Annotated in this window: 62 protein-coding genes (2 of these 62 cut by a window edge); 29 read left to right on the forward strand and 33 right to left on the reverse strand. The window is 63.6% G+C overall.

All coding sequences use genetic code 11. The features are described from left to right. The 7 genes from ACSVIE_RS10405 to ACSVIE_RS10435 form a co-directional block, all read left to right on the forward strand. Positions 1-721, forward strand: partial view of a MetQ/NlpA family ABC transporter substrate-binding protein gene (locus tag ACSVIE_RS10405; protein WP_442423755.1) — the 3' portion only. The gene continues 164 nt to the left of window position 1, outside the view; the window shows 721 of its 885 coding nt (coding positions 165-885); its start codon lies beyond the left edge, outside the window; its stop codon occupies positions 719-721. A 71-nt stretch (positions 722-792) separates the two neighbouring features. Next, positions 793-2,169, forward strand: coding sequence for an LLM class flavin-dependent oxidoreductase (locus tag ACSVIE_RS10410; RefSeq protein ID WP_442423756.1), 1,377 nt, complete (start codon positions 793-795; stop codon positions 2,167-2,169). Positions 2,170-2,207: 38 nt separating this feature from the next. Beyond that, complete coding sequence (locus ACSVIE_RS10415; RefSeq protein ID WP_442423757.1) at positions 2,208-2,741, forward strand: GNAT family N-acetyltransferase; 534 nt, start codon at positions 2,208-2,210, stop codon at positions 2,739-2,741. 96 nt (positions 2,742-2,837) lie between these two features. Next, positions 2,838-3,668: an oxidoreductase gene (locus ACSVIE_RS10420; protein ID WP_442423758.1), complete on the forward strand. Its 831-nt coding sequence runs from the start codon at positions 2,838-2,840 to the stop codon at positions 3,666-3,668. Positions 3,669-3,848: 180 nt separating this feature from the next. Beyond that, positions 3,849-4,019 (forward strand): hypothetical protein, encoded by a 171-nt coding sequence (locus ACSVIE_RS10425; protein ID WP_426004062.1) that lies wholly within the window; start codon positions 3,849-3,851, stop codon positions 4,017-4,019. A gap of 310 nt (positions 4,020-4,329) precedes the next feature. Further along, the gene (locus tag ACSVIE_RS10430) at positions 4,330-5,460 is read left to right on the forward strand and encodes a glycosyltransferase family 2 protein (RefSeq protein ID WP_442423759.1); all 1,131 of its coding nucleotides are present in this window, start codon (positions 4,330-4,332) and stop codon (positions 5,458-5,460) included. A gap of 7 nt (positions 5,461-5,467) precedes the next feature. Next, positions 5,468-5,644 carry a hypothetical protein gene (locus tag ACSVIE_RS10435; RefSeq protein WP_426004065.1) on the forward strand — a complete coding sequence of 59 codons (177 nt, stop codon included), beginning with the start codon at positions 5,468-5,470 and terminating at the stop codon, positions 5,642-5,644. A 95-nt stretch (positions 5,645-5,739) separates the two neighbouring features. On the opposite strand, the gene ACSVIE_RS10440 is transcribed toward ACSVIE_RS10435, so the two are convergent. Continuing rightward, positions 5,740-7,065, reverse strand: coding sequence for a hypothetical protein (locus ACSVIE_RS10440; RefSeq protein WP_442423760.1), 1,326 nt, complete (start codon positions 7,063-7,065; stop codon positions 5,740-5,742). Positions 7,066-7,347: 282 nt separating this feature from the next. Here ACSVIE_RS10440 and ACSVIE_RS10445 point away from each other — a divergent pair, with 282 nt between their 5' ends. From ACSVIE_RS10445 to ACSVIE_RS10455, 3 genes are all read left to right on the forward strand, one after another. Beyond that, a complete protein-coding gene (locus ACSVIE_RS10445; protein ID WP_442423840.1) occupies positions 7,348-7,821 on the forward strand; it encodes an NUDIX domain-containing protein in 474 nt (157 codons plus the stop codon). A 239-nt stretch (positions 7,822-8,060) separates the two neighbouring features. After that, on the forward strand, positions 8,061-8,591 hold the full coding sequence (locus ACSVIE_RS10450; protein ID WP_426004067.1) for a hypothetical protein: 531 nt from the start codon (positions 8,061-8,063) through the stop codon (positions 8,589-8,591). Beyond that, a complete protein-coding gene (locus tag ACSVIE_RS10455) occupies positions 8,572-8,856 on the forward strand; it encodes a hypothetical protein (RefSeq protein ID WP_426004068.1) in 285 nt (94 codons plus the stop codon). The genes ACSVIE_RS10450 and ACSVIE_RS10455 overlap by 20 nt, the downstream gene beginning before the upstream one ends. Here the strand turns inward: ACSVIE_RS10455 and ACSVIE_RS10460 are convergent. From ACSVIE_RS10460 to ACSVIE_RS10480, 5 genes are read right to left on the reverse strand one after another with little or no spacing between them, the layout of a single operon-like run. Further along, positions 8,836-9,633, reverse strand: a complete 798-nt coding sequence (locus tag ACSVIE_RS10460) for an alpha/beta fold hydrolase (RefSeq protein ID WP_442423761.1) — start codon at positions 9,631-9,633, stop codon at positions 8,836-8,838. The two genes, ACSVIE_RS10455 and ACSVIE_RS10460, sit on opposite strands and share 21 nt — an antisense overlap. A 44-nt stretch (positions 9,634-9,677) precedes the next feature. Then, positions 9,678-10,478: an ATP-binding cassette domain-containing protein gene (locus tag ACSVIE_RS10465; RefSeq protein WP_426004070.1), complete on the reverse strand. Its 801-nt coding sequence runs from the start codon at positions 10,476-10,478 to the stop codon at positions 9,678-9,680. Next, positions 10,475-12,250, reverse strand: coding sequence for a dipeptide/oligopeptide/nickel ABC transporter permease/ATP-binding protein (locus tag ACSVIE_RS10470; protein ID WP_426004072.1), 1,776 nt, complete (start codon positions 12,248-12,250; stop codon positions 10,475-10,477). The genes ACSVIE_RS10465 and ACSVIE_RS10470 overlap by 4 nt, the downstream gene beginning before the upstream one ends. Then, positions 12,243-13,286, reverse strand: a complete 1,044-nt coding sequence (locus ACSVIE_RS10475; protein ID WP_426004073.1) for an ABC transporter permease — start codon at positions 13,284-13,286, stop codon at positions 12,243-12,245. Before ACSVIE_RS10475 ends, ACSVIE_RS10470 begins: the two co-directional genes overlap by 8 nt. A gap of 14 nt (positions 13,287-13,300) precedes the next feature. Further along, positions 13,301-14,863, reverse strand: coding sequence for an ABC transporter substrate-binding protein (locus tag ACSVIE_RS10480; RefSeq protein WP_442423762.1), 1,563 nt, complete (start codon positions 14,861-14,863; stop codon positions 13,301-13,303). A 336-nt stretch (positions 14,864-15,199) separates the two neighbouring features. On the opposite strand from ACSVIE_RS10480, the gene ACSVIE_RS10485 reads away from it, so the two are divergent. The 9 genes from ACSVIE_RS10485 (at position 15,200) to ACSVIE_RS10525 (ending at position 23,271) form a co-directional block, all read left to right on the forward strand. Beyond that, positions 15,200-15,832: an RraA family protein gene (locus ACSVIE_RS10485; protein WP_442423763.1), complete on the forward strand. Its 633-nt coding sequence runs from the start codon at positions 15,200-15,202 to the stop codon at positions 15,830-15,832. Positions 15,833-15,880: 48 nt separating this feature from the next. Continuing rightward, a complete protein-coding gene (locus tag ACSVIE_RS10490; RefSeq protein ID WP_442423764.1) occupies positions 15,881-17,230 on the forward strand; it encodes an MFS transporter in 1,350 nt (449 codons plus the stop codon). Positions 17,231-17,321: 91 nt separating this feature from the next. Continuing rightward, entirely contained in the window at positions 17,322-18,125 is an 804-nt protein-coding gene (locus tag ACSVIE_RS10495) for a LamB/YcsF family protein (RefSeq protein WP_426004078.1), read from the forward strand. 27 nt (positions 18,126-18,152) lie between these two features. Beyond that, the gene (locus ACSVIE_RS10500; protein WP_426004079.1) at positions 18,153-18,905 is read left to right on the forward strand and encodes a 5-oxoprolinase subunit B family protein; all 753 of its coding nucleotides are present in this window, start codon (positions 18,153-18,155) and stop codon (positions 18,903-18,905) included. Then, positions 18,905-19,930, forward strand: coding sequence for a biotin-dependent carboxyltransferase family protein (locus ACSVIE_RS10505; protein WP_426004080.1), 1,026 nt, complete (start codon positions 18,905-18,907; stop codon positions 19,928-19,930). Before ACSVIE_RS10500 ends, ACSVIE_RS10505 begins: the two co-directional genes overlap by 1 nt. A 105-nt stretch (positions 19,931-20,035) precedes the next feature. After that, a complete protein-coding gene (locus ACSVIE_RS10510) occupies positions 20,036-20,833 on the forward strand; it encodes an SDR family oxidoreductase (protein ID WP_426004081.1) in 798 nt (265 codons plus the stop codon). Positions 20,834-20,877: 44 nt separating this feature from the next. Continuing rightward, positions 20,878-22,056, forward strand: coding sequence for a pyridoxal phosphate-dependent aminotransferase (locus ACSVIE_RS10515; protein ID WP_442423765.1), 1,179 nt, complete (start codon positions 20,878-20,880; stop codon positions 22,054-22,056). Next, positions 22,053-22,655 (forward strand): TetR/AcrR family transcriptional regulator, encoded by a 603-nt coding sequence (locus tag ACSVIE_RS10520; RefSeq protein ID WP_426004084.1) that lies wholly within the window; start codon positions 22,053-22,055, stop codon positions 22,653-22,655. The genes ACSVIE_RS10515 and ACSVIE_RS10520 overlap by 4 nt, the downstream gene beginning before the upstream one ends. A 28-nt stretch (positions 22,656-22,683) precedes the next feature. After that, the gene (locus ACSVIE_RS10525) at positions 22,684-23,271 is read left to right on the forward strand and encodes a TetR/AcrR family transcriptional regulator (protein WP_426004086.1); all 588 of its coding nucleotides are present in this window, start codon (positions 22,684-22,686) and stop codon (positions 23,269-23,271) included. Between the two features lie 48 nt (positions 23,272-23,319). Here ACSVIE_RS10525 and ACSVIE_RS10530 read toward each other — a convergent pair whose 3' ends face one another. Then, complete coding sequence (locus tag ACSVIE_RS10530; protein ID WP_442423766.1) at positions 23,320-23,799, reverse strand: hypothetical protein; 480 nt, start codon at positions 23,797-23,799, stop codon at positions 23,320-23,322. Positions 23,800-24,235: 436 nt separating this feature from the next. Between ACSVIE_RS10530 and ACSVIE_RS10535 the strand changes: the two genes are divergently transcribed. Beyond that, positions 24,236-24,748, forward strand: coding sequence for a gluconokinase (locus ACSVIE_RS10535; protein WP_426004089.1), 513 nt, complete (start codon positions 24,236-24,238; stop codon positions 24,746-24,748). Positions 24,749-24,855: 107 nt separating this feature from the next. Next, positions 24,856-25,428, forward strand: coding sequence for an MOSC domain-containing protein (locus tag ACSVIE_RS10540; RefSeq protein ID WP_426004091.1), 573 nt, complete (start codon positions 24,856-24,858; stop codon positions 25,426-25,428). Between the two features lie 130 nt (positions 25,429-25,558). Here the strand turns inward: ACSVIE_RS10540 and ACSVIE_RS10545 are convergent, their stop codons facing one another. The 7 genes from ACSVIE_RS10545 to ACSVIE_RS10575 form a co-directional block, all read right to left on the reverse strand. Further along, a complete protein-coding gene (locus ACSVIE_RS10545) occupies positions 25,559-25,942 on the reverse strand; it encodes a hypothetical protein (RefSeq protein ID WP_426004092.1) in 384 nt (127 codons plus the stop codon). A gap of 1 nt (position 25,943) precedes the next feature. Further along, a complete protein-coding gene (locus ACSVIE_RS10550) occupies positions 25,944-26,384 on the reverse strand; it encodes a type II toxin-antitoxin system Phd/YefM family antitoxin (RefSeq protein ID WP_426004093.1) in 441 nt (146 codons plus the stop codon). Positions 26,385-26,498: 114 nt separating this feature from the next. Then, positions 26,499-28,457: an ABC transporter ATP-binding protein gene (locus tag ACSVIE_RS10555; protein ID WP_442423767.1), complete on the reverse strand. Its 1,959-nt coding sequence runs from the start codon at positions 28,455-28,457 to the stop codon at positions 26,499-26,501. Further along, on the reverse strand, positions 28,454-30,190 hold the full coding sequence (locus tag ACSVIE_RS10560; protein WP_442423768.1) for an ABC transporter ATP-binding protein: 1,737 nt from the start codon (positions 30,188-30,190) through the stop codon (positions 28,454-28,456). Before ACSVIE_RS10560 ends, ACSVIE_RS10555 begins: the two co-directional genes overlap by 4 nt. 72 nt (positions 30,191-30,262) lie before the next feature. Next, a complete protein-coding gene (locus tag ACSVIE_RS10565; protein ID WP_442423769.1) occupies positions 30,263-31,210 on the reverse strand; it encodes a helix-turn-helix transcriptional regulator in 948 nt (315 codons plus the stop codon). Between the two features lie 78 nt (positions 31,211-31,288). Then, positions 31,289-31,993, reverse strand: coding sequence for an AAA family ATPase (locus tag ACSVIE_RS10570; RefSeq protein ID WP_442423770.1), 705 nt, complete (start codon positions 31,991-31,993; stop codon positions 31,289-31,291). 9 nt (positions 31,994-32,002) lie between these two features. Beyond that, positions 32,003-32,680 (reverse strand): FMN-dependent NADH-azoreductase, encoded by a 678-nt coding sequence (locus ACSVIE_RS10575; protein ID WP_426004099.1) that lies wholly within the window; start codon positions 32,678-32,680, stop codon positions 32,003-32,005. A 167-nt stretch (positions 32,681-32,847) separates the two neighbouring features. On the opposite strand from ACSVIE_RS10575, the gene ACSVIE_RS10580 reads away from it, so the two are divergent. The 3 genes from ACSVIE_RS10580 to ACSVIE_RS10590 all read left to right on the forward strand — a co-directional run bounded on the left by ACSVIE_RS10580 (position 32,848) and on the right by ACSVIE_RS10590 (position 34,738). Continuing rightward, positions 32,848-33,531 (forward strand): HAD family hydrolase, encoded by a 684-nt coding sequence (locus tag ACSVIE_RS10580; RefSeq protein ID WP_442423771.1) that lies wholly within the window; start codon positions 32,848-32,850, stop codon positions 33,529-33,531. 78 nt (positions 33,532-33,609) lie between these two features. After that, entirely contained in the window at positions 33,610-34,017 is a 408-nt protein-coding gene (locus ACSVIE_RS10585; protein ID WP_426004103.1) for a winged helix-turn-helix transcriptional regulator, read from the forward strand. 4 nt (positions 34,018-34,021) lie between these two features. Continuing rightward, positions 34,022-34,738, forward strand: coding sequence for a thioesterase II family protein (locus tag ACSVIE_RS10590; RefSeq protein WP_442423772.1), 717 nt, complete (start codon positions 34,022-34,024; stop codon positions 34,736-34,738). Between the two features lie 4 nt (positions 34,739-34,742). Here ACSVIE_RS10590 and ACSVIE_RS10595 read toward each other — a convergent pair whose 3' ends face one another. The 4 genes from ACSVIE_RS10595 to ACSVIE_RS10610 all read right to left on the reverse strand — a co-directional run bounded on the left by ACSVIE_RS10595 (position 34,743) and on the right by ACSVIE_RS10610 (position 37,726). Then, on the reverse strand, positions 34,743-35,354 hold the full coding sequence (locus tag ACSVIE_RS10595; protein WP_442423773.1) for a flavodoxin family protein: 612 nt from the start codon (positions 35,352-35,354) through the stop codon (positions 34,743-34,745). Positions 35,355-35,400: 46 nt separating this feature from the next. Continuing rightward, a complete protein-coding gene (locus tag ACSVIE_RS10600) occupies positions 35,401-35,646 on the reverse strand; it encodes an acyl carrier protein (RefSeq protein WP_442423774.1) in 246 nt (81 codons plus the stop codon). An 86-nt stretch (positions 35,647-35,732) separates the two neighbouring features. Beyond that, a complete protein-coding gene (locus tag ACSVIE_RS10605) occupies positions 35,733-36,701 on the reverse strand; it encodes a beta-ketoacyl-ACP synthase III (RefSeq protein ID WP_442423775.1) in 969 nt (322 codons plus the stop codon). Next, positions 36,698-37,726: an AvrD family protein gene (locus ACSVIE_RS10610; protein ID WP_442423776.1), complete on the reverse strand. Its 1,029-nt coding sequence runs from the start codon at positions 37,724-37,726 to the stop codon at positions 36,698-36,700. Before ACSVIE_RS10610 ends, ACSVIE_RS10605 begins: the two co-directional genes overlap by 4 nt. A gap of 180 nt (positions 37,727-37,906) precedes the next feature. Between ACSVIE_RS10610 and ACSVIE_RS10615 the strand changes: the two genes are divergently transcribed. Then, positions 37,907-38,743, forward strand: a complete 837-nt coding sequence (locus ACSVIE_RS10615) for an alpha/beta fold hydrolase (RefSeq protein WP_442423777.1) — start codon at positions 37,907-37,909, stop codon at positions 38,741-38,743. A gap of 47 nt (positions 38,744-38,790) precedes the next feature. On the opposite strand, the gene ACSVIE_RS10620 is transcribed toward ACSVIE_RS10615, so the two are convergent. The 6 genes from ACSVIE_RS10620 to ACSVIE_RS10645 all read right to left on the reverse strand — a co-directional run bounded on the left by ACSVIE_RS10620 (position 38,791) and on the right by ACSVIE_RS10645 (position 42,526). After that, positions 38,791-40,317 carry a CYTH and CHAD domain-containing protein gene (locus tag ACSVIE_RS10620; protein ID WP_442423778.1) on the reverse strand — a complete coding sequence of 509 codons (1,527 nt, stop codon included), beginning with the start codon at positions 40,315-40,317 and terminating at the stop codon, positions 38,791-38,793. Positions 40,318-40,400: 83 nt separating this feature from the next. Beyond that, the gene (locus tag ACSVIE_RS10625) at positions 40,401-40,886 is read right to left on the reverse strand and encodes an SRPBCC family protein (protein ID WP_442423779.1); all 486 of its coding nucleotides are present in this window, start codon (positions 40,884-40,886) and stop codon (positions 40,401-40,403) included. 115 nt (positions 40,887-41,001) lie between these two features. Beyond that, on the reverse strand, positions 41,002-41,391 hold the full coding sequence (locus ACSVIE_RS10630; protein WP_442423780.1) for a hypothetical protein: 390 nt from the start codon (positions 41,389-41,391) through the stop codon (positions 41,002-41,004). A gap of 143 nt (positions 41,392-41,534) precedes the next feature. Next, the gene (locus tag ACSVIE_RS10635; protein ID WP_426004117.1) at positions 41,535-41,738 is read right to left on the reverse strand and encodes a hypothetical protein; all 204 of its coding nucleotides are present in this window, start codon (positions 41,736-41,738) and stop codon (positions 41,535-41,537) included. Positions 41,739-41,828: 90 nt separating this feature from the next. Then, positions 41,829-42,089 carry a hypothetical protein gene (locus tag ACSVIE_RS10640; RefSeq protein WP_426004119.1) on the reverse strand — a complete coding sequence of 87 codons (261 nt, stop codon included), beginning with the start codon at positions 42,087-42,089 and terminating at the stop codon, positions 41,829-41,831. Continuing rightward, entirely contained in the window at positions 42,086-42,526 is a 441-nt protein-coding gene (locus ACSVIE_RS10645; protein ID WP_442423841.1) for a hypothetical protein, read from the reverse strand. Before ACSVIE_RS10645 ends, ACSVIE_RS10640 begins: the two co-directional genes overlap by 4 nt. Between ACSVIE_RS10645 and ACSVIE_RS10650 the strand changes: the two genes are divergently transcribed. Next, a complete protein-coding gene (locus ACSVIE_RS10650; protein WP_442423781.1) occupies positions 42,527-43,114 on the forward strand; it encodes an AAA family ATPase in 588 nt (195 codons plus the stop codon). Between the two features lie 22 nt (positions 43,115-43,136). On the opposite strand, the gene ACSVIE_RS10655 is transcribed toward ACSVIE_RS10650, so the two are convergent. Together ACSVIE_RS10655 and ACSVIE_RS10660 are read right to left on the reverse strand one after the other, a co-directional pair. Continuing rightward, a complete protein-coding gene (locus ACSVIE_RS10655) occupies positions 43,137-43,691 on the reverse strand; it encodes a hypothetical protein (protein WP_442423782.1) in 555 nt (184 codons plus the stop codon). A 96-nt stretch (positions 43,692-43,787) separates the two neighbouring features. Next, positions 43,788-44,516 carry an NUDIX hydrolase gene (locus ACSVIE_RS10660; protein WP_442423783.1) on the reverse strand — a complete coding sequence of 243 codons (729 nt, stop codon included), beginning with the start codon at positions 44,514-44,516 and terminating at the stop codon, positions 43,788-43,790. A gap of 103 nt (positions 44,517-44,619) precedes the next feature. Here ACSVIE_RS10660 and ACSVIE_RS10665 point away from each other — a divergent pair, with 103 nt between their 5' ends. From ACSVIE_RS10665 to ggt, 3 genes are all read left to right on the forward strand, one after another. Continuing rightward, the gene (locus tag ACSVIE_RS10665) at positions 44,620-45,633 is read left to right on the forward strand and encodes an SPFH domain-containing protein (protein WP_442423784.1); all 1,014 of its coding nucleotides are present in this window, start codon (positions 44,620-44,622) and stop codon (positions 45,631-45,633) included. A 9-nt stretch (positions 45,634-45,642) separates the two neighbouring features. Then, positions 45,643-46,542, forward strand: coding sequence for a hypothetical protein (locus ACSVIE_RS10670; protein WP_442423785.1), 900 nt, complete (start codon positions 45,643-45,645; stop codon positions 46,540-46,542). A gap of 228 nt (positions 46,543-46,770) precedes the next feature. Further along, entirely contained in the window at positions 46,771-48,612 is a 1,842-nt protein-coding gene (gene ggt / locus ACSVIE_RS10675; protein WP_442423786.1) for a gamma-glutamyltransferase, read from the forward strand. A gap of 123 nt (positions 48,613-48,735) precedes the next feature. Here the strand turns inward: ggt and ACSVIE_RS10680 are convergent, their stop codons facing one another. The 7 genes in view from ACSVIE_RS10680 to mpaM are tightly spaced (at most 26 nt apart) and all read right to left on the reverse strand, a layout consistent with a single transcriptional unit that may run on beyond the window. Then, positions 48,736-48,927 carry a hypothetical protein gene (locus tag ACSVIE_RS10680; protein WP_442423787.1) on the reverse strand — a complete coding sequence of 64 codons (192 nt, stop codon included), beginning with the start codon at positions 48,925-48,927 and terminating at the stop codon, positions 48,736-48,738. Between the two features lie 26 nt (positions 48,928-48,953). Then, positions 48,954-49,652: a hypothetical protein gene (locus ACSVIE_RS10685; protein WP_442423788.1), complete on the reverse strand. Its 699-nt coding sequence runs from the start codon at positions 49,650-49,652 to the stop codon at positions 48,954-48,956. Next, the gene (locus ACSVIE_RS10690; RefSeq protein ID WP_442423789.1) at positions 49,653-50,405 is read right to left on the reverse strand and encodes a hypothetical protein; all 753 of its coding nucleotides are present in this window, start codon (positions 50,403-50,405) and stop codon (positions 49,653-49,655) included. Next, on the reverse strand, positions 50,399-51,109 hold the full coding sequence (locus tag ACSVIE_RS10695; protein WP_442423790.1) for an ABC transporter ATP-binding protein: 711 nt from the start codon (positions 51,107-51,109) through the stop codon (positions 50,399-50,401). Before ACSVIE_RS10695 ends, ACSVIE_RS10690 begins: the two co-directional genes overlap by 7 nt. Next, positions 51,106-52,773: a daptide biosynthesis intramembrane metalloprotease gene (gene mpaP, locus ACSVIE_RS10700; protein ID WP_442423791.1), complete on the reverse strand. Its 1,668-nt coding sequence runs from the start codon at positions 52,771-52,773 to the stop codon at positions 51,106-51,108. Before mpaP ends, ACSVIE_RS10695 begins: the two co-directional genes overlap by 4 nt. A 14-nt stretch (positions 52,774-52,787) precedes the next feature. Further along, complete coding sequence (locus tag ACSVIE_RS10705) at positions 52,788-53,999, reverse strand: YcaO-like family protein (RefSeq protein ID WP_442423792.1); 1,212 nt, start codon at positions 53,997-53,999, stop codon at positions 52,788-52,790. Next, a protein-coding gene (gene mpaM / locus ACSVIE_RS10710) for a daptide-type RiPP biosynthesis methyltransferase (RefSeq protein WP_442423793.1) crosses the window boundary here: on the reverse strand, positions 53,996-54,609 show its 3' portion. Its footprint extends 205 nt past the window's final position; only the last 614 of its 819 coding nucleotides appear in the window; its start codon lies off the right edge, out of view; the stop codon is at positions 53,996-53,998. The genes ACSVIE_RS10705 and mpaM overlap by 4 nt, the downstream gene beginning before the upstream one ends.

Raw genomic sequence — 54,609 nt, forward strand, 5'->3', positions numbered from 1 at the left:
CAAGGACCAGGGCGTCGACTTGGAGGTCAAGAACTTCACCGATGGTGCGCAGATCAACACGGCCACGCAGCAGGGCCAGGTGGATATCAACCTGTTCCAGCACCTCAAGTACTTGTCCCAGTTCAACGTAAACAGCAACGGCTCGTTGGTTCCTGTTGGCGCTACTGCTGTCTACCCGCTGGCGCTTTACTCGGAGAAGTACAAGTCCGTCAGCGAGCTTCCGGCCGACGCAGAGGTTGCCATCCCGAACAACCCCACCAACCAGGCCAGGGCGCTGCTGAACCTGCAGACCGCCGGTCTGCTGCAACTCAAGGATGGTGGCAACTCGCTCTCCACCCCGGCGGAAATCACCTCCAGCAAGATCAAGGTTGTCCCCGTGGACAGCAACCAGACCGTCAACGCCCTCAAAGGCACCACGGAAGCCGCCGTCGTCAATAACACGCAGGCCCAGAAGGGCGGCCTGGGCGACGACAAGATCATCTTCAAGGAGGATCTGGACTCGGAGTCCTTGGCTCCGTACATCAACGGCTTCGTGGTGAAGGCTGACCGCAAGGACGACCCCACGTGGAAGAAGATCGTGGATGCTTACCACACACCTGAAGTCGAGGCCTCGGTGACCAAGCTCAACGACGGCAACCTGAAATTCAAGGCGGATTGGAGCGCTGCCAAGCTGCAGGAAGTCCTGACCGCCGAAGAAGCAGCCATCAAGAAGACCAAGTAGTTGCCTGGGGGCGGTCCGCTGCGCCACACAGCCGGCTGCCCCCGGCCATTCCACACCACCCGGGAACACCAATGAACCAGCACCTGGCACGCGAACGCCGGCAGATCCATTTCTTCGCCTACCTTGTAGGGACGGGCATCCACCTGGCGTCATGGCGCCACGATTCGGCGTTCCCGCAAGCCAGCATCGATTTCGCCCACCAGGTGAAACTGGCCAGGACAGCCGAGGATGCCAGGTTGGATGCCATCTTCCTGGGCGATTCCCTGGCCATTGACGAAACCAGCAATCCGGGCATCCTCAACCGTTTCGACCCCATCGGACTGGTCACGGCCCTGGGTGCGGTGACGGACAGGATCGGCCTGATCGCGACGTCCTCAACGTCCTATGACCAGCCCTACAACTTTGCGAGGGCTGCCCTCACCGCGGACCATATCAGCGGCGGGCGGGTTGGCTGGAACATCGTCACCACCCGCGACCTGACCAACAGCACCGCGGGAAACTTCGGTGCGCAGAAGCACCTCGACCACAGCCTGCGATACCGGCGGGCCGAGGAATTCGTGGAAGTCACGCAGGGTTTGTGGAATTCCTGGGACCAGACCGCGTTCGTCTATGACAAGGCACAGGGGACGTTCTTCGACCGCCGCAAGCTCAACCGGCTCAACCATGACGGCGAATTCTTCCAAGTCGCCGGACCGCTGAACATTGCTCCTTCACCGCAGCACTCCCCCTTGCTGGCACAGGCCGGCACATCAGGTCCGGGCCAGCAGCTCGGCGCCCGGTTTGCCAACGCCCTCTTTGCCAGCCACCCGGACATCCCGCAGGCCCGTCGATACCGCGACTCCGTCAGGGCACAGGCTGCGGCATTCGGCCGGAACCCGGACGAACTGTACGTCTACCAGGCCATCTCCCCCGTGGTCGCGGACAGCCAAGAGGAAGCCCTGGAGCGCATCCGCGAACTGGACGGCCTGATCACCGACCAGCAGGTGCTGGATTTCCTCCAGGAGTACTTCGCGGCCCCCGTCCAGGAAGGCACGGTCGACTTCACCCGTCTGGGCGCGGATGCCACGGTGGCCCAGGCCGGTATCCCCCGCATCACCAACCCTCGCTCGGATTTCCGTTCTGCCGGCGAACAAATCCGGGGCCGCGAGGACGAGGTGACCCTCAAGGACCTCTACTCGATCCTCACCGGCGATAAACGGAACAACGACTTCATCGGCACTCCGGAGCACGTTGCGGAGTCCTTGGAAAGATGGCATGCCGCGGGAGCTGCCGACGGCTTCAACCTGATGTTTTCCCTCCTCCCCCAGGACCTTGAACACTTCGCAAAGAGTGTCATTCCGATCCTCCAGGAACGCGGCCTCGCCCGCACCGAATACGCCGGCACCACCCTCAAATCCCACCTCGGCCTGGAACCACTGCCCAGCCGCGTCCCAGCGGAGGTGCGGTGACCGCCGTCGTGCGGACCGCCGTCGTCGAAAGGACCAAGATGACCACCCAAGCAACCGCCGCCACCGGCACCTACCTGATCCGCGAGGCCCGCCACGAAGAATACGACGCCGTGGGGCGGCTGACGTACGAAGGCTTCGGCCACCACCTGCCCGGCGCCCATCAGCCCGACGGCGAGCGCCTGAACCTGCTGCTCGACGCGGCGGCCCGTGCGAACGAAGGCGTCTTGCTGGTAGCTGAAGACACGGCGACAGGTCGGCTGGTGGGTACGGCAAGCCTGTTGCCCTACGGTTCCTCCCTGAGCCGGCAGGCGCAAGAAGGCGAAGCGGAACTCAGGCTCCTCGCAGTCCTGCCCGAAACCCGCCGCACCGGCCTTGGCCAGCGGTTGATGGACGAAGCCGCGAGGCTCGCCACCGCCCAGGGTGCCAAACGCGTGGTGCTGGACACCGCCGTCGACAATGAACCGTCGCAACGCCTGTACCGGCGGCTCGGTTATGTCCGGCGGCCCGAGCGGGAGAAGCCGCGCCCTGCACCGAAGGTGCAGCTGGTGGTCTATACCCTGGACCTCGGATAGGCGTTGGGGAGCACTGCCGGTACCTGTAAAGGCGGTCCCTCCCGTTCCGCCGCCGGGTAGCGTTCAGTTGAAGGGACAAACCATGAAAGGAACATCATGACCACTTGGCTCATCACTGGCTGCTCCACCGGACTTGGCCGCGCGCTGGCGCAGGCTGTCCTCGGCAGGGGCCATAACGCGGTCGTAACCGCCCGCAACACCGGCAGTTTGCAGGACCTGACCGCTGAATTCCCGACGACGGCACTCGCCCTGGCGCTCGACGTCACGGAACCGGCCCAGGTGGAGAATGCGGTGAGGCAGGCCGAAGAACGGTTCGGTGGCGTGGATGTGCTGGTGAACAATGCCGGTTACGGCTACCGCGCCGCCATTGAGGAGGGCGACGACGCCGACATCCGCGCACTGTTCGACACCAACGTGTTTGGTCCCGTTGCCCTGATCAAGGCCGCCCTTCCCGGCATGCGTTCCCGCCGCTCGGGCGCCATTGTGAACATCTCCTCGATCGGGGCCCGCATCTGCCCACCAGGCTCGGGGTATTACTCGGCCACCAAGGCTGCACTGGAAGGCATCTCCGGGTCGTTGCAGAAGGAACTGGCCCCGCTGGGGATCACCGTCACTGCCGTGGAACCCGGTGGTTTCCGGACCGACTTCGCGGGAAGGTCGCTGACCCAGTCAGCCCAAGCCATTGACGATTACGCGGACACGGCCGGCAAACGCCGCAAGGAGAACGACACGGTCCACGGCACCCAGCCAGGTGACCCCCGCAAGGCAGCTCAGGCGATCATCCAGGCCGTCGAAGCCCCCGACACTCCGTCATTCCTGCTCCTGGGAGCGGATGCCGTCAGGGCGTACGAGGCGGTGGACCAAGCGGTGCGGTCTGAAGTTGACCGTTGGCGGGACATCAGCACCGCCACAGGTTACACAGAGTAAAGAGCAGCGTGTAATCGGTCACACTTGTGCCGATTCGCTTGTCATCCGGGGCTGTCAGCATGAACCATGAATGAGGGAATCCGTTCCCATACAAGCTGAATCAGCAACCTCACCGACGAGGATGCGGCCCCGGGCGAAGAGGCTTGGGGCTGTCAAACAGCCTGAGTGAAAGTACTGACAATGACGACACATACTGACTCCATCACGCTGAAGATCTGGGACCAGGCGTCCATCGACCACACCATCGATGCCGCCATCCGTGACCTCACACCCCGCGCAACTGCAGAAAACTGCGGAATCGCCGTGACCATGAGCGGACCGAAAACCTTCACCGTCAGCCTGAGCCGCTAAGCAGCCCGGACCAAACACAACAAGAGGACGACGCCGGTACCACCCGGCGTCGTCCTCTTGCTTTAAGTGCCCATCGCCAGAGGTCCGGGGCACCGGATCAGGGTGCGGGTTATCGGATGGGAATCTGGCGTGTCGAACGTTTAAAGGCGCAGCGAGGCACTATTGTTCCGCTTCCAAAAAACATGACGTGGAATGGGAAAAATTGCGGGAAAGCTTGAGGATTTCTTGATCCTTTGCGCGGTCGTTTCTTGTGTTGGCCTTGGAAATCTAAGGGTGTCAGCTCACCGGGACAACCACGGAAAGGACCGCCATGCGCACGCAAACCCTGCAGCCACCAGCAGCGGACACCTCCGTCAAGACCCGCCGCGCCGCCCACCGGGCTGCCGGCGGAGTGGTCACCGTCCTGGTACCCGCACACAACGAATCCGCAGGTATCACCGACACCCTGGTTTCCCTCAACAACCAGACCCGCCGGCCGGACCGCGTGATCGTTGTCGCTGACAACTGCACCGACGATACGGAGATCCTCGCGCTTGCCCAGGGCGCCGAGGTGATCCGGACCGTTGGGAACAAGGACAAGAAGGCAGGCGCGCTGAACTTCGCGCTCAGCGCGCTCCTGCCGGATGCCGATCCCGAAGACCTGATCCTGGTCCAGGACGCCGACTCCCAACTGGCCCTGGACTTCATCGAGAACGCAACGGCCAACCTGCTCAAGGACGACATGCTCGGGGCAGTGGGCGGCGTGTTCAGTGGCGGTCCCGGCGGCGGATTCGTTGGACACCTCCAACGCAACGAATACGCCCGCTATGCCCGCGACGTGAAGCGCCTCCACGGGAGGTGCCTGGTGGTTACCGGCACCGCGGCCCTGTTCCGGGCGAAGACGCTTCGCGATGTCGTAGCGGCCCGCTTGGAAGGAACCCTGCCTCCGGGCAACGGCAACGGCGGCGTCTATGACACCTCTGTCCTGACCGAAGACAACGAGTTGTCCTTCGCGCTGCTCACTCTTGGCTACCGCATCGCTTCCCCGGCCAACTGCACCCTGGTCACGGAGGTCATGCCCACGTGGCGTGAACTCTGGGCGCAGCGCCTCCGCTGGAAGCGCGGTGCCGTGGAAAACTGCGTGCAGTACGGCTGGACCAGCGTCACCAGGGCCTATTGGGGACGGCAGTTCCTGTCCATGATCGGTGTGCTGGTAACCGTTGCGTACCTCGGCTCGATCATCTACTCCATCACCTCCGGAACGGGCCTGCACCTGCAGCCCTTCTGGGTCGCCGTAACCGGCATCTTCATTGTGGAACGCATCGTTACTGTGCGTTACCGGGGCTGGAGGTACATGCTTCTGGCCGCCACCATGTACGAAACCGTCATCGACGTCTTCCTGCAGGCCGTTCATGCAAAGGCCTACCTGGATGCAGCATTCAATCGAAAGAAAGTTTGGTAAAGCACCCGTGTACAACAACCCAGCAGCACCCGCCGCCGGAGCTTTCGCAGGAGCCACAGGTTCCGGAGCCCTCGCCATGACGGGAGCTGGTGACCTCTTCTGGTTTGCGCTGGCAGCGTTCGCAATGCTTGCCCTCGGTATGGCCGTCAAGCGGATCGTTCCCGTCCGGGCGCAGAAAGACTGATCCACGGTCCGGTCACAAAGCCCAACAGGCCCGCGGTTGCGTCAAACCATCCCCCAACGCGACGCACCGCGGGCCTGTTGTTTGTCCTTCAGTTCCTAGGGAACTATCGCCGTGTTGGCCGAGAACTTGGCCAAGGTGGTGTAGCCGGGCTTGGTTCCCGTCACGCGGACACGCAGAGTGTCACCCTGGTCCAACGCCACTATGGTGTACGTTTTGGCCGTTGCCCCGGTGATCGCCACGCCCGAACGGTACCACTGGTAGCTCAACGTGGTGCCGGAGGTCCAGGTACCGGGGTTGGCAGTCAGGACCGAGCCGACAGCCAAGGTTCCCGAGACCGTAGGTGTGGGTCCTGCCAAAGTGCCGGCCACGACCGTTGCCGTGGGTGCCGATTCCTTGGTGGTTGTGGCGTAGCCGCTCTTGGTTCCCGTGACCTTCACCGTGATCTGTGTGCCTTGGTCAGCTGCTGCCAGGACGTACTTGGAGGCTGTTGCCCCCGCAATAGCGGCGCCGTTCCGGAACCACTGGTACGTCAAGGACGTTCCGCTGGTCCAGGTTCCCGGGTTGGCCGTCAACGTGGAACCGACAGCGGCTGTGCCCGTCACGGTCGGTGTGGGGGCGGTCAGCGGGATTCCCGGAACGAAGGAGAAGTCGCGGATCGTCACCGATTCAGGAGCAACATGGGCTGGATCTCCGCCGCCACCGCCGGTAACCCAGAGGTTGAAGTGGATCTGCTCCTTGGCCGGCACGGGCACTGTTGACCCCTGCAGGACCGTTCGTTTGAGCAGCGTTCCCGTTGCATTAACCCCGGCAAATGTTTCGAACGTGATCTTGCCGGGCTCCCACACCATACGGTGGGTCAGGATCGGCGCATTGGTGGTGTCGAAGTTGATGGTGTTGTTCCCCTGCCCCGGAGGTTTGGTGGCGTCGAACCAGTAACCGTGGCCCTGCACCACCGGCCAGTCCTCACCGTAGGCAGCTCCTCCACCCCAGGCGGACGCTTCACAGAGATCAATCTCCGTGTATCCCGGGTAGGCGTTGGGGTCGTAGGTGAACAGGCAGCCCCACACCACTTCCTTCTGGAGTGCACTGACGTCCTTCTCCACCGTGGTGCTGTAGGTTCCGTAGCCGAAGCCCTCACGCGTCGACTGGAACTCTGCCCCTACGGGAGCTGAACCGGTGGGATTGCTGATGGACAGCTTCACGTAGCCGTTGGCGTCCGGGCCACTGACGTTATTGGGGTCCCACGTGCCGTTGTACATGGGGGCTCCGCCCCAGAACCGCTTCTGCCAGTTGAACCCTTCCCAGAAAAAACTTCCCACGGGTCCGGGATCTTCAAGCACGGCCGCTTTCTTGGCCGCTTGTGACGGCCCTACCCCTGCAAACATTGAGAGGCCCACCGCCAGGACGACGGCGAGCCCCATGATTCTTCTTCCGTGTGGAAGGTGCCTCCTTGACCACGACATAGCTGTACCTCCATTTGATGCGCCCAGAGACGTCCCCGGCGCACACCGGGGACCGCAACAGGTCCCATCCCCACAGGGAACCTGCAACTCCTTGATTATGAGATAGACAGCAGGCTGTCGGAAGCCAAAACATGCATGTAATTCGCACGTTTCGCCATCAATTGGATAACGATGCCGCAACGGGGAGTAGCCTGTTCCTTGTCAGCCACGTTCATGAGTCACCCGCCACGAGGAGTCACCATCGCCATCCGCAGCGCAGGGATTCTCCTGTACAGACGGGAATCCTCCGGGGATCTTGACCTGTGGATTGCCCACATGGGTGGGCCATTCTGGGCGCGGAAAGACCTGCACGCCTGGTCCATCCCCAAGGGTGAGTATCTGGAGGACGAGGACCCCCTGGCCGCCGCCAAGCGTGAATTCACCGAAGAGATCGGCACACCACCGCCCGACGTGGAGTACCACCCGTTGGGCGTGTTCCGGCAGCCTTCCGGGAAGCTCATCACGGCCTACGCCGCAGAGGCCGGCACATTCCAGCCTGCCCAGGTGGTGAGCAACACGTTCCCCATGGAATGGCCCAAGGGTTCAGGGTCCATCCAGGAGTTCCCGGAAATCGACGACGCGCGCTGGTTCCCGGAAGCCGTTGCCCGCACCAAACTCGTGAAGGGGCAGCTGTCCATTGTTGACGCGTTGGTGGGGTACGTGCGCGCCGGATGACCAGGTTCCGGTGTCGTGGTTCACCGTACTTGTGGATAACGGCATGACGCACGTAAGCAAGCGTAAAGGCAGATGCTAGTGTCACCTTGATGCGCGTGAGCCTTCACCTACGTGTTTAAAAACTACGGAGTTGATGCAAAGGTGACCGACAATGATCTTCGGTCTGAGATAGCCACTGATGTCAGTCACCCACGCCCCGCACGGGTCCACCCGCAAGCAAACAACCCTTAGCCGGCCCCATGGATGAGCAGCAGTTTCAGGAATTACTGAGCAGGGTCATTGAGGCAGTGCAGGACCTCAAACCTCATGAAGCACAGGCTTGGCAGGTCTGGGGAGCCTTCGGTTCATATGCAACACTGGCGGCCGCAGTGGTCGCATTTTTCATCGGCTGGTGGACCATCAAGCAGAAGCGCGAGGCAGACGCGCGCGCCGAGTGGTGGCGCCGCACACAATGGGCCTTGGAAGCGACTGCTTCCGCTAACGATGTACTGAATTCATACGGAGCCGGAATGCTTGACCTGTTGGCCAGGAGCGAACTTGCCGACGTGAAAGATAAGGAACTTCTCGACGCTGTGTGGGAAGTCACGGACACCGGGATGCAAGACGATAACATTGAAGAACTCCTCAAAGAGGCAGCCAACCTTGGAGGCCTCGACAAGGAAGAAGAAGGGGTCGTCCGCAGTTTCTACATCATGGACGGGCACCCTGTAGCAGGAGACAATGGAGCCAAGATCGAGCGGGAGGGGGCAGATGGACCAGCAGAAGTTTAGCGACAAGGCACACAAGGACCAGGTGTTCAGGAAACTGCGACGCGAAATCCTTGCTGCCCGACTCAAGGTGACACTTGACGAGCAGCTGAAGCGCCCGACGTCGCCCACCGTCAAAAAGCTATCCGAGATGAAGCTGCCCGCCATCATCAGGCCTGTTGACGTCCCCGGGGTGGGCGCAACCAAAGCTGGCAGGCCCCGCACCAGCGGAAAGGTCCACTACTCGGCGAAGACGCAATCCAAGCCTTCACGACATCTGGCCAGCTAAGCGCCGCTTCCTCGCAATAAAATCCCGGATCCAGTCGATCGTCTCCGGACGGTCCAGATGCAGGCCGTGGCCCGCGCCGGGAACCCGCACCAGTACCGAGCCCGGAATGTGCTGCCGAAGCAGTATGCCGTTCCGGAGCGGTGTCAGGGGATCGTCCGTACCGTGCAGGATCAGGCTGGGGGCCTTGATGGAGCCGAGTTCACTCCAGGAATCATGCTCGCGGCTGGCCTGGAAGTGCCGGGCTTTGGCCCAGGCCGAGGCACGGGACGTGAAGAATGTGTGGACGGCATCCGGATTGCGGCGCGCCCACTCCTCCTCAAAGAACAGCGGGATCAAGCGCTCCAAGTCTCCGCTGACCAGCGCTTCGAGCGCAGCCGCGTCAGCGTGCGTCCCGGGGTCGTCGCAGCGTCCACCGCTTGTCGCGGCCAGAACCAGGGTGCGGACCTTTTCCGGAAAATCGACCGCCAACCACTGTCCAATCCGCCCGCCCATGGAATGCCCGTACACGTGAGCCGAGGAAACACCGGCGGCATCCAGGACAGCAACAGCGTCTGCGGCCAGTAGACGCGTCGTGTAGCGATTGGCCTGGCCCCGGCCACTGCTGCCGATCCCCCGGTGATCGAAGCGGATGACGCGGTAAAAGCGGGCCAGCAGTTCCGCCGTCGGGCCCCAACCGTCCATGGCCGTGGCCTGCCCGGCGATGAGCAGCAGCGGTTCGCCGGCTCCCTGGGCAACCCAGGCCAGTTCGGTGCCGTCCGGGGCCACAGCAAAGTTCACCGTGCCACTGTACCTGCGCCGCAGCCCCGTCCTGCAAAGAGGCGTCACACCGGCACTGCCCTCCGAGGTCCGATGTCGAAGCCGGGACCACCTGGGACGGAGTCAATCAGGCGACGGGTGTAGGGGTGTTGTGGGTTGCCGTAGACGGCGTCGACGTCTCCGGATTCAACAACCTCACCGTGGAACAGCACCAGGATGTTATCGCTGACGTGGTGCACAACGTCGAGGTCGTGGGAAATGAAGGCCATGGTCAAGTCCAGTTCCTTGCGCAGCCTGCCAATCAGGTTAAGGATCTCCGCTTGGACAGAGAGATCCAAGGCGGAGGTGATCTCGTCGGCGATGATGAGCTTCGGCTCGACTGCCAGGGCACGCGCGATGGCGATGCGTTGCCGCTGTCCCCCGGAGAATTCGTGCGGGTAGCGCTCGGCAACGTCCGGGTCCAAACGGATGGTCGAAAGCCAGTAGGAGATCTTCTCCCGGTGTTCCCTGGGGTTGGCCCGCGAGGGATCGATGGCCTCAGCGAGCGTCTGGCCGATCGTGCGCCGCGGATTCAATGAAGAATACGGGTCCTGCGGAACCATCTGGACGAGACGTCGCATGCGGCGGCGCTCGGCTCCGGACATCTTCATGACATCCCGGCCTTCAAACGAAATCACACCGCTGCTCGGCTTGACCAGGCCGACGATGGCTTTGGCCATGGTGGATTTCCCCGACCCGGACTCCCCCACGATCCCCAAGGTCTTCCCGGCCTGGATGCTCGCATTGACGCCCTTCAGGACGGTGGCTGCGGATCGACCGGAGCCAAACGTCACACGGACATCGTTCACTTCAAGAACGGCAGTCACTTCGCGGTCTCCTCGGTCTTGGTCGTACCGCGGTCGGCGGCCGAATCGTCGTCAAAAACTTCATCCATGGAAAAGTCCGAAGCCTGCACCGTGACCAGCTCAGCCCGCCGCTCAGCAATGGACGGTGTCGCTGCCAGGAGTGCCTTGGTGTACGGGTGCTTGACCTTCCCGGCAGCCAGTTCCTCACCCGTAAGGCGTTCGAGGATCTTGCCGCCGTTCATGACGATGACCTTGTCGCACAGCGCCTGGACCACACCAATGTCATGCGAGATGAACAGCATGGCGGTGCCCATCTCGCGGTTGATGGTGCGGAATTGCCGGAGCACGTCGGCCTGGACAGTGACATCCAAGGCGGTGGTGGGCTCGTCCGCGATGATCAGGCGCGGATCCGTGACCAAGGTGGAGGCGATCATTGCCCTCTGGAGCATGCCACCGGACAGCTCGTGCGGGTGCTGTTTCATGCGCTTCTCCGGCTGGGTGATCCGGATATCGGCAAGGGCCTTGACCATGCGGCCGAACGCGGTCTTGCCGGATTGACCCAGGTGGACCCGGCTGACTTCCGTCAGCTGCGAGCCGATGCGCAGGGCCGGATTGAAGCTGGTCCCGGGGTCCTGGTAGACGAGGCCGATCGAGGTTGCCAGTTCGCGCGGGTTGTTCTTCTTGAGCAGGTCCATCTCTCCCAGGCGCATGGTCCTGGCGTTCACTCCGAGTTCTTCGGGCAAGAGACCGGCAATGGACATGGCCGTCAGCGACTTCCCCGACCCGGACTCCCCCACAAGCCCTACCACTTCGCCCGCATGGATGCTGAGCGAGACTCCTTTCACCAAGGGAAGTCCCGACGGCGTGGTGACGGTGAGGTTGTCCACCTCAACGAGCGCTTCGGCGTCTGCACGCAAAGAGGCAGGAACCTCCGATGCCTTCCGGAGGCTGCCGAACTTTCGTCCACCCCGGGGGTCGGTTGCGGCAGCGAGTCCGTCGCCGATGAGCATCGCGGACAGCCCGGTGATGGTGATCATGATGGACGGCATCACGGCCTGCAGGGGTTGCGAGTAGATGTTGACCAGGGCCTCGTTGAGGAGCCGGCCGAAGTCATACTCGGGGTTCTGCACGCCAAGGCCGATGAAGGACAGGCTGGAGAGGTCGATCAGGGTGGTGGCAAACACCGTGGCCGTGAGGACCAGGAGAGGTTCGGCCATGTTCGGCAGCAGGTGCCGGGTGATGATGTGCGGGCCGGGAACGCCCAGCAGCCGGGCCGTGGAAACGTAGTTCCGCTGCGAGATCGACGCAGCCATGTTCGCCGTCAACCTCGCAAAGGCAGGAATGCTTGCGATGGAAATCGCAAGCACGGCAGACCACGTGCCCTGGCCCAGGATCGCCGCGATCAGCAGCGAGAAGATGAGGCTTGGGTACGCCACTGCGGCTTCGATGACCCGCAGCACTGCCGTACGGATGCGTCGCGGTGCCAACCATACGGCAGTACCAACGGCAATACCGGCGACGACGGCGATCACCGTGGTTGCCGCGGTCATCAGCAACGTCAGTCGAGCGGCAACCAGGGAACGTGCAAGGACGTCCCGGCCGAAGTCGTCTGTGCCGAGCCAGTGCTCAGGGCTGGGTCCCTGAGAGGCGTTTGGAGTGAGCTTCTCCGCAGCGTCGGTGAGGAACATCGGCGCGATGAGTGCTGTGAGGACCATGATAGACATCAAAACGATGCCGACGATCAGGCCGGTAGTCCAACGGAACCGGCGGCGGGGACGGGCTGTCTCAGCCATTGGATTTTCCTCCGAGCGTACGGGGATCGATGAGGCCGAGGATGACATCGACCAGCAGGTTGAGCACGATGGCCAGGAAGCCAAGAACCAGGATGATGCCTTGGATCACCGGGTAGTCCTTGTTCACGATGGCAGTGACGATCTCGCGGCCCAGGCCCGGCCAGTTGAAGACGTTTTCCACGATGATCGCGCCGCCCAGCATGCCGGCCAGGATGAGTCCGGCCAAGGTGAGTGCGGTGGTCAGCAGGTTGGGCAGGGCGTGGCGGGCATAGAGGCGCAATGCCGGCAGGCGCCAACCGCGGCCGGTGCGCAAGTAGTCCTGTTCCAGCACGGTGGAAGTCTCCCGACGGACCACGCGGGCGATCGAGCAGATGGGCGCGATGGAGAGACCGATCACCGGCAGGATCAGCGAGCTCAGTGATGCCGCTCCGGCTGCGGGGAGGACCTTGAGGATGATGGCGAAGACCACCACCAGCATGGTGGAGACAACATACTGCGGGACGGCCTGGAAGAAACCGGTCAGCATCCCGAAGGACACGTCCAGCCACTTCTTCCGGCCACCCCGGGTCAGGATGCCCACGATCATGCCGGCCGGCACGGAGACCAGCAGCACCAGAATGATGCCCAAGAGTGCGATCTCCGCGGTGAAGGGCAGCTTGGTGGCGATGATCTGTGACACCGACGTGCTGTAAGCGAACGATTCACCGAGATCGCCGGTAAAGAGGCCGCCGACGTAGTTGATGAACTGGATGTAGAGGGGATCGTTGAGGCCAAGGCTGTTGCGGATGGCTTCGATCTGTTCGGTGGTGGCGTCCGCTCCTGCCACTGCCACTGCCGGGTCGCCCGGGATGAGCGGAACCATGAAGAAGGTCACGACGACGAGCAGGGCGACGGAGAGAAGGACACCGCCGGCGCGGCGAAGGGCATAATCGGCCCAGGGTGAGAGGCTCAGGGCCCGGCCCCGGGGGCCTGTGGCCCCCGGGGTTTGGCTCTCGAGGATCTGTACTTCCTTGGAGAGCATGGTTGGTTCAGTCATCGTGGAGCCTTTGCCTACTTGGTGATGCGCATGGTGGCGTAGTCGACGATCCCGGACGGAGCCTGGATGGAGAATCCGGAACGCTGGGCGACGATCTGCGGTTCACCGACGAACGGAACAATGTCGTTGTCGCTGAGGATGCTCTTCTGGGCCTTGGTGTAGGCGTCGCAACGGGCTGATTCATCAGTGGCGGACTGGGCGGTGGCGATCTCTGCGAGGATGTCGGCGTTTTCGCCGCCACCGATGTTGCGGCCACCCTTTTCCGTGGGAACACCGGCAATACGGGTCAATGAGGCTGCCACGGTGCCAACGAAGTTGGCGTCGCCCTGTACGGTCAGGTCCCACGTCTCGGGCTTGGTCTGGGTCATGGTGGCCCAGGTGCCGTTGTCTACCAGCTGCAGTTCCACCGTTGCCCCTGCAGCGCGGAGGGCTTCCTGGACATAGGTGCTGCCTGCGCCGTTCGGACCGATGCTGGTGGTTCCCACCATCTTGAAGGTCTTCCCCGAAAGTACTGCCTTGGCCGCGGCAGCGTCTTCCTTGGTGAGGCTGGAGTTATCCGGGAGGACGCATGGCACGGTCGGCGCCACGATCGAGTTGTAGGTGATGCCCTTGCCTGCGTAGGCAGCTGAGTTGAACGCCTGCTGGTTCATCAGCTGGGCAACTGCCTTGCGGAGTGCGGGGTCGGTGAAGGGGCTGCCTTCACGCTGGTTGAACAAGAGGAAGATACCGGCAAAGGGCACAGATGTGACGGTGTAGTCCTTGTTGCCTTCGAAACGCTGGACATCGGCCGGGGCGATGTCCGAGACGTCCATTTCGCCGGTGAGGAGTTGATTGGCCACGGTGGTCTTGTTGACTCCGGGGAAGAAACGGACGGTCTTGGCCGGTACACCTTCCAAGGCCTTGGAGTACTGCGGCCACGCCTTGTAGTCCTCGCGAAGCGTCATGTCGTAGCTGACGCCGTGGCTTGCCTTGGTCAGGGTGTAAGGACCGGAAAAGGCACCCTTGACGGCGCCCTTCGCGAGGCCCTCCAGGTCGGCAAGACCGGCTGGGCAGATGATGCCGGTCTGGGCCAGGGTCAGGCCGCCGATGAGCTCGGACCATGGCTGGGCGAGTTTGATGTCCACCGTGCCTGCTGCGTCGTCGCCGGTAATGGTGGGCTGTCCCGGGCCAAAGACCAGCTTGCCGAAGTTGTTCTTGGTGGCAGGGTCCGCGAAGTAGCTGAGGGACTTGGCCACGATGGTGGGAGTGATGGGGGTGCCGTCCGCACACGTCGCGTCCTTACGGATGGTCAGCGTGGCATCGGTGGCAGTGGACTTCCACTCGCTGGCGAGCCCGCCAATGAACTTACCGTCGGCATCCCGTCGGACCACGGTGTCAAACAGGAAACGGGCAACCTCGTAGTCGTCCTTGGCGTTGGCCTTGGCAGCATTGAAAGTAGTGGGATCTGCGTTGAGGGCGGTCCGGATGGTGTCCGTGGACATGGCACCGCCCGTGCTTGCGCCCGCCGATCCCTGGCCTCCGGTGGTGCAACCGGTCAAGAGGAACGCGGCGGCAGTTACTGCGGCCGCAGTGGCCATGAACGTGGAACGTCCTTGCATAAGGGGTGAACCTCCTGGTCGCCTTCGGGAGACCATGGCGGGGCGGATGCGAACGAACCCAGCCGGCTGCTTCCCAAAGGATTTGAAGTGCGATAACTTTCGCGAATGAGAAGAGATTCACACATTGATCGGGTGAAGTCAACGGTTTCTTGTGAGTTCCCCCACAGGAGACGTGCGCCACGCCGAGGTTTTACAGGCCGGAAACATCGAGGGCTTGACGGACTCGGAAAAAAACGCGAAACTTTTCTCATATGTGATTGGCGTCTCAGCATCGCCGTCTCATCCGACTCCCGGACCAACCCAAAGGTGGAACACATGGCAACGACTCTTGAGCTCACAGTCCGCAAGGCACAGTGGACCCGTCCGCCGCGGGATCTGGTCCGCGCCTTCGAAGCCTTCCCCGTGGCCAACATCGGCGACGCCATGGAACGCCTCGGCCTGGTCGATGGCAACATCAACCCTGTGTGGACCGGCGCCAAGTGCGTCGGATCAGCCCTCACCGTCCTGGGTGCAGCAGGCGACAACGCAGCCGTCATCGAGTCCCTCAACTACATCGAGCCCGGCGATGTTGTGGTGATCAACGGCTTCGGCCACGAGCACCGCGCACTCGTCGGCGAGCAGCTCTCCCAGCGCTTCGAGGCCGCCGGTGCAACCGGGGCGATCATCGACGGCTACATCCGTGACCGCGCCACCATCACCGAGATCAAGTTCCCGGTCTTCGCACGTGGCACCACCCCCGCCGGCCCGTTCAAGAACGGTCCGGGCGTCATCGGCGAGCCGGTAGCCATCGGCGGCATTGTGTGCTCCTCCGGTGACATCGTCGCCGCAGACGATGACGGCGTCGTCATCATCCCCCAGGCCCGCGCCGCGGAAATCCTGGAGCTGGTCAAGGCTGTCGCGGTCCACGAGGCCGAAATGACCGCCGAGATTACCCGCGAATACAGCTAACCCCTTCTCCCCTCCCCAACAGCGGGACCTAAACTGAGAGAACCACCAATGTCTACTTCATCGACGGAATCAGTGGATCTGAACACCGCACAGGTAAAGGTCGTCACAGCTGACGGCAAGATGGTGCGCAAGGCTACTGTTGCCGGCACCATGGGCTCCTTCGTGGAGTGGTACGACTATGGCATCTACGGGCTCCTGACCACGTACCTTGCCATTAACATCATGGGTTCCAAGGACGTCGGGTCCCTGCTGCTGACCAACGTAGGCTTCCTTGTCAGCTTCCTGGCCCGCCCGTTCGGCAGTGTCATCTGCGGCTACCTGGGCGACAAGCTGGGCCGCAAGAACCTGCTCTCCATGCTCCTGCTCCTCATCTCCGGCGCCACAGCATGCATCGGCCTCATCCCGAGTTCCTCCGTGATTGGCTGGGCCGCTCCGGCCCTGCTCATCCTGCTCCGCATCCTGCAGGGCTTCTCCGCCGGCGGCGAGGTTGCCGGTGCCATGGCGTTCGTAGGCGAGTACGCACACAACAAGCACCGCAACTGGTCCATGAGCTTCATCGCCGTGGGTTCCTTCTGCGCACTGCTCTTCGGCAGCGCCTTCTCCGCGGTCCTGATCACCACGTTGGGCGACGCCACCATGGAATCATGGGCATGGCGCATTCCGTTCCTGTTCGCCGTGCCGCTGGGCTACGTGGGCTACTACATCCGTTCCAAGATGGAAGACACCCCGCACTTCGAGGCCCTGCGTGAACGGAACGAGGTGGAGCGTAACCCGCTGCGCGCAGTCTTCACGTCCAAACGCCACCTGAAGGCGATCGCACTGACCATCTTCCTCCCGGCAGTAAATGGCCCCGGCTACTACCTGCTCTTCGCCTACATGCCCACGTACCTGAAGACACAGCTCGGCTCCGGCAACAACTTCAGCATGCTGCAGGCATTGACCGTGACTGCCTTCAGCCTGGTAGCAATCATTGTCGCCATCCCGCTCATGGCGCGCCTCTCCGACCGCATCGGCCGCAAGCCGGTCCTGGCCCTCTCCGCGGTCCTCATGGCCGTGGTGTCCTACCCGATGTTCGCCATGATCACCACGGGCAACATGCTCATGGCCTGCATCGCCACCGTGGTCATGGCAATCGCCTTCTCCGGCCATGCAGCCGTGGTCCACACGGTGCTGACCGAGATGTTCCCCACCACCGTCCGCTACAGCGCCTACAGCATCGGCTTCAGCCTGAGCACCATCATCTTTGGCGGCAGCGCGCCGCTGGTCATGACGGAAATCATCAAGGCCACCGGCAACAGCATGGTCCCGGCCTACGCCTCGATCGGCACCGCCATCATCACCCTGGTTTCGGTCTACTTCCTGAAGGAAACCAAGGGCCAGCCCCTGGCCACGCACTAGCAAGATAAGTACGACGGCGGCCTGCCGCCATTGCCGCCAGGCCGCCGTCGTTGGACCATAAAGCACCACAACAAGACCATTGGGAGTCACCTTGGGCATCAACTCAGTCGCCGTTGTCGCAGACCTCGGCGAAAGCTACGGAAACTACACCATCGGCGACGACGACGCCCTGCTGGGCCTGGTCACTGCCTCCAACATCGCCTGCGGCTTCCACGCCGGGGACCCACGCGTCATGGACACCACGGTCAAGGCCTGCGTTGAACGCGGCATCGAACTCGGCGCACACCCCGGTTACCCCGATCTGGTGGGATTCGGCCGCCGCCTGATCGAGGCCAGCGAAGAAGAAATCCGAACGGACGTGCTCTACCAGATCGGCGCCCTGGACGCTTTTGCCCGCATCCACGGTGGCAAGATCAGCCACGTGGCACCGCACGGCCGCATGGGAAGCATCGCCCAGACCGACGCAAAGCACGCCCGGGCCATCACCGACGCCATCAAGGCCTACGACCCCTCCTACATTGTGATTTGCCAGAACGGTTTGCTGGCCGAAGAGTCCCGCAAGCGCGGCCTCGAGGTTGGCTACGTGTTCCTGGCAGACCGCGGCTACGGCGAAGACGGCATGCCCGTTTCCCGCAACACTGAGGGCGCCCTGCTGCACGACCCCGAGGAAATCGGCCGTCGCGTGGTCCAGGTCGTCACCGAAGGAACCGTCCGCGCCGTCACCGGCAAGGTTGTCCCGCTCGGCCACGACGCCGACGTCGTCCTCCTCCACGGCGACCACCCACAGGTCCTGGAGAACGGCACCGCCCTCCGCGCCGCGCTGGACAAAGCCGGAGTCAAGGCCACAGGGCTGCAGGAAGTGCTGGCCGAGAAGGCCAAGCTCGCCACCGTCTGACCCACCCCACCAACAAGCCAAGGACCCATGAGCACGCACCCAGAGCCCGGACAGTTGCCGGACATCAAGGCCGTACCGTTCGGTGATTCCGCACTGATGGTCAGCGTTGCCTCCGGGACGGCAGGAGAACGGCAGGCGGGCAGCCGCAGGCTCCGTGAAATCCTCCTCGAGGTGCGGCCCCACGGACTGCAGGACGTTGTGGCCGGCGTCGACTCCATTCTGGTGGAGTTCGACTGCCTCACGGTGGGGCACGCCCAACTGGCGCAAACCATCCGGCTCGCGGCTGCTGGACGGTTCCACGAGGACACGGGGCACACCGATGGCAAGCACTTTGTGATTCCGCTGGTGGTCAACCAGACCTTCGCTCCGGACCTGCAGGATGTGGCCGCGGAATTGGGCATCAGCCAGGAAGCCGTCCTTGGGCATCTTGAGGATTCCGTGTTGTCGATCAACCTTCTGGCCTCGGCCATGGCACCCATGATGGGGACAGTCCGGTTCCCCGGACAGGTCAGCCGCTGCAGGGAACCACGGACCAACGTGGACCCGGGATCGGTAATGGTGGCCGGCACCAACGCCATCATCCAGCCTTTCCCGGGACCCACAGGCTGGAAGGTCATTGGGCGTACTCCCCTGACCATCTGCGATATCCGCGAAGATCCACCCACGTCCTATTCGCCCGGAGACACTGTCCGGTTCAAGGTGGTCCCGGAGTCCGAGTGGGAACGCCTGGCCGGACGGTTTCTGAGGACTGATTCGTACTCGATGGAAGGAGCACTCTGATGCCGGCCGAGCGCAGCGCTACCGTCAAGGTCCGCGAGGCCGCCTGGTTGGCCACGTTCCAGGACCTGGGCCGCGAACAGTCAGAAGCCCTCGGTGTCCCCTGCGGCGGTGCGGCCGACCAGCACTCAGCAGCCGTGGCGAACATCCTGGTGGGCAACGACCGGGCTGCCACTGCTCTGGAACTCATGGGTGGCCGGTTCGTATTCACCTCGTCCAAACCCGTCCTGATCTCTGTCACGGGAGCACCGGCGGACGTCACGGTCAACGGCAGCAAGGTCTCCATGTGGGAACCCGTCTGTGTCCCAGCCAAGGGCCGCGTGGTGATTGCGAACGCGCGCGGCGGCATGCGAAATTACCTGGCTTTCAGTGGAACCTTGGTCACTGACCATTTCATGGGCAGCGCGGCCCCCGAGGCACGAATGGGGTTCCCTCAACAAATCGCCGCGGGACAGCACCTGGAACTCGAGACCTCCTACTCGGGGTTTGAGCATCCCTACCTGACCCAGCCTCTGTTCCGCCTTCCTGTGCCCATTCCGTCGTTCGAGCACCCTTTGTGGACCATCGACATTGTGGAGGGTCCGGAGACGGACGCGGCCGTGGGCATCCGCGAGCTCCTCGCTTCCCGCGAATACACCGTCACCGCCAAGTCCAACCATGTGGGACTCCGTCTGGACGGCCCGGTGGTGCACCCCGAGGGCCTGGGAGAGATCGTCTCGCATGGCGTCCCCATCGGCGCTTTCGAGATCCCGCACGGCGACGAGCTCATCATTCTGGGCCGCTACCGGACCCTGACTGCGGGCTACCCGATTGTCGCTTTCGCTACCAAGGCCTCCTTGCCAATGTTGGGCCAGGCGCGTCCGGGGCAACGCATGACGTTCCGTTGGGTGGACCAGCACCAGGCGGTCGCGGATTACCACGAGGCGCAGCGCTTGCTGGCCGTCTTGGAGTCGCGCGTGGAGAACCTTTTCGGGGCCCTGGACCTCCCCCATCACTCCCGTCCGGCCCCGGCGCGGGCTGCAGCCTGAACATTGGCCGACCGGGGCACTTGACCCAACAGCTTCGCAAATGAGAAACTTTTCGCATATGTGACAGCTATCTCAGCACTTTCCACGATCCAAAGGAACGGAACCATGGGACTTCTTGAAGGCAAAGTAGCCGTCATTACCGGCGCAGGAACGGGCATGGGCCGCTCAACTGCGGAACTGCTCGCAGCTGAAGGCGCACATGTAGTACTGGTTGGCCGTCGGCTTTCCGTCCTGGAGGAGGTCGCCTCGGACATTGCGTCCGACGGCGGCAGCGTCCACCCGCGGGCCGCTGACATCGCGGCCAAGGACGACGTCGATTCCCTGGTCGCGTGGGTCTCCGAAACCCTCGGACCTGTAGACATCCTGGTCAACAACGCAGGCAGCGCGAGCAAGGTACTCAATGTCCGGTGGATCAGCCAGGAGGAATGGAACAGCGTCCTGGATGTCAACCTCAACGCCGTCTACCTGCTGACCCAGGCCGTCCTCCCCGGGATGCTGGCCCGCAACACCGGCACCATCATCACGGTGTCCTCGCTCGCGGCCGTCAACCCGAACCTCCTGGGCGGCGCCGCCTACGGTGCCGCGAAGGCCGCCGTCCGGAACTTCATGACCTACCTCCACAACACGTTCCGCAACGAAGGACTCCGTGCCGTCACCATCCTTCCGGGCGAAACCGCGACGCCCATCCTGGACAACCGGGCCCGGCCGCCGAAGGCCGAAGAACGCGAAGCCATGGTCCAGCCCGAGGACGTGGCCCGCGCCATCCACCTGGTAGCCACATTGCCGCAGCGCACCGTGGTCCAGGAACTGGTGATCGCGCCGACCGTCCAGCGCGACACCTCAGGGGACATCGAGATCAGCCGCTGGGCCGGCGCCCCCGCAGAAGACCACCCCCGGCGCTAAGACCGCTCCCGCCAAACTTTCCACCTATCCCGAAACAGGACCCCATGACACTTGAACCAACCACCGCCGTTGCCTCCTTCCAACCATCCGAGGCCGTGCTGCGGGTCCAGCGAACATCACTGCGCGTCCAGCAGCCGCAGTCAAAGGGCGATCTCGTGTCCCTGGCCATGGGCGAGCCGGACTTCGACACGCCCGAACAGGTACGTGCCGCAGCCGCCCGCGCTCTGGAAGAGGGACACACCCACTACTCGCCGTTGCTCGGCGAGCTGGTGCTTCGCGAGGAGCTGGCTGCCCGTATCGGCCAGCTCCTCGGCGAAGTGGCCAGCCCCAGCGACGTGCTCATCACTCAAGGCGGAACGGCCGGTCTTTCCGCCGCTATCCTGGGCATCGTCAACCCGGGCGACAAGGTGGTCATCCCCGACCCCACCTACTCCCTGTACGCAGACCTGGTCAGCATGGCCGGGGGCGAGATTGTTCCCGTTCCACTGGCCGAGGACCTGCATTGGGACCTCGATGCCCTGGCCACAGCCCTCAAGGGCGCCAAGATGTTCGTTTTCTGCAACCCGTCCAACCCCACGGGCATCGTGCACTCCCGCCAGGAGCTCGAAGCCCTCGCGGACATGGTTGCCGGAACGGACACCCTGGTCCTCTCGGACGAGGCATACAGTGACCTTGTCTATACCCCGGAGCCGTTCACCTCGGCTTTGGAAATCCCGGCACTTGCCGGAAGGACCATCTACTGCCAGACGTTCTCCAAGAGCTACGCCATGACCGGCTGGCGTGTGGGCTACCTGTGGGGACCGTCGGACATCATCGCTTCCGCAGCACGGGTGCACAACACCTTCAACGGCTCCATGAACACCGCCGTTCAACTGGCCGCGCTGACTGCGTTGAAGACCTGCGGGCCGGACATCAAACGCATGCACGCCTCCTACGCCGAGCGCCGCGAGCTCATGGTCGACGGACTCAGCAAGATCCCCGGCCTTACGGTGAGCTCCCCTGAAGGTGCCTTCTATCTGTTCCCCAAGTACGACGTGGACCTGCCGGCCGCCCGGATGGTGGCCCACTTGCGTGAGTTCGGCGTGGCAGTCCGCCCCGGCAGCGAATTCGGGAGCAACGGCGAACACCACTTACGGCTTTCCTACGCCGCGAGCGCTGAAGCGATCTCCGCCGGCGTCGAGCGCATCGCTGCGGGCCTCGCGGCACTGAAGCAGACCCCGTGACACTGCTCAACCCTCCATCAGGGCTGCGCGTAGACATGCAGCGCAACCGGATGCTTTTGGTTGAGGCGGCCGGCCGGCTCTTCGGAGCCGGCCGTTCGGCTACCATGTCCCAAATCGCCGCCGAAGCCGGCATCTCCACTGCCACTGCCTACCGGCACTTCGCATCGGTGGAGGACGCGCTCGCCGCTTACCGCTTTGAAGTGGGCCGCGAGCTCTTGGAATTCAGCCGTGCACAGTCTTCGGCCGGCCTGGAGTTACTGGAGGCTGTGTGCACCAAGTGGGTTCACTTGGTGGTCCAGCACGGCGAATCGATGATCCACACCCGATCCCCGGAGGGTTACCTTGCCCGGGTCAAGGCCGGCGCGTACTACCTGACGGTCCAGGCCGATGCTCTTGCGGAGCCCCTCAAGGAAGCTTGTCTGGACCTCGGCATCCAGCACCCAGGGGACGAGGCCCTCTTCCTCTGGAACGGTTTCTTCGACCCCCGCGAAATCAACGATCTTATCCAGAGCCTGCAGCTCACGGCCGAACAGGCCTCCGCCCGACTGCTCAGGACTTTCACGGCCGCCCTGACTGGGTGGTCCGTTTCCAGGACCTAAGCTTGAGGTGACGAAAGGGTGCCCATCAATGCGTAGTGACACACAGCGCAACCGCAGACAACTGGTCAAGGCAGCGGGCCAGCTGTTTGCGTCCCGCCGCGGCCCTATCAGCATGACGGACGTCGCCAAGCACGCCGAGATATCTACGGCCACCGCGTACCGGCATTTTCCTTCAGTCGAGGACATCCTGGCCGAGTACCGTTTTGGCGTTGGTGAGAAACTGCGCGACTTCAGCCTGAAGCAGCAGGAACTGTCCGGCGTCGAACTTTTGACCACAGTGAGCCGCAAGTGGGTGGACCTGGTCACGCGCCATGGCGGCGCCATGCTCTACACGCGTTCCGGCGAAGGCTACCTGGCCCGTCTGCGCTCCGGCGCCTTCTACCTGACCGTGCAAGCGGATGCACTGGAGCGGCCACTGCGCGAGGCGTGCGAGGAATTGGGCCTCCCGCCGATCGGCGATGAGGCCATGTTCCTGTGGAACATCCTGTTCGACCCCCGCGAAATCCTGGACCTCATCAACACTGTGGGGCTGACCAAGGACCAGGCAACGGCCCGGCTGATCGCAGCCCTCAAGGGTGCACTGTCCGGTTGGAGCGCCGACCGGGAGCAGGCGTAGATATTCCGTAACAGGGAAAGCCGGACCCGCGGGTCCGGCTTTCCCTGCCTACAGTGTTTCCGGCCTGATAAGTTCGCGGATCCGCTCTGCCGGCAGGGACGTCAAAGCGGCGACCCGGAAGATGTCCAGGCTGCCCTTTTGGAGCCCGGCCAGGACATCGCGGCGGAGTTGCTGCACGCACTTGTCCTTGTCTTCCAAGGCGGCATTGAGTTGCCTCACGATGGCGGAAAGGCCCGCGAGGTGCCAATCCTGCTGAGCCCCTGAGAAATGGAGATCCTGGTAGGCGCCGCCGAGCCTTTTGACATCGGTTGCCCGGATTCCCACAACGGCCGAAACCGCGGCGGGGGACACTTTGTCCGCCAGCGCGGCCGCAATAGCCTCATTTCGGCGGCTCAGGAGCATCCGCACATGGCTGTCGATGCGGGCGCGCGAGACCCGGGACTCTGTGAGCCTCAGCTCCAGCGAAGTGAGCCGGGGCTTATGGGCAGTGGTCCGTCGGCGCGGCCTGGCTTCAGCTACGTAGGTCACGGGGCGTGAGGCCGTGGAGCAGATGCCACACGATGGCCGTGTTGCGGTGCGTGGGCATGATGCTGCCCTCCAACACCTGCAGACCCGGCCCCGTTTCACCAACCGGAGCCCACAAGCCGCTGACCGGGCAATGGGTTCCGGTCCCGGCCACGTACCGGCACCGGTGTGAATGACCTTGCGATTGTTCTCCAACGATGCGTCGCATCACGTGCCTCCGGGGTCTGGGGAGTTTGCTGGAAACTCCGGGAAATCTGATGGTTTAAGCGTATGTCCGGCATCACACAAAATCAAGAAACTTTTCTCATTTGCTTAAGTTTTCTCATAGCTTGAGGCGCGGCCACCCCCCTTGACCTCCACTCGAAATACTGCGAACCTTTTCTCAAGTATGATTTTTGCCATGCCCGTCCGCGATGGCGCGAACCAAAGGAATATCCATATGAGCACCACTCCCCTGCCACCCCTTGTAGTCATGGGCGTCTCCGGATGCGGCAAATCAACCATCGGCTCGCTGTTGGGCGCGCAGCTGGGCATGCCGTTCCAGGACGGCGATGACCTCCATCCTGCGGCAAACAAGGCAAAGATGGGCGCGGGCATCCCCCTGGACGACTCCGACCGCAAACCCTGGCTGGAAGAGATCGGGCGCACGCTGCGTGCATCAATGGATCAGGGCGCCCCGTCGATCATCGCCTGCTCCGCGCTGAAGCGCAGCTACCGCGAACTGCTTCGCACCCACGTTCCCAACGTCGTGTTCGTCCACCTGCACGGCGACCGTGAAACCCTCCTGGCCCGGATGAACGCCCGCGATCACGAGTTCATGCCATCCAGCCTCCTCGACTCGCAACTAAGCACACTGGAACCCCTGGCTGACGACGAAAAGCACGTACTTGCCGACTTCAACCTTGCGCCTGACGTGCTCGTCGAGAAAATCTCCGGCCAGCTCGCCGCTTAGTTTCGCGGCGCCCAGGCAGGCCAACCACTGCGCGAGAGGCCGCCGTCGTCGGCTTGCCGCAGACGGGGACCTGTGCGCGCCGGCGGCCGGACAGCTAGCGTTGAGGGATGGTCACTGAGTACAGGTACGACGTCGAGGTGCTGCACCTGCTGGTGTCGCCCGCCCACGCCTACTTTGGCCGGGCGCGGGAAGGAGCTGCCGACGTTCCGACAACCGATGCCCCCGCTGCCGAGCTTGTTGCGGGCAAGGGGATCGTGGGTGACCGGTTCTTCGGCAAGGCCGCCCACATGGACGCAGCGGTGACGTTGTTCGCCGTCGAAGCCCTTGAATCGATCGCCGCAGACCTCGGTGCCGGCCCTTTCGATCCGCTCTTGACGCGCCGGAACGTGGTGATCCGCGGGGCCGAACTGGCTCCGTTGCTGGGACACGAATTCACCCTGGAGTCTGCAGGCGATTCCGTGGCCTTAAAGGCCGGACGCCCAGCGCATCCCTGTGCCTGGATGGACCAGATGCTGGCTCCCGGCGCCCACAAAGCGATGCGTGGAAGGGGTGGAGTGAGATGCCAGGTGGTCTCCGGTGGCCTGCTCCACCGCGGTCCAGCCGTGCTGGTCAGCCCCGTCCCTTTGGACCCCTCCCGCGCCGGGGACGCCACGGCGTTGAGGCCCTCGAGGCTGCCGTGATCCCGAGGCGCCTACCGCAACGACGTACTTTGACGCCAGGCAGGTGCCAAAACAGCCACAGCCAGTTGGAAACGGTCGATACGCGGCTCAGCGTTGGTCGGGAAGGCGTGCCCCGTTTGAGACTGGAAGATCAGCGGAAGTTGCGACCGGGCTCGGTCTCGTTCGGATGGCCTGTTTCCACACGCTCAATGAGCACGCGGCCTGGACCTTTGCCCTTCTTGACCGGCGGGATCACGGCGTACCAGATGCGGCCACCGTGAGAGAACTTGTACTGATAACGGTCATGTTCCAGACCTTGGTAAGTCAGGCTCCGGAACCCACCCCGAAGGATGTAGCACAGCCCCGGCTGTTCACGGCCTGGATTCGTCGTAAGGTACTCCCAAGCCTCGGCGAGGCTATTGCGAGCGGTTGCTTTAGCATCTTGCCAACCCTTCTCCGCCTCACGGGTTATGAATTGCAGGACAAAGTCCGTGCTTTTCGACGGCCTGGGAACGCCGTCCGTTCGCTTCGCCAAGCTACGGCCCCTCGAGAATGACCGGCTGATCCAGATAGTTCAGGTCCGCACTGCCGACAGGGATCCCTTCTGCTGCGGCCGCGGCCGTGGCCTCCCACGAGGAAATCACTACGCCGAGCCGCCCGAAAAATCCAACAGCAGCGCATCCACGGGCTACCTCCACGACCTCGCCAGCGAACTCGTCCTGCTCAGCCCGGGTCAGGAAGGTGAGCCATGGAAAAGGCACATGGAGTCGTTGGACAAAGTCGCCTTCCCCGAGGGAAGCGGCAATCAGGGCGGAAGCCAACTGCAGACCGTGGCGGTCGTTGCGGTGATCACTTGCCTTGGAGACTATCAAGTCTTCTTTGCCGCGCCGCGTGACGACGATGTCCCCTTCGTCGATGTGGGACAGAACTTCCTTTGGCTCGCGCAGAAGCTGCGTGAAGGTTGCTGTTGTGGTCATAGGAAAATTTTATCTGATAAACATCAGATAATCACCTGCTTGTGACATCCACTCATAGCCCCGGACGATCAAGAAACTGCGGTCATTCTCCGAGGGGCCACCGACCGCGAAACCTCACACTTCCGCCGCCGGCGCCGCGAACTGGGCCTCGTACAGCCGGGAGTACGCTCCGCCGGTGGCCAGCAGTTCCGCATGCGTCCCCTGCTCCACGATCTGCCCAGCCTCCATCACCAGGATGAGGTCGGCATCCCGGATGGTGGAGAGCCGGTGGGCGATCACAAAGCTGGTCCGGTCCGAGCGCAGGGCATTCATGGCCTTCTGAACCAACACCTCGGTACGGGTATCCACGGAACTGGTGGCCTCGTCCAGGATCAGCACCGACGGACGGGACAGGAAGGCCCGGGCTATGGTGAGCAGCTGCTTCTCCCCTGCCGAAACGTTGCTGCCCTCATCGTCCAGGACGGTGTCGTAGCCCTCCGGGAGCGAGCGGACAAAGCGGTCAACATAGGTGGCCTGGGCAGCCTCCACAATCGAAGACTCCGGAGCATCAGGCCGTCCGTAGGCGATGTTGTCCCGGATGGTTCCACCGAAGAGCCAGGTGTCCTGCAGGACCATGCCCATCCGCGAGCGCAATTCCTGCCTGGACATGGTGGCGATGTCCACGCCGTCCAGGGTGATCCGGCCGCCGTCGAGTTCGTAGAACCGCATCATGAGGTTTACCAGGGTGGTTTTGCCCGCCCCGGTGGGCCCCACGATGGCGATGCTCTGGCCGGGCTCGGCCACCAGGTCCAGGTTCTGGATCAGCGGCTTGTCCGGGGAGTAGCTGAAGGAGACGTTCTCAAAGACCAGTCGGCCCCGGCCCGTGCCCGGGGAAGAATCAACAGGTTCCGGTGATTCTTCTTCTTCGTCCAAGAGGGCAAAGACCCTCTCCGCGGAGGCAACTCCGGATTGCAGCATGTTGGCCATGGACCCCAGCTGGGCCAAGGGCATGGTGAATTGTCGGGAGTACTGGATGAAGGCCTGCACGTCGCCCAGCTGCATGGCCCCGGCAGCCACTTGCAGCCCACCCACCACGGCGATGCCCACATAGACGAGGTTCCCAATGAACGTCATGGCCGGCATGATGAGGCCGCTGACGAACTGGGCGCCGAAGCTGGCCTGGTACAGCTCGGCGTTCTTGGCCCGGAACTTCTCCTGCACCTCGTTCTGCCGCCCGAACACCTTCACCAGGGCATGTCCGGTGTAGGTTTCTTCGATCTGGCCATTGAGCTCACCGGTGTTTTTCCACTGGGCCACGAAGAGTTTCTGGGACCGTTTGGCGATCAGCACCGTGATGCCCAGGGTCAGGGGGATGGTCACCAAGGCGATCAATGCCAGCAGCGGCGAGAGGATGAACATCATCACCAGCACGCCCAGCACCGTCAGGAGGGAGGAGACTACCTGGCTGATGGACTGTTGGAGGCTTTGGGAGATGTTGTCGACGTCGTTGGTCACCCTGCTCAGCAGCTCACCACGCTGGATGGAGTCGAAGTACCGCAGGGGCAGCCGGTGGATTTTGGCTTCGACCCGCTGCCGCAACCGGTAGACGGTCCTCTGCACGACGCCGTTGAGCACATATGCCTGCATCCAGCCGAACGCCGCGGCCAGGACATACAGCGCCAGCGCCCAGAGCAGCACTGATGACAGGGCGCCGAAATCTATTCCGGTTCCGGGTGTCAGGGTCATGGCGCTCAACATGTCGGCCTTGGCCCCTTCGCCGGAGGCGCGAAGCCCGGCGATCACATCGGCTTTGGAAACGCCGGCGGGAAGTTCTTTGGATACGACGCCGGCAAAGATCAGGTTGGTACCTTCGCCCAACAACCGTGGGCCGATGACGCTCATGGCTACGCTGACCACGGCAAACACCAGGATCAGGACCAGCCAGAGCCGCTCGGGCCGCAGGGTGCCCAACAACCGCCGGGCGGACGCGCCAAAGTTGGACGCCTTCTCCGCGGGGATGTTCATGCCGGCGAACGGGCCACCCCTGCCGGGTCCCATGGGCGGGCGTTGCGGACCCCGGGTCATGGTGCTCATGCTGCCTCCTCCGCTGCGAGCTGGGAGGACACAATTTCCCGGTAGGTTTCCGACGTTTCCAGCAACTCCTGGTGAGTTCCCTGCCCAACGATCCTGCCGCCGTCGAGCACCAGGATCCGGTCCGCGTCAGCGATGCTGGAGACGCGCTGGGCGATGATCACGAGCGTGGCGCCGCTGGTGTGCTGCTTGAGTGCGTGGCGCAGGCGGGCGTCGGTGGCCGTGTCCAGGGCGGAGAAGGAGTCGTCGAAGATGTAAAGCTCGGGCTTCTTGACCAGGGCCCGGGCAATGGCAAGCCTTTGCCTTTGCCCGCCGGAGACGTTGGTCCCGCCCTGCGAGACGGCGGCGTCGAGACCGCCTTCCATCTGCTCAACAAAGTCCCGTGCCTGGGCTACCTCGAGGGCCTGCCAGAGTTCGTCGTCCGTGGCGTCGGGCTTTCCGTAGAGCAGGTTGCTGCGGACCGTGCCGGAGAAAAGGTACGGCTTCTGGGGTACCAGGCCGATGTGGCCCCATAGCTGGTCAGGGTGAAGCTCACGGACATCCGCACCGTCAAGCCGCACGGATCCGGACGTCGCGTCGAAGAGCCTCGGCATCAGGTTCACCAACGTGGTCTTCCCCGCCCCGGTGCTGCCGATGATCGCCGTGGTCTGCCCCGCCAAGGCAGTGAATGACACACCGCTGAGGACCGGCTGCTCGGCACCCGGGTAGGCGAATCCGACGTCGTGCATTTCAAGCTGGCCGCGGCGGCGGCCGGTGTGGGAAACAGGGTTCGACGGCGGCAGGACACTTGAGTCGGTCTGCAGTACCTCGCCGATCCGGTCGGCGGAGACCGACGCCCGGGGAATCATGACGGCCATGAACGTGGCCATCATGACGGACATGAGGATCTGCATGAGGTAGCTCAGGAACGCGATCAGTGTCCCTACCTGCATGGACCCGTCCCCGATCCGGAATGCCCCGAACCAGATGACCGCCACGCTGGAAACGTTCATCACCAGCATGACCACGGGGAACATGAGCGCCATCAAACGCCCGGCCCGCAGCGCAACATCAGTGACGTCGTCGTTGGCCTTGCCGAACCGGGCCGATTCCATATCCTCCCGCACGAACGCCCGCACCACGCGGATGCCGGTCAATTGCTCGCGGAGGACGCGGTTAACGGCGTCGATCCGCACCTGCATCTTGCGGAACAGCGGCACCATGCGCGTCACGATCACACCGACGCAGACCAGCAGCACGGGCACGCTGACCGCGATCAACCAGGAGAGCTGGGCGTCCTGCCTGACCGCCATCACCACGCCGCCGATACTCAGCATGGGTGCCGTGACCATGAGGGTGCACGACATCAGGACCAGCTGCTGCACCTGCTGGACATCATTGGTGGAACGGGTGATCAGCGAGGCTGCGCCGAACCGGGTGACTTCCTGTTCGGAGAACTCCCCCACGCGGCTGAAGATCGCTTCCCTGAGATCCCGGCCCATGCCCATGGCGGCTTTCGCGCCGAAGTACACCGCAATGACGGCGCAGGCGATCTGCAGGAGTGTTATCAGCAGCATGAGCCCGCCCATGCGCAGGATGTAGCCGGTATCACCAACGGCCACGCCATGATCGATGATGTCCGCGTTGAGCGTCGGAAGGTACAGGGAGGCGACGGATTGGGCCAGTTGGAAAACGACGACGGCGATCAGCAGCCGCTGATGTGGCCGCAGGAAACGAACAAGAACCTTCCAGAGCATGGGATCTCCGAGCTTCCAGCAATAAACCGAAGGCCAGTTTACGTCTGGTTGCTGCGGGCAACCAGCGGCAGATCAGACGACGGCTTTCCGCTCCAGGGACACCAGGGCCGGCTGCGTCCCCGTGCCGCTCTTTGGCAGGTAGGTAAACAGCCGCAACGCCGGGAACTGCGGTACTCCCAGCACCATCGGCGCGAAACTCAGCCGGCCAAGCAGCGGGTGGTCGTACACCACGTCAACATGGTAGGAATCGCCCACCACCTGGCGCTCCCACAGCTCGCGGAAAGCATCCGAAACGCTGCACAGTGCGCGGGCCATGGCATCAAAGCGTGGGTCGTCCGGGAACTTGGCCGACTGCGCCCGGAACTGCGCCACCATGGAACGGGCCATCATCTCCTTGTGCACGTGCGGTTTGGCGAGCTCCGGATCAGTGAAGAACCGCTGGAGGCAGCTTTCGCCCACGCGCGTATCGAACGTGTCCGCGGCGGCTGTATTCATGACCACAACGGCCCAGAACGGATCGGCGATGTAGCTCGGGTTTTCCATGGCATCCACCAGCTGCTGAAGCAGGGCAAGCTGGGAGCCTTCCAAGCCTCCGGCTCCAGTGTCCCGCCAACCAACGCTCCGCGGGTTGCCAGTCCCCGCATCGGACACCGGGCGCCGCCCCGATGCAAGAAGCATGACGTATGCGCGGTCCTCGGGGCTCAGTTGCAGGGCGGTGGAAATCGCGTCCAGGATCTCCTCCGAAGCACCGATGGCCCGGCCCTGTTCAAGCCACGTGTACCAGGAGACCCCCACATTGGCCAGGACGGCGACCTCTTCGCGCCTCAGTCCGGGAGTCCGGCGTCGAGGGCTAACGGGCAGCCCAACGTCCTCCGGACGTGTCTGTTCGCGCCTGGCGCGGAAGAACTCGCCCAAGCGGGCGTGGTTGGAACGGGTCCGGTGCGCCAGAGGTTTGTCCGGCGGCAGGCTCCGGCCGCCGGGCGTGAGCTTTTCCGTGATGGGGGGTCTATCGGCAGGCATGGGGTCTCCAGTTAATGGCCAGCGTCCGGCCGTCCACCCTTTGGTGGACGGCCGGACGGAGAGTCGGACGGTTCCTGGTTACTGCAGGACCCGCTCTTTTTCAGAGCGGACATCCAGCTGCGCATACTCCTCGGATGCCAGGCGGGTGGCATCCGAGGGACTCATGCGCGGTTCGAGGTTGAACAAAGAGGCGATCTGCACCAGCCGTTCCTCAACCGAACCTGACACGACGTGGAACGGAATACCGAGCTCGTCCATGGTCTCCTGCAGGATGGCGTCCGACATGTTCCGGAATTGGTCGTTTACCGGACGGTGACCGTCGGCCGAGAGCGGGAGTTCGTTCTTGAGGTGGACAAAGACATCGAAGGAGCCCTTGACGTGCCGCTTGAAGCTGTTGCCGAGGCTGGTCATGACCTCCTCGAAGAATGCCAGTTCCGGCGTCTTCTCCACCGTTTCGCCGGCCTTCAAGTGTGCGGACGCGCTGGGGTTCAGCCCCAGGGAGACACGCACCGAACCGTAAATCCATTCCTGGAGGGACGAACCGTCGGAGATGAAGCCGTCCGAGAGCCGGTCTTCGTAGACAGCGCGCTCCACGTGACGGGTGACGATCATCTGGATGAGTTCCGCAGCCGTGCACTCCTCCAGGGTCTTGCCCGGTGCCGCCTCGGGCAGGATCTCCCGCATGGTCCTGGCCCGCGTCCGGGGAAGCCCGGTGTAGTGGGACAGCGCCATGGACGTGAAGGTCTTGCCCGAGGAATAGGTACCCGAAATGCCGATACGCACGCAGGCCTCCTAGTCGTTGACGAGCTGGAGGGCACCCACGGCGCTGAGCTTGCCGGCAAACTCGATGGCGGCGTCGCTCAGGTCCGCTTCTGCAACCTGGCGGGTGCCTTCGACATCCGCGTTGAGGACCGTCGGAGCGAAGCGCACGTGGGTTGCGTCCTCGATGCCTACGAAGTTCAGCCAGTCAGCAAAGAAGGTGCTGCTGAAATCGGAACCGAAGGCGGCAGGGACACCGGGAGCGTAGACGCCGCTGGTGTGGATGGCGAGGGCCTGCTTGCCTTCCATCAGGCCGCGGTAGCCCTGCTCCGGATCGAAGCCGAAGCTCCAGCCGGGCTGGGTGATGATGTCGATCCACTGCTTGAGGACATAGGGCACGCCGGAGTTCCACATGGGAATGTTGAAAACATACGCGTCTGCGGCGGCGAACTGGTCAAACACAGCCCGGGCGGCTTCCCACGCTGCCACCTGCTCAGGGGTCTGGTCCTGGCCGGTGAAGACAGCCATCTTCGCCGCAGCGGCGATCCGGCCGAAAACGGGGAGCGCACCGTCATCGAACAGGTTCAGCGTCTCCAGCTCAAAGCTCTCCGGACCGGCAGCCTGGACGGAATCGATGAAGTGCCGGGCCAGCCGCAGGGAGTCGCTGTTGGCGTAACGCGGGGAGGCATTGACGTGGAGGATGGTAGGCATGTGCTTCCTTTCGAGGCTTTGCTGCGGGGACGCTTTGTGCCCCGTCAACGATCCTCACCCGGTGCTGCGGACCTGCGTAAGAACGCACTTTTTTGTGCCTAGGGCACTTCGAAGTGCCCTCCCTGGAAGGGCTTCCCATCACCGGACCGCGCCCTAGGATTCTTCCTGTGGAAGAATCCCGAACCTCCCGGTCCTGCGGGCAGGCCAACGCCGCTCAAGCGGTCTACACGGACATCGACGGCACCGTCACCGCCTACAACACGATCTTCGAGTTCCTCCGTTTCGATGCAGCGCGCCAGGGCCGCAGCGCCGAAGCGGAGGATTTCCTGGCCGGACTTAGGTCATCAGCCGCGAACGGTGTGCCGCGTTCAGTAACGAATGCCCGGTACTTCCGTTGGTGGAGCGGCCGTGCCGTGGACGGGATCCAGCACCTCGGCGGGCTGTGGGCCGACACCCAGGCCGGCTCGCCGGACGACTGGGCTTTTCTTGAGCCAGTGGCCTCACTCCTGGATGCCCACGCCGCTGCGGGGCGGCAGTTGGTGGCCGTCACGGCATCGTTCGCGCCGGCCTTGGAGCATGTACGACGGCGGTGGCCCACCTTGGACCTGCTGTGCACGGAACCGGTGGTCACCGACGGCCGGTACACCGGCGGTATCCGCGAAGCACTGGTTGGTGAAGCCAAGGCGGGCGCTGTCCGGAGGCACGCAGCTGTGTCCGGTGTGGACCTGGACGCAAGCTACGCCTACGGGGACCACAGCTCGGACCTTCCGTTCATGGCCCTGGCCGGCGAGTCGATGCTGGTCGGTGGGCGGCTCATGCGTGCTGCAGAGGTGCCGCCGGTTAAGGTTTGAGTCGTTGTTTCCCAGACTGTCACACGCCCCAAGTAAGCTGTGCCCAGCAGTCCACTTGATGAGGAAAGTATTGGGGAAATGACTCTCACGGCTGAACAGAAGCGCCAGAAGGCCCGGAAGCACTACAACGCTTCCCTGGACCTTTGCCCCGCGCGCCAACTCCTTGAAGCGATCAGCAGCAAATGGGTAACCCTTGTCATGCTCGCCCTGGAAGGCGGCCAGCAACGGCACAGCGACCTTCGCAAGAAAATTCCGGGTGCCAGCCAGAAGATGCTGACGTCCACACTCCGGTCACTTGAGCGTGACGGCCTGGTGCTGCGCCATGTCACCGTGTCCGTGCCCGTTCGTACTGACTATGAGTTGACTCCGCGGGGTCGGTCGCTCCTGCGGATCATCTTCGACATGAAGGAATGGGCCGAGGAACACATGGACGACGTCGCCGCTTCCCGGCTCGAGCACGACCGGCACCGGCTGGCCTTCAGCTAGCGGCATGCACCTGTTTTGCCTGCACCACGCGGGCGGAACCACTGCAAGCTTCGCTGGGTGGCGCTTCCAAGGAGTCACCGTTACCAAGGCCGGCTACCGTGGCCGGAACTTCGCATCGTTCGGAGCGGCGGCTGACTCCATCGCAAGCCGGGTTCAGGAATCCCGGTCTCCGCGCATTGCGCTGTATGGGCACAGCATGGGTGCCGTGCTCGCCTTCGAGGTGGCGCTCCGCCTCCAGGAGTCCGGCACCGTGGCGCACGTTTTCCTCGCAGCCGCGCGGCCGCCGTCGGGCTTCCTGCCGGTGACGCCCGACGCCGGTGCTGCCGCCACCGGAAAGGTTCCCGCCGCCGTATGGGCGGATGCCGTTGTGGCAGAGCCGGGTGTTTCCGGCACGTTGTCGGAGCGTGCCCTGGAGGTTCTCCAGGAGGATCTGGCACTTCTTGGCAGCTACCAAGGCAGGCCACCGGCGCGCCAACTGGAAGTGCCTGCTACGGTCCTGGTGGGCCGGGACGATCCCGTGGTGCCGGCGTCGGAATCGGCGCGCTGGGCTGATTGGTGTACGGCGGCTCCGCCGGTGGTGGAAGCCGGGCGTGGCCACCTTTTTCACGTGGGCAACCCCGCAGTGATGAGGCTGGTGGAAACGACCCTGGCAGAGCCCTACCAGGACCAGGGGGGACAGCAGAAAGCCCGGCGACACCGGATGTCACCGGGCTTTCCGTAGCGGTTCAGGCTCCCGCGCTGACCAGTTCCCGTTCCAGCGCGGTCTTACCGGCCGCGAAGACAGCGGCGATCTCCGCCACCCGGCGGCCCAGATGCTCAGCCGTTGCGATGTCCGCCGGATGCACGCCGTCAACACCGACGTCGGAGAACGTCTGTGCGGCGGCCCCGTTGAAGTAGCCAAAGCGGTTGAGGTCGTTTTCCGTACCCTTGGTGCTCTTCCAACCGGGCAGGAGGCCCAGGTTGATCCAGTTCATGCCGTGCTGGGCACCGAATGTAGCGAAGTAGTCCAGCGTGGAGTTCTTGTCTCCGGCTTTGCACGCTGCGTTGGTGAAGCCCGCCCCGAGCTTGTCATGCCATTTCTGGACGGCCCATCGACCGGCGGTCTTTTCGGCGAATGCGTGGAACGCTGCCGGTGCGGTGCCCATGTAGGTGGGGGCACCAAAGATGATGGCATCAGCCTCGTCAAGGAAATCCCAGGCTTCCTGGTCAAGTTCATCAACGCGCAACAGCGCCGTGGTGGCACCGGTGGCTGCGGCAGCTGCCGTGACGGCATCCGCCAGGACTTTGGTGTGGCCGGAGCCTGAATAGTAGAGAACTGCGATTGCGGGAATGGTCATGGGTGTCCTCGCTGTGTTGTGTGCTTGTGGGCGGTGGCAGATGTGGTCAGAGTGCGGGTTGCAAGGCCAGCTTGTCGGTGACCAGGTTGGCGGCCTCACGGGCAGTTCCTGCTTCCGTGAGTTCGAATTCATCAACGCGCACGCCGAATTTGTTGCTGATGATCACGGCCGCTTCAACCAGTGAGAGTGAGTCGATGTCGAGGTCCGCGAAGGCGTCGTCCGGCCCCATATGGCTGAGTTCGTCCATGGTGGACCGGATGGCCTCGATGACGTCCAGAGCGGTGATTTCCATTGTTCTTCCCCCTTTTCAGTGGGCCGGGAGCAACCGGCGCCACGGTGGTCCTGCGCGGCCCCGCCGGCAGGAGTTGGCAGCCGTCCCTAGTGCGGGTCGACCACCGAGATTGATGGCCAGGTCATGGCTATGGCTCCCCAGGTGGTGCCTCCGCCGAAGGCAGTGAGCAGCACCCTGTCTCCGGGTGTCCGGTGTCCTTTGGTGGCGGCGTCGGTCATGGCCAGCGGAATGGAGGCAGCGGACGTATTGCCCACCCTGTCCAAATGCACCTCCGCTTTGGCGGCCGGGATCCCGGCCACGGAGGCCACGGCGTTCAGGATCCGGAGATTGGCCTGGTGGGCTATCAACGAATCGACCTCCGCCGCAGTCCAGCCTGCAGAGTCCAGCACGGTCTGCAGGGATCCGGACATGGCGGTGACCGCCTGGGTGAACACTTCCTTTCCCTGCATTTCAAAGAATGAACCGGCGCCCCGCGGAACCTGGATCAGGGATTCCCCGTCGCCGTCCGCATGCAGGGTGGAGGCGTGGATGGCTCCGGGCTGGTCCGGAGTGCCCGCGGCAAGGTACGCCGCTCCTGCCCCGTCACCGAAGATCACGGACGTAGTCCGGTCCGTTGGATCGAGCAGCCGCGTGAACGTGTCGGCTCCGATCACCAGCGCAGAAGAGGTTGACCCCGACTCAATGGCCCATGCGGCAGTAGCCAGGGCGTACACGAATCCCGAACACACGGCCGAAATGTCGAAGGCTGCGACCCCGTTCAGCCCGAGGTTCGCCGCAACCTTTGGTGCCGTGGCCGGGCAGACTTTGTCCGGCGTCGAGGTCGCCACAATCACCAGCCCCGCAGAGTCGACGCCGGCACTTGCCAGGGCGCGTTCTCCCGCCAGGGTTGCCAGCACGCTGGTGCTCTCTGTTTCATCGGCGTGGCGGCGCTCAACGATTCCCGTCCGGCGCCGGATCCACTCGTCGGTGGTGTCCATGACGGCCGAGAGATGGTGGTTGGTGACCACCTTTCCCGGCAGGGCACCACCAAGGCCCCGGACAACAGCAGTACTCATTTCACTACCCCAGCGGTCGCAGGGACGCCGGCCGCCACGGGAAGACGGTGGGCGACGCTGCAGACGACCTCGCCGCCGTCGAACGTTCCCACGACGTCAGCGCAACGCCACACTCCGCCGTCTTTTTCGATAAGGCGGCTCTTCTTCAGCCGGACCGTCAGGTCAGTACCCTGCCCGCCCCCGATCTTCGGGCAGGGAACGTTGAGGGTGATGCGCGTCCGGCGCATCCACAGAGTGTTGCTGTTGGCCCGGTCCATGGAGTCCAGCCGGTACAGGAGGACTTGCCCCAGTTGCAGCGACCCTACAAAGTACTCGACGGCGGACAGCGCCTGGGGGTACGCAGCTTCCAACCCGCGGCGGTCACCCAGGTTCCGGCCGAGGAAAGGTTGTTCGCGGAAGGACAGCCCGGCCCGGGCGTTACCGTCACCGTCCAGGACCACGTCCAGCAAGGAGACCTGCCGTTGGGCCCACAGTTGCCCGTAGAGACGCGAACCGGCCTCACCCACCAAGGCCTCTTCTGTCGGAGACTGGACTGAGGCAAGCCCCAGCCCGGCCGGCTGGTGGTCGATTTCCAGCACCGCACCCATGGACGCCACGGAGCACCGGATCACCGAGCCTGCCGCCCCGTCCTCAAGGGTTGCCCGGCATTCAAGGTCGCCCAAGAGGCCTTCCACCGGTTCGCTGCCTCCGGAGATGGTCACGGAGGCCAGCCGGGCCGAGGGCAACAGGTCCGGGGAATAGCGGCTGGCCAGCAGGGCCTCGGCCATTCTGCACGCCAGGACCAGGACGTCCGTGGTGCCAAGATGCGGAACCTGTTCCGAGTTTCCTTTGACGGACCAGACGCCGTCCAGGCCCAGTGCGGCGCGGGCCGTCAAGGTGGATTCTGCCAGGGTGTGGACTACCCGGAGGGAACTGAGCCGGGGATTGGTGGACTTGTAGCCATGGCTGAAGAAACGGCGGCTTCCGTCACCCAGGAGCTCGTCGATGGAAGCGTAGCTGCTGGTGGGGCGCAGGGCGAGTGGCATGGGTCTTCCTAGGATCGTCATCGGCGGTGATCCAAGAATCCACCGGGGCGCCGGCGGCAACCAGTGTGCGCCGATGCTGTTGGTGGGAACACCACCCTGCCGGGATCCTGCACAGCGGGTTGGCGGGCCACGTAGGCTGGAAACGTTCCACCCCAGAACCGCTATGAAGGGACCGAAGTCTTGGCTTACATCACCGTCGGAAACGAAAACAGCACTGAGATTGAGCTCTATTACGAGGATCACGGGTCGGGACAGGCAGTGGTGCTGATCCACGGCTATCCGCTGGACGGCTCGTCATGGGAAAAGCAGACTGCTGCCCTGCTGGACGCCGGGTACCGGGTCATCACCTATGACCGCCGGGGTTTCGGAAAGTCGGGCAAACCCACCGTTGGCTATGACTACGACACGTTCGCGGCCGACCTCAAGACCGTCCTGGAAACCCTGGACCTGAACAACGCAGTCCTGGTGGGCTTCTCCATGGGTACCGGGGAGGTTGCCCGCTACATCAGCACCTACGGTTCAGCCCGCGTAGCCAAAGCCGTGTTCCTTGGTTCGCTGGAGCCGTTCCTCCTGAAGACCGACGACAACCCGGACGGCGTTCCGCAGGATGTCTTTGACGGTCTGGCCGATGCCGTGAAGGCGGACCGGTACGCGTTCTTTACCGACTTCTTCAAGAACTTCTACAACACGGATACGTTCCTGGGGACCGAGCGGCTCAGCCAGGAGTCCTTGGATGCCAGCTGGAACCTCGCGGCAAGCTCGGGAGCCTTCGCGTCCGTCGCTGCCCAGCCCACGTGGCTCACGGACTTCCGGGCCGATATCCCCAAGATCGACGTTCCGGCCCTGATTGTCCACGGCACGGCAGACAACATCCTGCCGATCGACGTCACCGGACGCCGTTTCAAGGAAGCTTTGCCCAGCGCCGAGTATCAGGAGATCGAAGGCGCCCCGCATGGCCTGCTGTGGACGCACGGAGCCGAGATCAACCAGGCGCTTCTGGCCTTCCTGAAGAAATAGTCCCGGGGAGAAATTGCCCTCCGGCCAGGTTCCGGAGGGCAAATTCCTTACTTCTTGAGGCGCAGTTTCCGTGCTTTCTTCTTGCCGCGCAGGTACTCCTGCTGCGCAGCATCGGCTGCTTGGCGTTCGGCAGCGTGGAGGACACCGTAGGTGAAGGCGGCATTTCCCACGACCGGCGCCGAGCCGAGTTTCAGCAGCTCCGCGCGTGCCACGGCGCTGTCCTGGTGTTCACCGAGGACCGTCTGGATCCCGTGTGCTGCGTCAGCCATCTTCCGTGCCGGCTTTCCGTGCACGCTTTCCACGGCAGAGGCAGCGAAACGCAGTTTTTTGGCAGCCTTCCGAACCTCGTGGAACGCCAGGTCGCGGGAAGGCCCGACGGCGGCACCCACCGCTGCGTCATGGCGTTTGGCTACGCGCTTGGCGGCTTTGTTGACGTACTTGGCGGTGGTTTTCCGCGCCGGTCCGGTTCCTCCCGGAGCTACCGGTGGAGCGTCAAGGAACGCTTCAAGCTTGTCCAGGAGACGGAAGTACCTAGGGCTGTTGAGCCGTGTACGGATGGCAGCCAGGGCGGTGTCGGCGCGGACTTTCATCCGTTCATCAAGTTCGGCCTGCAGGGGTCCCAGTACAAGCTTCACCGGCAGGTCGTCCAGGTCCTTCCGGAGCCGGGCATGCAGCACCTCAACGTCACGGTAGCGGCCCAGGGTCTTGGCCAGCGATTTCAGCTCGGATTCGAGTTCGGCCACTGGGGCTGCCTTGAAAAACTTGCGGTAGCTGCGCAGCACAGAACGCAGACGCCTGGTCAGGGTCCGCATCTGGTGGACTGCGTCGTCCCGGTTCATCCGGACGTGGGCATCTTCAAGAAGGACCTTTGCCAGCAACCCGTCCAGATAGTTAAGCACCGGAACCACAGCCGGGCCCTTGGGCCGGGGCACTTCCCGGCCGCTGCCCTTGGCAGGAGGCAACGTATCGCCCAAGGCCGTGGCAAGCTTTGAGGTCCGTTCACTGGGGCGTGCGCCGGTTTGGACGAGGCGGGTAGCTACGGCGTCCAGCAGGGCATCGTCGTGGTCCCCGACCGCCCCGTTCAGCTCCACTTCCCACTCCCGCCACTCCTGTGGAGCAGGGCTGTCGTGGGCGGGGCGCGCCGCAACGTGGTCGTCCACGAACTCGGCCAACCGCTGGTCATCGTCGCTGTACAGTGCGTACGTTGTGCGCTGCGTGTCCAGCGTTGCCACCGGCTTGAGTGCATGTCCACGCGAAAAGGCCAGCACCCGGTCGAGGAGTTCCACGGGTACGGTGTCCACTTGGCCCAGCGGTGCCTGGATTTCTGTTCGACGCCCTGGGCTGTGGGGAAGCTTGAGGTGCCATCCGGCGTCGGGTCCTCCGGTACGCCGCCGAAGCGTGATGCCGTGGGCTGCCAGAGCCAGGTCCCGCGTATCGAAATAGACGGCCTCGAGGGTGTGGGTGGCAGGTGAGCCGACGCGGGCGACGCCCTTCACCCCCGTGAGGTCGGGAAGCGGAGTGGAGGTGTCGGCGTCGAACTTTCTTTCTGCCTCAACCGTGCTGGAAGCTGCCATGGGCGTAATCTCCTCACTGCGCATTTCCGTAGGGCGCCGGCGAGGGCCGGCCCGTTCGCTGGCCGGCCCTCCCGGAGAAGCGGTTAAACCAATGGTCCTCCTGCTTCATCAACATCGCCACCGCTGACAGTGCCACGCCAGGCACCTGTTTCATGTCCCTGGGCTTCTATAAACTTCTTGAACTTGTCCAGGTCGGCACCAACGCGCAGGCTGTCGGCGCCTACCGCCGACCCGGCCTTCTCCGTGAGGGAATCGGGTTCCCATTCGATCTCCACGTTGACCCTCGTCCGGCCGGCATCCAGTGGCTCAAAGCTCACTGTTCCCGCATTGCGCGGGCCGTCCACGCTGGCCCAGCTCACCAGGGAATCCGGCACCTGCTCGATGATCTGCGCGTTGTACTCGCGCTTGACGCCGCCCACGTTGGTGGAGAAATGCAGGGCGGTGTCATCAATCTGCTGGACTGCCTCTACGCCGTTCATGAACTCCGGGAACGTCTCGAACTGTGTCCACTGGTTGTAGGCCACGGATACGGGGACATCTACGTCGACTGACTTATTGACGGTAGCCATAGGTGGTGCTCCTTCAATGTTTCATGGTGTCGGTGGGTTGGACTGCCGGTGGCGCGCCAGCCGGCTGGCTGCATAACCGCAGGCGCGCCGGTCTTGGGCGCGTCAGCGCGGTTGCTCAGCCGGCGTCGAAGCTTTCGCCGTCGTCGTCCTTGGGGGACTCCTCCGGGGGAAGGTCATTGCCGCTTCCGTCGGGAATGTCCGACGCCGTTTCCGAACCTGATTCGTCCGGGATCGTGGATTGTTCCGTGTGGTACTGCTCATCCGTGCCGCCAAAACGGCCGGCGCCGGGCTCCCCCGCACTGTCGGAATCTTCCGGATCCAGGTGGCTCAGGTTGGGCGCGCCGGTGGCGTAGGTTTCGCCGTCGGGGCTGTCCTGGCTCAGGCCTGCCTCGCTGAGGTCTTCTTCCACCCGTGGCTGGGCTTGGCCTCCGCCGGCTTCCTGCTCCGCAGTGGGGGTACCGTAGCCGCCCACTTCTTCTTCCGGTGTGGCGTTCTGCTTGTCCATGCGACCTGTCCTTTCCAAAGCGGTGGAACTGTTTATGAACTCTTCGAACCTATAAGGTCAGTAGCCTTACTGTCCATGATCGGACGTAATTAATCAGCAAACTTAGTAATCTGCCGGGTAAGGCACTACGATGTACACCGGCCTTACGAAGGCTGGGGAACTTCACAGCCGCCCTGCGGGTCCAGCCCCGTGTAATTCAACGGGCCCGCCACAATATTCAGCGCGATCGTAGCGAACTGCGAGCACTGGGCAGGCGGGGCGTTGTAATAGCCGCGCTGGCCTGCCGCAATTGCACCAATCACCAGCCACACAACAACGATCAGCCCGATAATTGAACCGATACGCATTTTTACCTCTCAAATAACGGATGTACTGCCGGGGAAAAGCCCGGAGAACCGGAATGCGGCCGCACAGTTCCCTGCACGGCCGCACCCTGGTCAATCCGTTGGATTGGTTTCGGTGGTCAAACCGCGGTCATCCGCAGTTTGCCCATCCTTTTCTTCAGCCGGTCCCGCCGGATTTGCCGATTGATTCTCTCCGGCATCCGTGGCGTCCTCGGGGCCACCCCCGGAATCATCCACCGGAACCTGCTCATCCTGCTCCGGAGCCCCCAAATCCCGTGGGATCGGGTGTCCCGGAGTGGTGATTCCGTCGTGCACCTGGCTAAAGCCGGCAACTTCGGTTGGATCAGTGGTCATACGCGCGACCGGCCCCTGCCAAGCACCCAACCAATGAGAGCCAGAACAAGCAGGATAATTCCTACCCACAGCAGGAAGCTCAAGGCTTGGTTAAATCCGCCAACAAGGAGCAAGATGATCGCGATGACACCGGCAATCACTAAAAGAGTGTTCATGTAGCTACGCATCCCTTCAAACAAATTTGTCCAGTTAGGAAGGCGTCCGCTGGGACTCCAATAGGAGATCCACCCCATATCAACGGGCACCGAACGGAGAAAATGATCTCCTTGTTCCGTACTTACCCCTAAGACCGCCGGCTCAAACAAATCCGGCTTACCAAAGTACGTGCACAGCATCATGATAGGCGGACGTCGCCACACGGCACAGTAGTGATCCCGGCCATATTTCGGCACAAGTTCGCGCCGTTCGGCGTTGTACGGAAGACGAAGGGAGGCCACATGCTCATTGTTCTGTTAGGCATAGACGGGTCCGGAAAAACGACGGCGGCCAACGCCCTGGCCACGACGCTGGAGAAGAGCGGCACCAAGGCGTTGCTGCTCAGCAACCATGCCGCCCGGCGCCGGTTGTCCCTCCTTAGCGCCCGCTTCGGCTGGCACCTGCCTGCCCGCTTGGTCGACGCCATTGAGACCACTGTCCGGATCTTCAACGTCGTGGTGTCGCATGCCCGCGCCCGCTTCTTCAAAGGGACCGTGGTGATGGACCGCCACCTGCATTGCCAGCTGGCCCTCCGCCAGGCCAACGGACTGGGGCGCGGCCGCTTCCTGCCGTGGTTGCTGGCCGCACTTCCCGCGCCGGACCTCATCGTCCATTTCGACGTCGACCCCCGGGTGGCGCATGAACGCGTCATCCGGCGTGGCACTGACCAGGAGACACTGTCCGATCTGCAGGCCTTCCGCGCGGCCTACCGCTCGCTTCCCGAATTCCCGGACTTCGTTGAGGTGGATGCCAACGGCTCGGCCGAGGAAACGCTGGAACAACTCAGGGATGCAGCGACCCTCGCTCCGGCCAGCACCGCTAGGTCTTAGGCCCGGACCTTGGCCCGGGGCCTCAGCCGGGAGGCAGGACTCCACCGGCCTCGGATGCCAGGGAGTACAAGTACTCCCTCAAGGGCACCTCCGCCGTATATTCGGGCCGCCACAAAGGCAGGATCATCAATTCACCGGTCCGGTCCAACGTGATGGGAAATGCACCCCGTTCGCTGGTGGGCCGGATCTCGCCCACTTGCTTCAAATATCTGCCCTCCAGGCTGGAGGAGCTAACAGGAACCAACCGGGACCCCCTGGCGGCCACTTCCAGTGGCTGGAACAGCGCGAGCCGGCCCGAGCCGTCCATGGCCACCTCCGCGAAGGCCGTACCGCCGTCGTCATCCGCTCCGGCGATGTGTCCCAGGACGTAAACGCCGGGCCACGGAGCCGAGGAGCGGGAATCCACCACCGGAAGGGAGCTACGGCCGTCCTCCCGCAGCACGGCAACCACGCCACCGACGATTTCAGCCAGCTTGGGAACCACCATGGATTGGGGCTGGGTTATCAACGGCAAGGCTCCGGTCTGGGGAGCACTGCGGTGCATCGCCGTGCCGAGAAAGTCACCGAACCTGCCCATGAATGCCTCCAGAGAGGGCCTCGCTGCTGAAGCCCTCAGAATAGAGTGCAGCCACGAGCCGGAAGCTGTCCAGAGCCTATTGGGCGAAGGCGGCGTTTAGTCCCGTGGCCGCATCAGCGGCGGGTTGAGGATCGCGCGGGTGGGTTGACCCGCCGTCGGGCGTGCTTCCGGGGTGAGGCGAAACAGCGCTGCCGGCCGTCCCGCGTCGCCCGCGGTCATGCGGCCTGTGTCCTCCAGGAAGCCGGGCGTGCCGGTGGCTTTCCGATGGAAGTTGCGGGGATCCAGCCGCGTCCCCCACACAGCCTCATACACGGACCGGAGTTGGGCAATGGTGAACTCCTCCCCGCAGAATGCTGCGCCCAATGGTGAGTACTCGAGCTTAGCCTTGGCCCGTTCCAGCGCATCCTGCAGAATGCGCGCGTGATCGAAAGCGAGACCTACCTCGCCGTCCATGATCGCGGCCACGGGATACCACGCTGCCTTCTCGGCGTCGCTGCCCGCAGCCAGGACGGGGAAGTCCGGGGCGAGCAGCAGGTGGGCCACAGTCAGGATCTCACCCCGGGGATCGCGGCCCTTGGGCCCGTAGCTCCCCAATTGCTCCAGGTGGCCGGGGAGGCGTTCGACGCCGGTCTCCTCGGCGAGCTCCCGCGTCGCCGCCTCGAGCAGGTCCTCACCCGGAAGGACGAACCCGCCAGGGAGGGCCAGTTGGCCCCGGAAGGGCTCGATGAGGCGCGTGATCAGCAGGACGTTCAAGCTGCCCTCACGGACAGTCAGGGCAACCACATCCACGGTCACTGGGAAGCGGGCAGGGGCATTCGAAGGCATGCAGCAATCGTAGGCAATTATCGTCAAGTTGACAATAAAGACGACTGCTGCCCAAGTTTTAGTTATCGTCAAAGTGACGAGAACAAACGAGAAGGAGCACACCATGGCAACCATCAAGCGCTACCCCGGGATCAACCACTTCCTCGGCAGCCCCACCGGCTACGTAGTCCACCTGCAGAAAGGGCAGGTCCGGCACCAAGGCGTGGGCCAGGCATTCTGGTTCCGCCAAGCCGACTCCGTCCTCAGTGAAGTTCCCGTGGACGACCAGGAATTGCCCACCCTGTTCCACGCCATCACCCGCGACCACCAGGACGTCAGCGTGCAGGCCAACGTGACCTACCGTTTCTCCGACCCCGTGGCTGTCTCGAACCGCCTCGACTTCGGGCTCCAGCCTGCGGGAGCACCGCCGGCAACCGGACGCGAACAGGTGTCCACCATCATCGGCCAGCTCTGCCAGAGCCACGCGATTGACCAGATTGCCACCACCACTCTGGCCGAAGCCCTGGAACGGGGAATCTCCCAACTCCGCCTGCTCCTGACCGAGGCCTTGCGGGCCGATGCGAGGCTGCAGTCCACCGGTATCGAAATCCTCGCGGTCCAGGTGCTCGCGATCCGGCCCGAATCCGACGTCGAAAGGGCCCTCCAAACACCAGTTCGCGAACAACTGCAGGCCGAAGCCGACCGGGCCGTGTACGAAAGGCGCGCAGTCGCCGTCGAACGTGAACGGACCATCTCCGAGAATGAGATGGCAAGCCAGATTGAACTGGCGTCCCGGCGCGAACGGCTGGTGGCGCAGGAAGGTGCCAACGCCCGCAGGGCAGCGGAGGAAAAGGCCGCCGCGGGGTTGATCGAGGCCCAAGGGTCTGCCGAGCGAACCGGTATCAGCGCCGCAGCGGAAGCCAACCAGATCCGGCTGGTCGGAGAAGCGGCTGCCGCCCGCGAGGCTGCCACCATGCAGGTCTACCGCGACATGGACCAGGCAACGCTTCTGGCACTGGCGCTCCGGGACGCCGCCGGCTCACTTCCCAACATCGGCAACCTCACCATCACCCCCGACCTGCTCACAGGAGCACTGGCCGGACTGTTCAAAGACACCGCTGCACCCGTCACCAAGTAAGGATCAATGATGGCAAACCCCCGTATCGTCTTCGTCCACCGACGCACCGAACTCCAGGAACTCCTGGACCGGCACGCCACCCGCGGTCAGGCAGAATTCTTCCTCCGGACCCGGGGGCGCAATCTGCAGGACGTCCAGGACCGGCACGACAAACTCACCGCAGCCCTGGCCGCCATGCGCGCCTCGATCCCGGCGGAGTGGCGGCAGGCCGACGTCGAACGTGCCGACCTGAGCCGCTTCCTCCTCGCCGACGACGACATCGTCGCCGTGGTGGGACAGGACGGGTTGGTGGCCAACGTCGCCAAGTACCTCAACGGCCAGCCGGTGCTCGGCATCGACCCCGAACCCGGCACCAACCCCGGTGTCCTGGTAAACCACTCTCCCGCCCAGGCGGCAGCCCTCCTGGCCGCCGCCGATTCGGCGCGCCTCCCCTGTCAGGACCTCACCACCGTGACGGCAACGCTCGACGACGGCCAGCAGCTTTCGGCGCTCAACGAAGTGTTCGTCGGCCATGCCTCGCACCAGTCGGCGAGGTACCAGTTAACGGCGCCTCGCGCTGACGGGAAGCCTGCAAGCGAGCGCCAATCATCCTCCGGGCTCATTGTTTCCACCGGGACAGGAGCCACCGGATGGTGCGCCTCGATCGCCCTCGAACGGGGAGGCCGGACGCTGCCGGCTCCAACAGACCCCCGATTGGCCTGGTTCGTGCGGGAAGCGTGGCCCTCCCCCGTCACGGGAGCTTCGTTGACGGAAGGTGCCCTGTTAGCCGGCGAGTCTATGCGGATCACCGTGGCGTCGGACCAGTTGGTGGTGTTCGGAGACGGCATGGAAGACGACCGGCTCACGGCATCCTGGGGGCAGGAGATCACCGTTGAGCTGGGCCGGACACCGCTCCGGCTGGTGGCCTAGCGTGGGGCGGTCCTGAGGAACTCTGGCAAGCTGCCTCGGTAGCTAACCTAACTAACCTAACTAACCTAACTAACCTAACTAACCTAACTAACCTAACTAACCTAACTAACCGGGTTCCTCTCTTGGCCCACCTCGCCGCACCTGTCAACCGTTGAACCTCAAAAACCCCCGCGATAGGGTGACCGGACCGTCCACCCGCACCTTCGTCTGGAAATCCTGGGAGAAACCATGACACAAGTGAGACGTCGACTGGCTGCTGTCACAGCAGCCTTGGCCCTAAGCGTGACGAGCGGAGCGGTAGCCAGCCCGGCTTTCGCCGATCCGCGCCAAACAGACAAGAACCCAACAGCTACCGGCTACGGCGGCGCAGTGAGCACTGTGGACCCCGAGGCCTCCGCCGCCGCGATAGAAGTCCTGCGGAAAGGTGGCAACGCAGCCGACGCGGCCGTCGCGGCAGCCGCCACCCTGGGTGTGACAGAACCGTACAGCGCCGGCATTGGCGGCGGCGGGTACTTTGTGTTTTACGACGCCAAGACCCAGCAAGTGGGGACCATCGACGGACGTGAAACAGCACCGGCAGGCATGCCCGAGGATGCCTTCATCGATCCTGATACGGGTAAGCCTTACCCGTTCACCCCGGATCTGGTCACCAGCGGCGTCTCCGTCGGCGTCCCCGGAACGCCTGCCACGTGGGAACGGGCCCTTGAGCGTTGGGGCACCCTCAGCCTGGGCGAGGCATTGAAGCCTGCCATCAAGGTGGCCAACCGGGGTTTTGTGGTGGATCAGACCTTCCGCCAGCAGACGTTGGACAACAAGCTGCGCTTTGACACTTTCACTTCCACCCAGGACCTGTTCCTGCCCGGCGGTGACGCTCCCGCCGTCGGAAGCGTCTTCAAGAACCCCGAACTCGCCGAAACGTACCGGCTGCTCGCCAAGGGCGGCACTGCCGCTTTCTACGGCGGGGCATTGGCCCAGGAGATCGCGGCCACGGTTCAGGCTCCACCCACATCCGGTGACACCGACCTGCCTGTACCGGTGGGTTTCATGACAACGGACGACCTCGCGAACTACAAGGCACTGGATCAGGACCCCACACACGTCGAGTACCGCGGGTATGACGTCTATGGAATGGCACCCTCCAGCAGCGGGGGAACCACCGTGGGTGAGGCCCTGAACATCCTGGAGCCCTTCGACCTTGCCGGCATGGAGACCACTGACGCACTCCACCACTACCTGGAGGCGAGCGCGTTGGCGTTCGCGGATCGTGGAGCCTACGTGGGCGATCCCAAGTTTGTGGATGTTCCCACTGAGGCGCTGCTTGACGATGTCTTCGGTAAGGAACGTGCGTGCAGGATTGATCCGGCTGCAGCGGCTAACAAACCGGTGGCTCCCGGCGACGTCACGGATTACGACGGCGCGTGCCCGCCTTCCGATGCACCGCTCGCCGAGGAGACGGACACCGAGAACATCTCCACCACGAACCTGACGGTCGCCGACCGCTGGGGCAACGTTGTGGAGTACACGCTGACGATTGAGCAAACAGGCGGATCAGGCATTGTGGTTCCGGGCCGCGGCTTCCTGCTGAACAACGAGCTCACTGACTTCACCACGGTGTACAACCCGGACGACCCCAACAGGATTCAGCCCAACAAACGTCCCCGGTCGTCCATGTCGCCCACCATCATCCTGAAGGATCAGAAGCCATTCCTGGCCCTTGGATCGCCCGGCGGGTCAACCATCATCACCACGGTGCTGCAGACCATCCTCAACCGGGTGGACCTGGGCATGAGTGTCTCCGAGGCGTTGGCAGCTCCGCGGGCTGCCCAAAGGAACACCCTCAATGTCACGGCAGAGCCTGCCTTCATTGAGGCATATGACGATGGGTTATCCACCCTGGGCCACACGCTGGTTCCGGCCGGTGATGCCTTCACGTCGGCGGCAGAGATCGGGGCGGCGACAGCGATCGAGTTCGGTGAGGACGGCCTGTTGACAGCTGCCGCTGAGCCGGAGCGACGTGGCGGCGGCTCAGCGATGGTTGTCTCCGAGGGGAAAGGCCCCAAACAGAGATAGACCTACCTAGAAAGAGAGCAGTCCGCGGACAGTAGTCCGCAGACCGGCCAGCACAGGATTGGCGGGCTCGCTTGCCGCGAAGGACATCAGTCCCCGGCAAGCGGGCCCGGCGTCTGTCAGCTCTCATTGCCCGCTCCTGTCTGATCGCCGTTCAAGCAGGAATCGTGCAAACATCACCACTGCGCCAATGACTGCAATGACCCCCGAGACAGTAGACCACCACGGGGGGTTGTTGCCGTTGCTCATGAAGATGGACACGCCGTACGTGCCGAGGACCAGGGCCAGCAGCAGCCAGATCAGGGGTGTGCGGTTCATGATGGACTCCTTCATTGGGTTGTGGTTCAAGCCAGGTCGCGTTTGGTGAAGACGCCGAGGGCTACGGCGCCGACTGTGGCTAACCAGCCGAGCGAGGTCAGCAGAGACCACGACGCCGGCTGGCTGAGGATCGCCCGATCCGCCCAGTCCGCTGCTGCCAAGGGAAAGACGAACTGACCGGCCTCCTGCATCAGCTGAGCAGCAAGCCCCGGGAGCACCAAGGTCAGGGGAACAAGGAAGAGACTCACTTGGTGGTTCCTCACCACCGAACCAATCGAGTATCCCCATGCGGCACCCATGCACCCCGTCGCCGCGAACACACCTGGAGCATGGATCCCGGTTGTTCCGGACACCAAGGCGCCAAGGGCCGCACAAAGTTCTGCCGTGGCGACTCCCAGGGCGGAAGCCGCAACCATGGTGGATCCTGCCCTTGCTGCGAACGCCGGGATCCGCTGGAACAAGAGAACCCGCAGATGGAGCGATCCTGTCCGGAAAGCCGAGGTGAACGCGAAAGAACCCAGCAGCGCGGAGCCTGTGAGTACCAGGGAAAGGGCAGACTTCAACAGCACTGCTTCGGTTCCGGGGGACGACGGCCCGGATTCAAAGTAGGCGAGAATATACAACGTTCCGGCGAGCGCACCCACCAGTAACGAACCCACGGCCGCGTCACGCCATAAGGACGGACGGACCAGATCCGTGATGAAGGCTGCTGACAAGTTGCCCACTCAGAATTCCGTGCCTTCGAGCACTTTGGCCGCGGCAAACCCGCTGGCTGCCAGCCATCCCGAGGACACAGCAAAGGCCTGGACCGGGTCGAGGAGCCCGCTAATAGGCAATGACGCCACACCTGCCAAGGCTCCGGACGGAAGCCATCGCGCTGCTTCCGGGAAGCTCAAGAGCAGCGGCAACTCGACAGCCAGCGGAAGGAGCATGGTGACGATCGTCGTTGCGTAGTAATGCCGGATGATCCAGCCCAGCGAGCAGCCCCACAAGGATGCCATGGCCCCGGCGAGGACGACTCCTGGCAGGAAGCGCCACGATTCAGGGGACAGGAGTTCGGCGTGGGCCGCGGCGGGTACGGCGAACGCGACGCTCGCACCCCACAAAGCAATACCGGTCAGCATGATGCCGCTGCCTATGGCCAACGCGGCAGCGTACTTGGCAACCGCCACAGCAACCAGTCCGGACATCAGGACGGTACGCCGCAAAGTGCCGTAGTAGGACTCCCGGGACACCACATAGCTCCCGGCAAAGGCAGCTACTACGGCGATGCTTGCCGCCAAGCCCCAGAAAGCCTGGATGTGGTCACCCGACGGCACGGCTTCGGAGTTGCCAGGCCAGCCGGCGAAATTGGCGATGAACCACGGCACCAGGGCCGCGAACGCCAGTACACCGAGCACCGAGTAGCCGCTCATGTACCGCAGGAGTTCGGACCGGACCACGTCCATGATCGTTCCCCGCACGTCGTCCTTCACCATGAGTCCTCGAGGATGCGGAAGTACGCAGTCTCCAGGCTGCCGCCACCGATCGCTTTGGCCTGCGCCAAGGATCCTTGGAACATGGTTCGGCGCTTCAGCACCACCACGCTGTCCGCCACGTGTTCCAGTTCAAGTAATTGGTGGCTGGAAACAAGTGCGCTCCCACCCGCTGCGGCGAAGCCCCTGAGAAACTGGCGCAGCCACTGGATGCCTTCCGGATCCAGCCCGTTTGCGGGCTCGTCGAGGACCAGAAGCTTTGGATCGCCGATGATTGCGGATCCAATGCCCAGACGTTGACGCATTCCCAGGGAATAGTCCTTGACCTTCCTGTCGGCGTGCTCGGCGAGGCCCACTTGCTCCAGGACCCGCTCCACATTGTCCCTGCCCACGCCTGCGGCCACTTGGCAGATCTGGAGGTGCCGGCGACCACTCAGGCCAGGCTCCATATCCATGCAATCGAGGTTCACGCCCACCTTTGTGGCCGGTCTCCGCAGTCCCCGGTACGCGGTCCCGAAAACCGTGGCACTTCCGGAGGTCGCGGGCACCAAGCCAGTCAATCCTGCGAGCGCCGTGCTCTTGCCGGCACCGTTGGGGCCGATCAGTCCTACAACACTGCCTGCGGGCACCTCGAAGGACAGGTCGTCCACCACCAACTGGTCTCCGCGTTTCTTGCTGAAGTGTGCAAATTTGGCGTAGACAGTCATGGGGCACCTTTCGTGGGGTCGGTTCCGGACACGGACGAGCCCGGCCACAGTGGCGACCCGGTGATGGCGTTCCAAAGCCACTCCCCCAGGCTCACGCTTGTGCCGCCGCTGATCACGGCGCGTCCGGACGCAGGGGTGGAGGATGCGAAGGCGTGCATCTCGCCTGGGTAGGCAAGCACCGGCACCAGGGCGCCCGGGAAAGTCACCGGCGCTACCGTCTCCACTGGTGCGTTGATGTTCGACGGCGGCTGGTCACCAACGCTGGCCCTGGCCACTTCCAGGTTGATCACCATGCCCTGCGTTTGCAGGATCACCTCGTCCCCGGCGGAGATGGAGTGTGTCCCGGACACCGTTGGCATGACAATACGAAGATCGCCGTCGCTGTAGGTGTAGCCGGCAACAGTGGTGGGCCTGACGGGAACTGCTGCGAGAAGGGCAGCAACGCACAGCACGCCAGCCACCACAACTACTGCACGCCTCCAGAAAGGACTTCCCTGCCTGGCCGCGGAGCCGAAGAAGGCAAGGACAATCTTGAGGACCACTGCGAGGAGCAGGCAAGAACCAGCGGCCACAACCACGTGTCCCACCAGCCCAAGCTGCAGGAAGACAGGCACCAGCCGTTGGAAGCCAACCAAGGTGAAGGCTGCGCCCGACACAAAGCCCGCCAGGCCAAACCACGGCAGCCACCCCTGATGGTGATTGCTTCGGGGTGCACCCAGCAGCCAATAGCCGACGACGCCGGCCAGTGCATCCAGGGCTTTCCTGCGCAGGTGCGGCACATCCAGCCATGACATCAGTGCCACATAGCCGTCCAGCTTGATGAAGGGGAACAGGTTGAGGACCGCCACCGCGAAGCAGATCACCCCGTACAACAGGACAGCATCGCCAAGCGGGGAGGCCGGGAGGAATAGATGCGTTGCCAGGGCCAGGCTACCCAAGGCAGCGTGGACCACCGGACCGGCCAAGGCGATCACGACGCGTTGCTTGCGGGATCCCAGGCGCCAACCGTCCGTCACGTCGCAGAAGAATGCCGGAGACAGGTAGAACAGCATGATGCCGATGCGTCTGGGCGTGCCTCCGAAGTACGTTAAGGCCATTCCGTGGCCCAGTTCGTGCAGCAGCGTGGAGGCGAACATGGCCGCAACCACAAAAACATACGCTTCCATGGGCAACGGTGTGGACAACACCCGGACGATATCTTCGCTGGCCGTGACAAGGCCGAGGAGGCCTGCCACCAGAACGATCGCAAGGGCGGCCGCTGTTTCCCGGCGTACCAGGACCGCCAACGCCGGGCGCAAGGCCTGGAGCAGGGGCGCCGGGTTGAACAGCGTGAGTTGGACAGTCAAGGGTGCCCGGAACTGCACGCGACGGACCTCTGCACGGTGCGGACCGGCGTCGAAGATTCCGGTGTGGGCCAACCGGCCCACCACGTTTTCCACGTCCTCCGCAGTCCATTGGCTCCCGAGAGCAGCTGCAACCTGCCCGGGCAGCAGGGTGCCGTCAACGGTCCGCAGCACCGCGGCCACGTCAGCCGAAACGCGGGCCTTTGGCACCTGATTCAGGGCAACTATCCACGGACCACCCGCGTCGAGGGGTTGATCGATGGACGCCACGGAATTGAGCCGCACCGGCCATTCAAGCGGCTGAGCTGCGGACCGGGACATATTGTTACGCAAGCTCATATCAGCGGGTGCGGGGTCGTATGGCCGGAGGATTCCCACCCGGCCCTCCGGTTATCCGGGATGGAAAGCCCCTTGGTTTCGTCCATTGTCAACTGCAGGGCCCCCGGGCAGACCACTTTGCCGCTGACCCAACCCAATTCCCGGACCCGTACCGGAAGGCGGTGCGTGAGATCAACCCAGTGTGAGCCGACGCCGCGCGATGCCAGGTGCCGGACCAGGGCGGCTGCATCAGGAACGGGCTTGCCTGCGGGGATTCCGGACTCTGCGAAGGAACCAACCCAGTCCTGAAGTCGCTGAACAGCGCCAGGGGTTGACCAGTAGGCAGCGCGCGAATCGTCGTCAGTGACCTGCAGGGTGGCGCTGCTCGCGTGCGGTGTCCGGGCCAGGAAAAGCTCACGGATCTGCAGGCCTTCCTGGAGCGCCCCGAGCAACGCCGTCAGCGGGTCTGCAGACGTTTTTAGCCCAACCGCGCCAAATCCCGGCCCGCTGCCATCACAAATGATGCAGACCGCCGTGTGCAGTGGGGAGCCGTCTTCCGGGACAAACGCGAGACACGGATCTATGCCGGCGGTCTTGGCTGATTCGAGAAGCTGGGTCAGGCCGCGGCAGTCCGGTAGGCCCTTCAGACGGGCAGTGTCTATTTGATGGAGCGGACTTCCCTTGTACCAAGCGGCCAGGAAACCGTCCCGTTCCAGGACCTCGGCCAGGGCAGCAGCTTGGGCAAAGGTTGCCGTTGGACCGGACGCTGCCCCATTGGGAGAGGGATCAAAGAAGGCATCCCACGGTTCGCCAGGCTGTTGGGGACCGTAGTCCACCACCGGAGCCGGAACTTGTGATTCGGCACCGGTTTGCAGGTTGCGTGCGCGGTACCAGGGGAAGTCGTAGGCCAGTGCGGAGGCCCGTCCCAGCCCCGCCGAGACAAAGTCGATGCGGCGGTCCTCGTCCGTTGACACGGCCAGGACATCCCGATCGCCCTCAACGCGGACCAACGCGAAGCGCTCCACGGCTTCTCCGGCGGCACGGATCATGGAGGCACGTCGACGAAGGTCGAAGGCTCCCACCGCGGATGAGTACCCCGTGCCGGCGGCGGCGGTGTTGGACAGATAGCCCACGGTCCGCCAAAGGCCCACCTCATTGGGCAGGTGAACGGTTGCCTCGGAAAGCAGGCCCGAGGCCGGGTCAAGCGTGGTGACGGCATCAATGCTCATGGGCCACACACCCAGAGTTCAACGTCGTTCAGTTCCGGACTGGGCGTAGCCAACCGGACAGGCCGGCGCTCAAGGATCTCCAGCCCGGCCGCCGTGATCTCGGACTCGATCAGGTGGTTGCTGACAAAGGCGACCTCACTGGTGTAGGCGGAGGACCGGTACGTGCCGCCCTCGTTGAAGCTGACATGGATCATGGTCACGTGCCTGGCGCCGTTTACGGTATCGCGGCTTTCCGCGGTGATCAGGAAGGCGTCGTCCCCAAGAGCGGAAACTGTTGTGCCGCCGTCGTAGGTTCCCGACGTTTGGTGGCTGTCAGCATTCAGGACGGTCAGCAGGAAGCGACCGTCGGCGGCCAGGGAACCGCGGACCCGCCGGAAGAGGTTCCGGCGTCCTTCCGGGTCAAGGAGCGTGATGGAACTGGCACCGAGGACAACGCAACCGTAACCGCCGTCGGGCTCCAGCGTGGACATGTCCGCCTCCACCAGTTCAACCGGGACGCTGCGGGGGTTGAACTCCTTGGTCCTGACTTTGCGGGCGAGCATCGCCAGCATCTCCGGTGAGGAGTCGACGGCCGTCAGGGGGCGTCCCAAAGCCAGCAGGGCACGGGTGA

It is taken from the genome of Paenarthrobacter sp. NCHU4564, assembly GCF_052156435.1.
Taxonomy (GTDB): Bacteria; Actinomycetota; Actinomycetes; order Actinomycetales; family Micrococcaceae; genus Arthrobacter.

Bases quoted from the DNA above. Each gene is read 5' to 3' on its own strand.
- ACSVIE_RS10410 (WP_442423756.1), top strand. From the start codon at position 793: ATGAACCAGCACCTGGCACGCGAACGCCGGCAGATCCATTTCTTCGCC.
- ACSVIE_RS10420 (WP_442423758.1), top strand. From the start codon at position 2,838: ATGACCACTTGGCTCATCACTGGCTGCTCCACCGGACTTGGCCGCGCG.
- ACSVIE_RS10490 (WP_442423764.1), top strand. From the start codon at position 15,881: ATGTCTACTTCATCGACGGAATCAGTGGATCTGAACACCGCACAGGTA.
- ACSVIE_RS10560 (WP_442423768.1), bottom strand. From the start codon at position 30,190: ATGCTCTGGAAGGTTCTTGTTCGTTTCCTGCGGCCACATCAGCGGCTG.
- ACSVIE_RS10610 (WP_442423776.1), bottom strand. From the start codon at position 37,726: ATGCCACTCGCCCTGCGCCCCACCAGCAGCTACGCTTCCATCGACGAG.
- ACSVIE_RS10585 (WP_426004103.1), top strand. From the start codon at position 33,610: ATGACTCTCACGGCTGAACAGAAGCGCCAGAAGGCCCGGAAGCACTAC.
- ACSVIE_RS10690 (WP_442423789.1), bottom strand. From the start codon at position 50,405: ATGGTGAAGGACGACGTGCGGGGAACGATCATGGACGTGGTCCGGTCC.
- ACSVIE_RS10600 (WP_442423774.1), bottom strand. From the start codon at position 35,646: ATGGAAATCACCGCTCTGGACGTCATCGAGGCCATCCGGTCCACCATG.
- ACSVIE_RS10635 (WP_426004117.1), bottom strand. From the start codon at position 41,738: ATGCGTATCGGTTCAATTATCGGGCTGATCGTTGTTGTGTGGCTGGTG.
- mpaP (WP_442423791.1), bottom strand. From the start codon at position 52,773: ATGTCCCGGTCCGCAGCTCAGCCGCTTGAATGGCCGGTGCGGCTCAAT.
- ACSVIE_RS10510 (WP_426004081.1), top strand. From the start codon at position 20,036: ATGGGACTTCTTGAAGGCAAAGTAGCCGTCATTACCGGCGCAGGAACG.
- ACSVIE_RS10625 (WP_442423779.1), bottom strand. From the start codon at position 40,886: ATGGCTACCGTCAATAAGTCAGTCGACGTAGATGTCCCCGTATCCGTG.
- ACSVIE_RS10680 (WP_442423787.1), bottom strand. From the start codon at position 48,927: ATGAACCGCACACCCCTGATCTGGCTGCTGCTGGCCCTGGTCCTCGGC.
- ACSVIE_RS10695 (WP_442423790.1), bottom strand. From the start codon at position 51,109: ATGACTGTCTACGCCAAATTTGCACACTTCAGCAAGAAACGCGGAGAC.
- ACSVIE_RS10575 (WP_426004099.1), bottom strand. From the start codon at position 32,680: ATGCCTACCATCCTCCACGTCAATGCCTCCCCGCGTTACGCCAACAGC.
- ACSVIE_RS10565 (WP_442423769.1), bottom strand. From the start codon at position 31,210: ATGCCTGCCGATAGACCCCCCATCACGGAAAAGCTCACGCCCGGCGGC.
- ACSVIE_RS10595 (WP_442423773.1), bottom strand. From the start codon at position 35,354: ATGACCATTCCCGCAATCGCAGTTCTCTACTATTCAGGCTCCGGCCAC.
- ACSVIE_RS10590 (WP_442423772.1), top strand. From the start codon at position 34,022: ATGCACCTGTTTTGCCTGCACCACGCGGGCGGAACCACTGCAAGCTTC.
- ACSVIE_RS10430 (WP_442423759.1), top strand. From the start codon at position 4,330: ATGCGCACGCAAACCCTGCAGCCACCAGCAGCGGACACCTCCGTCAAG.
- ACSVIE_RS10485 (WP_442423763.1), top strand. From the start codon at position 15,200: ATGGCAACGACTCTTGAGCTCACAGTCCGCAAGGCACAGTGGACCCGT.
- ACSVIE_RS10630 (WP_442423780.1), bottom strand. From the start codon at position 41,391: ATGGACAAGCAGAACGCCACACCGGAAGAAGAAGTGGGCGGCTACGGT.
- ACSVIE_RS10440 (WP_442423760.1), bottom strand. From the start codon at position 7,065: ATGGGGCTCGCCGTCGTCCTGGCGGTGGGCCTCTCAATGTTTGCAGGG.
- ACSVIE_RS10505 (WP_426004080.1), top strand. From the start codon at position 18,905: ATGCCGGCCGAGCGCAGCGCTACCGTCAAGGTCCGCGAGGCCGCCTGG.
- ACSVIE_RS10605 (WP_442423775.1), bottom strand. From the start codon at position 36,701: ATGAGTACTGCTGTTGTCCGGGGCCTTGGTGGTGCCCTGCCGGGAAAG.
- ACSVIE_RS10450 (WP_426004067.1), top strand. From the start codon at position 8,061: ATGGATGAGCAGCAGTTTCAGGAATTACTGAGCAGGGTCATTGAGGCA.
- ACSVIE_RS10475 (WP_426004073.1), bottom strand. From the start codon at position 13,286: ATGACTGAACCAACCATGCTCTCCAAGGAAGTACAGATCCTCGAGAGC.
- ACSVIE_RS10620 (WP_442423778.1), bottom strand. From the start codon at position 40,317: ATGGCAGCTTCCAGCACGGTTGAGGCAGAAAGAAAGTTCGACGCCGAC.
- ACSVIE_RS10500 (WP_426004079.1), top strand. From the start codon at position 18,153: ATGAGCACGCACCCAGAGCCCGGACAGTTGCCGGACATCAAGGCCGTA.
- ACSVIE_RS10540 (WP_426004091.1), top strand. From the start codon at position 24,856: ATGGTCACTGAGTACAGGTACGACGTCGAGGTGCTGCACCTGCTGGTG.
- ACSVIE_RS10555 (WP_442423767.1), bottom strand. From the start codon at position 28,457: ATGAGCACCATGACCCGGGGTCCGCAACGCCCGCCCATGGGACCCGGC.
- ACSVIE_RS10525 (WP_426004086.1), top strand. From the start codon at position 22,684: ATGCGTAGTGACACACAGCGCAACCGCAGACAACTGGTCAAGGCAGCG.
- ACSVIE_RS10665 (WP_442423784.1), top strand. From the start codon at position 44,620: ATGGCAACCATCAAGCGCTACCCCGGGATCAACCACTTCCTCGGCAGC.
- ACSVIE_RS10480 (WP_442423762.1), bottom strand. From the start codon at position 14,863: ATGGCCACTGCGGCCGCAGTAACTGCCGCCGCGTTCCTCTTGACCGGT.
- ACSVIE_RS10425 (WP_426004062.1), top strand. From the start codon at position 3,849: ATGACGACACATACTGACTCCATCACGCTGAAGATCTGGGACCAGGCG.
- ACSVIE_RS10640 (WP_426004119.1), bottom strand. From the start codon at position 42,089: ATGACCACTGATCCAACCGAAGTTGCCGGCTTTAGCCAGGTGCACGAC.
- ACSVIE_RS10535 (WP_426004089.1), top strand. From the start codon at position 24,236: ATGAGCACCACTCCCCTGCCACCCCTTGTAGTCATGGGCGTCTCCGGA.
- ggt (WP_442423786.1), top strand. From the start codon at position 46,771: ATGACACAAGTGAGACGTCGACTGGCTGCTGTCACAGCAGCCTTGGCC.
- ACSVIE_RS10415 (WP_442423757.1), top strand. From the start codon at position 2,208: ATGACCACCCAAGCAACCGCCGCCACCGGCACCTACCTGATCCGCGAG.
- ACSVIE_RS10455 (WP_426004068.1), top strand. From the start codon at position 8,572: ATGGACCAGCAGAAGTTTAGCGACAAGGCACACAAGGACCAGGTGTTC.
- ACSVIE_RS10515 (WP_442423765.1), top strand. From the start codon at position 20,878: ATGACACTTGAACCAACCACCGCCGTTGCCTCCTTCCAACCATCCGAG.
- ACSVIE_RS10470 (WP_426004072.1), bottom strand. From the start codon at position 12,250: ATGGCTGAGACAGCCCGTCCCCGCCGCCGGTTCCGTTGGACTACCGGC.
- ACSVIE_RS10650 (WP_442423781.1), top strand. From the start codon at position 42,527: ATGCTCATTGTTCTGTTAGGCATAGACGGGTCCGGAAAAACGACGGCG.
- ACSVIE_RS10670 (WP_442423785.1), top strand. From the start codon at position 45,643: ATGGCAAACCCCCGTATCGTCTTCGTCCACCGACGCACCGAACTCCAG.
- ACSVIE_RS10550 (WP_426004093.1), bottom strand. From the start codon at position 26,384: ATGACCACAACAGCAACCTTCACGCAGCTTCTGCGCGAGCCAAAGGAA.
- ACSVIE_RS10705 (WP_442423792.1), bottom strand. From the start codon at position 53,999: ATGAGCATTGATGCCGTCACCACGCTTGACCCGGCCTCGGGCCTGCTT.
- ACSVIE_RS10655 (WP_442423782.1), bottom strand. From the start codon at position 43,691: ATGGGCAGGTTCGGTGACTTTCTCGGCACGGCGATGCACCGCAGTGCT.
- ACSVIE_RS10660 (WP_442423783.1), bottom strand. From the start codon at position 44,516: ATGCCTTCGAATGCCCCTGCCCGCTTCCCAGTGACCGTGGATGTGGTT.